63 protein-coding genes and 2 pseudogenes (2 of these 65 cut by a window edge) are annotated in these 53,698 nt (G+C 66.0%); 18 read left to right on the forward strand and 47 right to left on the reverse strand.

The window, feature by feature from the left end:
• On the reverse strand, positions 1–1,628 hold the start of the coding sequence (eccCa, locus tag M5J20_RS06405) for a type VII secretion protein EccCa (protein WP_253577704.1). It extends 2,080 nt beyond the left edge of the window; the window shows 1,628 of its 3,708 coding nt (coding positions 1–1,628); its start codon is at positions 1,626–1,628; the stop codon falls past the left edge of the window.
• A gap of 173 nt (positions 1,629–1,801) precedes the next feature.
• On the opposite strand from eccCa, the gene eccD reads away from it, so the two are divergent.
• Both eccD and M5J20_RS06415 read left to right on the forward strand, forming a co-directional pair.
• Entirely contained in the window at positions 1,802–3,094 is a 1,293-nt protein-coding gene (gene eccD, locus M5J20_RS06410; protein WP_253577705.1) for a type VII secretion integral membrane protein EccD, read from the forward strand.
• The gene (locus tag M5J20_RS06415) at positions 3,094–4,245 is read left to right on the forward strand and encodes a S8 family serine peptidase (protein WP_253577707.1); all 1,152 of its coding nucleotides are present in this window, start codon (positions 3,094–3,096) and stop codon (positions 4,243–4,245) included. The genes eccD and M5J20_RS06415 overlap by 1 nt, the downstream gene beginning before the upstream one ends.
• Here M5J20_RS06415 and eccB read toward each other — a convergent pair.
• From eccB to M5J20_RS06515, 20 genes and pseudogenes are all read right to left on the reverse strand, one after another.
• Entirely contained in the window at positions 4,242–5,507 is a 1,266-nt protein-coding gene (eccB, locus tag M5J20_RS06420) for a type VII secretion protein EccB (protein ID WP_253577709.1), read from the reverse strand. The two genes, M5J20_RS06415 and eccB, sit on opposite strands and share 4 nt — an antisense overlap.
• Positions 5,508–5,570: 63 nt before the next feature.
• Positions 5,571–7,952, reverse strand: a complete 2,382-nt coding sequence (locus M5J20_RS06425; protein WP_253577710.1) for a DUF6541 family protein — start codon at positions 7,950–7,952, stop codon at positions 5,571–5,573.
• Between the two features lie 151 nt (positions 7,953–8,103).
• Positions 8,104–8,934, reverse strand: a complete 831-nt coding sequence (gene truA, locus M5J20_RS06430) for a tRNA pseudouridine(38-40) synthase TruA (RefSeq protein WP_253577711.1) — start codon at positions 8,932–8,934, stop codon at positions 8,104–8,106.
• Between the two features lie 76 nt (positions 8,935–9,010).
• Positions 9,011–9,622, reverse strand: coding sequence for a 50S ribosomal protein L17 (rplQ, locus tag M5J20_RS06435; protein ID WP_253577713.1), 612 nt, complete (start codon positions 9,620–9,622; stop codon positions 9,011–9,013).
• Between the two features lie 52 nt (positions 9,623–9,674).
• Positions 9,675–10,688: a DNA-directed RNA polymerase subunit alpha gene (locus M5J20_RS06440; protein ID WP_253577715.1), complete on the reverse strand. Its 1,014-nt coding sequence runs from the start codon at positions 10,686–10,688 to the stop codon at positions 9,675–9,677.
• Between the two features lie 131 nt (positions 10,689–10,819).
• Entirely contained in the window at positions 10,820–11,425 is a 606-nt protein-coding gene (gene rpsD, locus M5J20_RS06445) for a 30S ribosomal protein S4 (protein WP_253577717.1), read from the reverse strand.
• A 27-nt stretch (positions 11,426–11,452) separates the two neighbouring features.
• The gene (rpsK, locus tag M5J20_RS06450; protein ID WP_234948217.1) at positions 11,453–11,854 is read right to left on the reverse strand and encodes a 30S ribosomal protein S11; all 402 of its coding nucleotides are present in this window, start codon (positions 11,852–11,854) and stop codon (positions 11,453–11,455) included.
• A gap of 3 nt (positions 11,855–11,857) precedes the next feature.
• Positions 11,858–12,226 (reverse strand): 30S ribosomal protein S13, encoded by a 369-nt coding sequence (gene rpsM / locus M5J20_RS06455; RefSeq protein WP_253577719.1) that lies wholly within the window; start codon positions 12,224–12,226, stop codon positions 11,858–11,860.
• 190 nt (positions 12,227–12,416) lie between these two features.
• Complete coding sequence (infA, locus tag M5J20_RS06460) at positions 12,417–12,635, reverse strand: translation initiation factor IF-1 (RefSeq protein WP_018017508.1); 219 nt, start codon at positions 12,633–12,635, stop codon at positions 12,417–12,419.
• Between the two features lie 168 nt (positions 12,636–12,803).
• Complete coding sequence (locus M5J20_RS06465) at positions 12,804–13,616, reverse strand: L,D-transpeptidase (RefSeq protein WP_253577721.1); 813 nt, start codon at positions 13,614–13,616, stop codon at positions 12,804–12,806.
• 43 nt (positions 13,617–13,659) lie between these two features.
• The gene (map, locus tag M5J20_RS06470; RefSeq protein ID WP_253577722.1) at positions 13,660–14,451 is read right to left on the reverse strand and encodes a type I methionyl aminopeptidase; all 792 of its coding nucleotides are present in this window, start codon (positions 14,449–14,451) and stop codon (positions 13,660–13,662) included.
• Between the two features lie 13 nt (positions 14,452–14,464).
• Positions 14,465–15,010, reverse strand: coding sequence for an adenylate kinase (locus M5J20_RS06475; RefSeq protein WP_253577724.1), 546 nt, complete (start codon positions 15,008–15,010; stop codon positions 14,465–14,467).
• Positions 15,010–16,338, reverse strand: a complete 1,329-nt coding sequence (gene secY, locus M5J20_RS06480; protein WP_253577726.1) for a preprotein translocase subunit SecY — start codon at positions 16,336–16,338, stop codon at positions 15,010–15,012. The genes M5J20_RS06475 and secY overlap by 1 nt, the downstream gene beginning before the upstream one ends.
• A gap of 446 nt (positions 16,339–16,784) precedes the next feature.
• Positions 16,785–17,222 (reverse strand): annotated as a pseudogene (gene rplO, locus M5J20_RS06485) (50S ribosomal protein L15); the annotation flags it as partial.
• Between the two features lie 7 nt (positions 17,223–17,229).
• On the reverse strand, positions 17,230–17,418 hold the full coding sequence (gene rpmD, locus M5J20_RS06490) for a 50S ribosomal protein L30 (RefSeq protein ID WP_253577728.1): 189 nt from the start codon (positions 17,416–17,418) through the stop codon (positions 17,230–17,232).
• Between the two features lie 5 nt (positions 17,419–17,423).
• A complete protein-coding gene (gene rpsE / locus M5J20_RS06495; RefSeq protein WP_253577730.1) occupies positions 17,424–18,065 on the reverse strand; it encodes a 30S ribosomal protein S5 in 642 nt (213 codons plus the stop codon).
• 40 nt (positions 18,066–18,105) lie between these two features.
• Positions 18,106–18,510 carry a 50S ribosomal protein L18 gene (rplR, locus tag M5J20_RS06500; RefSeq protein ID WP_253577732.1) on the reverse strand — a complete coding sequence of 135 codons (405 nt, stop codon included), beginning with the start codon at positions 18,508–18,510 and terminating at the stop codon, positions 18,106–18,108.
• A 2-nt stretch (positions 18,511–18,512) separates the two neighbouring features.
• Positions 18,513–19,049: a 50S ribosomal protein L6 gene (rplF, locus tag M5J20_RS06505; protein ID WP_253577734.1), complete on the reverse strand. Its 537-nt coding sequence runs from the start codon at positions 19,047–19,049 to the stop codon at positions 18,513–18,515.
• A gap of 17 nt (positions 19,050–19,066) precedes the next feature.
• Complete coding sequence (gene rpsH / locus M5J20_RS06510; protein WP_253577736.1) at positions 19,067–19,465, reverse strand: 30S ribosomal protein S8; 399 nt, start codon at positions 19,463–19,465, stop codon at positions 19,067–19,069.
• 323 nt (positions 19,466–19,788) lie between these two features.
• Complete coding sequence (locus tag M5J20_RS06515; protein ID WP_253577738.1) at positions 19,789–20,508, reverse strand: DUF2786 domain-containing protein; 720 nt, start codon at positions 20,506–20,508, stop codon at positions 19,789–19,791.
• 215 nt (positions 20,509–20,723) lie between these two features.
• Here M5J20_RS06515 and M5J20_RS06520 point away from each other — a divergent pair, with 215 nt between their 5' ends.
• Genes M5J20_RS06520 through M5J20_RS06530 form a run of 3 tightly spaced genes read left to right on the forward strand, consistent with a single transcriptional unit; the run spans position 20,724 to position 22,355 of the window.
• A complete protein-coding gene (locus M5J20_RS06520) occupies positions 20,724–21,020 on the forward strand; it encodes a DUF6457 domain-containing protein (protein WP_253577747.1) in 297 nt (98 codons plus the stop codon).
• Entirely contained in the window at positions 21,017–21,853 is an 837-nt protein-coding gene (fdhD, locus tag M5J20_RS06525) for a formate dehydrogenase accessory sulfurtransferase FdhD (protein WP_253577749.1), read from the forward strand. The genes M5J20_RS06520 and fdhD overlap by 4 nt, the downstream gene beginning before the upstream one ends.
• Before the next feature lie 13 nt (positions 21,854–21,866).
• The gene (locus M5J20_RS06530) at positions 21,867–22,355 is read left to right on the forward strand and encodes a carboxymuconolactone decarboxylase family protein (RefSeq protein WP_253577751.1); all 489 of its coding nucleotides are present in this window, start codon (positions 21,867–21,869) and stop codon (positions 22,353–22,355) included.
• Between the two features lie 29 nt (positions 22,356–22,384).
• Here the strand turns inward: M5J20_RS06530 and M5J20_RS06535 are convergent, their stop codons facing one another.
• The 4 genes from M5J20_RS06535 to rplN all read right to left on the reverse strand — a co-directional run bounded on the left by M5J20_RS06535 (position 22,385) and on the right by rplN (position 24,581).
• Complete coding sequence (locus M5J20_RS06535) at positions 22,385–23,167, reverse strand: formate/nitrite transporter family protein (RefSeq protein ID WP_253577753.1); 783 nt, start codon at positions 23,165–23,167, stop codon at positions 22,385–22,387.
• A 131-nt stretch (positions 23,168–23,298) separates the two neighbouring features.
• Positions 23,299–23,892, reverse strand: a complete 594-nt coding sequence (gene rplE, locus M5J20_RS06540) for a 50S ribosomal protein L5 (RefSeq protein WP_253577755.1) — start codon at positions 23,890–23,892, stop codon at positions 23,299–23,301.
• Positions 23,893–23,894: 2 nt separating this feature from the next.
• Positions 23,895–24,209, reverse strand: a complete 315-nt coding sequence (rplX, locus tag M5J20_RS06545) for a 50S ribosomal protein L24 (protein ID WP_253577757.1) — start codon at positions 24,207–24,209, stop codon at positions 23,895–23,897.
• A gap of 3 nt (positions 24,210–24,212) precedes the next feature.
• The gene (gene rplN, locus M5J20_RS06550; RefSeq protein ID WP_253577759.1) at positions 24,213–24,581 is read right to left on the reverse strand and encodes a 50S ribosomal protein L14; all 369 of its coding nucleotides are present in this window, start codon (positions 24,579–24,581) and stop codon (positions 24,213–24,215) included.
• 278 nt (positions 24,582–24,859) lie between these two features.
• Between rplN and M5J20_RS06555 the strand changes: the two genes are divergently transcribed.
• The 6 genes and pseudogenes from M5J20_RS06555 (at position 24,860) to M5J20_RS06580 (ending at position 30,970) form a co-directional block, all read left to right on the forward strand.
• Positions 24,860–25,651 (forward strand): formate/nitrite transporter family protein, encoded by a 792-nt coding sequence (locus M5J20_RS06555; protein ID WP_253577760.1) that lies wholly within the window; start codon positions 24,860–24,862, stop codon positions 25,649–25,651.
• 21 nt (positions 25,652–25,672) lie between these two features.
• Positions 25,673–27,529 (forward strand): GTPase family protein, encoded by a 1,857-nt coding sequence (locus M5J20_RS06560; protein WP_253577762.1) that lies wholly within the window; start codon positions 25,673–25,675, stop codon positions 27,527–27,529.
• Positions 27,530–29,128: a GTPase gene (locus M5J20_RS06565; protein ID WP_367614907.1), complete on the forward strand. Its 1,599-nt coding sequence runs from the start codon at positions 27,530–27,532 to the stop codon at positions 29,126–29,128.
• 24 nt (positions 29,129–29,152) lie between these two features.
• A pseudogene (gene thiD, locus M5J20_RS06570) lies at positions 29,153–29,971 on the forward strand (bifunctional hydroxymethylpyrimidine kinase/phosphomethylpyrimidine kinase); the annotation flags it as partial.
• 52 nt (positions 29,972–30,023) lie between these two features.
• A complete protein-coding gene (locus tag M5J20_RS06575) occupies positions 30,024–30,251 on the forward strand; it encodes an antitoxin VbhA family protein (RefSeq protein WP_253577764.1) in 228 nt (75 codons plus the stop codon).
• Positions 30,252–30,373: 122 nt separating this feature from the next.
• Entirely contained in the window at positions 30,374–30,970 is a 597-nt protein-coding gene (locus tag M5J20_RS06580) for a Fic/DOC family protein (protein WP_253577766.1), read from the forward strand.
• Here M5J20_RS06580 and M5J20_RS06585 read toward each other — a convergent pair.
• From M5J20_RS06585 to rpsJ, 15 genes are all read right to left on the reverse strand, one after another.
• The gene (locus tag M5J20_RS06585; protein ID WP_253577768.1) at positions 30,945–31,688 is read right to left on the reverse strand and encodes a hypothetical protein; all 744 of its coding nucleotides are present in this window, start codon (positions 31,686–31,688) and stop codon (positions 30,945–30,947) included. The two genes, M5J20_RS06580 and M5J20_RS06585, sit on opposite strands and share 26 nt — an antisense overlap.
• Positions 31,689–31,730: 42 nt before the next feature.
• Positions 31,731–33,602: a glutamine--fructose-6-phosphate transaminase (isomerizing) gene (gene glmS, locus M5J20_RS06590; protein ID WP_253577770.1), complete on the reverse strand. Its 1,872-nt coding sequence runs from the start codon at positions 33,600–33,602 to the stop codon at positions 31,731–31,733.
• A 77-nt stretch (positions 33,603–33,679) separates the two neighbouring features.
• The gene (locus tag M5J20_RS06595; RefSeq protein ID WP_253577772.1) at positions 33,680–34,942 is read right to left on the reverse strand and encodes an ABC transporter permease; all 1,263 of its coding nucleotides are present in this window, start codon (positions 34,940–34,942) and stop codon (positions 33,680–33,682) included.
• Positions 34,942–36,582, reverse strand: coding sequence for an HlyD family efflux transporter periplasmic adaptor subunit (locus M5J20_RS06600; RefSeq protein WP_253577774.1), 1,641 nt, complete (start codon positions 36,580–36,582; stop codon positions 34,942–34,944). Before M5J20_RS06600 ends, M5J20_RS06595 begins: the two co-directional genes overlap by 1 nt.
• Positions 36,583–36,676: 94 nt before the next feature.
• On the reverse strand, positions 36,677–37,012 hold the full coding sequence (gene rpsQ, locus M5J20_RS11380; protein WP_255695746.1) for a 30S ribosomal protein S17: 336 nt from the start codon (positions 37,010–37,012) through the stop codon (positions 36,677–36,679).
• Positions 37,013–37,014: 2 nt separating this feature from the next.
• Complete coding sequence (rpmC, locus tag M5J20_RS06610; RefSeq protein ID WP_234948189.1) at positions 37,015–37,245, reverse strand: 50S ribosomal protein L29; 231 nt, start codon at positions 37,243–37,245, stop codon at positions 37,015–37,017.
• A complete protein-coding gene (gene rplP / locus M5J20_RS06615; RefSeq protein WP_253577777.1) occupies positions 37,245–37,661 on the reverse strand; it encodes a 50S ribosomal protein L16 in 417 nt (138 codons plus the stop codon). The genes rpmC and rplP overlap by 1 nt, the downstream gene beginning before the upstream one ends.
• Before the next feature lie 3 nt (positions 37,662–37,664).
• Complete coding sequence (gene rpsC / locus M5J20_RS06620) at positions 37,665–38,414, reverse strand: 30S ribosomal protein S3 (protein ID WP_253577779.1); 750 nt, start codon at positions 38,412–38,414, stop codon at positions 37,665–37,667.
• On the reverse strand, positions 38,414–38,773 hold the full coding sequence (gene rplV / locus M5J20_RS06625; protein ID WP_253577781.1) for a 50S ribosomal protein L22: 360 nt from the start codon (positions 38,771–38,773) through the stop codon (positions 38,414–38,416). Before rplV ends, rpsC begins: the two co-directional genes overlap by 1 nt.
• A 3-nt stretch (positions 38,774–38,776) precedes the next feature.
• The gene (rpsS, locus tag M5J20_RS06630; RefSeq protein ID WP_052205395.1) at positions 38,777–39,052 is read right to left on the reverse strand and encodes a 30S ribosomal protein S19; all 276 of its coding nucleotides are present in this window, start codon (positions 39,050–39,052) and stop codon (positions 38,777–38,779) included.
• 16 nt (positions 39,053–39,068) lie between these two features.
• Positions 39,069–39,902 carry a 50S ribosomal protein L2 gene (gene rplB, locus M5J20_RS06635; protein ID WP_253577783.1) on the reverse strand — a complete coding sequence of 278 codons (834 nt, stop codon included), beginning with the start codon at positions 39,900–39,902 and terminating at the stop codon, positions 39,069–39,071.
• Between the two features lie 40 nt (positions 39,903–39,942).
• Positions 39,943–40,248: a 50S ribosomal protein L23 gene (rplW, locus tag M5J20_RS06640; protein ID WP_234948184.1), complete on the reverse strand. Its 306-nt coding sequence runs from the start codon at positions 40,246–40,248 to the stop codon at positions 39,943–39,945.
• The gene (gene rplD, locus M5J20_RS06645; protein ID WP_253577785.1) at positions 40,249–40,923 is read right to left on the reverse strand and encodes a 50S ribosomal protein L4; all 675 of its coding nucleotides are present in this window, start codon (positions 40,921–40,923) and stop codon (positions 40,249–40,251) included.
• Positions 40,920–41,576 carry a 50S ribosomal protein L3 gene (gene rplC / locus M5J20_RS06650; protein WP_253577787.1) on the reverse strand — a complete coding sequence of 219 codons (657 nt, stop codon included), beginning with the start codon at positions 41,574–41,576 and terminating at the stop codon, positions 40,920–40,922. Before rplC ends, rplD begins: the two co-directional genes overlap by 4 nt.
• A 36-nt stretch (positions 41,577–41,612) precedes the next feature.
• Complete coding sequence (rpsJ, locus tag M5J20_RS06655) at positions 41,613–41,918, reverse strand: 30S ribosomal protein S10 (RefSeq protein WP_003848085.1); 306 nt, start codon at positions 41,916–41,918, stop codon at positions 41,613–41,615.
• 517 nt (positions 41,919–42,435) lie between these two features.
• Between rpsJ and M5J20_RS06660 the strand changes: the two genes are divergently transcribed.
• Genes M5J20_RS06660 through M5J20_RS06685 form a run of 6 tightly spaced genes read left to right on the forward strand, consistent with a single transcriptional unit; the run spans position 42,436 to position 45,761 of the window.
• The gene (locus M5J20_RS06660) at positions 42,436–42,981 is read left to right on the forward strand and encodes an Asp23/Gls24 family envelope stress response protein (protein WP_253577789.1); all 546 of its coding nucleotides are present in this window, start codon (positions 42,436–42,438) and stop codon (positions 42,979–42,981) included.
• 2 nt (positions 42,982–42,983) lie between these two features.
• Complete coding sequence (locus M5J20_RS06665; protein ID WP_253577791.1) at positions 42,984–43,322, forward strand: hypothetical protein; 339 nt, start codon at positions 42,984–42,986, stop codon at positions 43,320–43,322.
• Positions 43,323–43,362: 40 nt separating this feature from the next.
• Positions 43,363–43,563, forward strand: coding sequence for a hypothetical protein (locus M5J20_RS06670; protein WP_253577793.1), 201 nt, complete (start codon positions 43,363–43,365; stop codon positions 43,561–43,563).
• On the forward strand, positions 43,563–44,549 hold the full coding sequence (locus tag M5J20_RS06675) for an Asp23/Gls24 family envelope stress response protein (RefSeq protein ID WP_253577795.1): 987 nt from the start codon (positions 43,563–43,565) through the stop codon (positions 44,547–44,549). The genes M5J20_RS06670 and M5J20_RS06675 overlap by 1 nt, the downstream gene beginning before the upstream one ends.
• Positions 44,533–45,201 carry a DUF6286 domain-containing protein gene (locus M5J20_RS06680; RefSeq protein WP_253577797.1) on the forward strand — a complete coding sequence of 223 codons (669 nt, stop codon included), beginning with the start codon at positions 44,533–44,535 and terminating at the stop codon, positions 45,199–45,201. The genes M5J20_RS06675 and M5J20_RS06680 overlap by 17 nt, the downstream gene beginning before the upstream one ends.
• On the forward strand, positions 45,198–45,761 hold the full coding sequence (locus M5J20_RS06685) for a hypothetical protein (RefSeq protein ID WP_253577799.1): 564 nt from the start codon (positions 45,198–45,200) through the stop codon (positions 45,759–45,761). Before M5J20_RS06680 ends, M5J20_RS06685 begins: the two co-directional genes overlap by 4 nt.
• Here M5J20_RS06685 and M5J20_RS06690 read toward each other — a convergent pair.
• From M5J20_RS06690 to rpsL, 5 genes are all read right to left on the reverse strand, one after another.
• Complete coding sequence (locus tag M5J20_RS06690) at positions 45,758–46,450, reverse strand: hypothetical protein (RefSeq protein ID WP_253577801.1); 693 nt, start codon at positions 46,448–46,450, stop codon at positions 45,758–45,760. The two genes, M5J20_RS06685 and M5J20_RS06690, sit on opposite strands and share 4 nt — an antisense overlap.
• Before the next feature lie 97 nt (positions 46,451–46,547).
• Positions 46,548–47,738, reverse strand: coding sequence for an elongation factor Tu (gene tuf, locus M5J20_RS06695; protein WP_253577802.1), 1,191 nt, complete (start codon positions 47,736–47,738; stop codon positions 46,548–46,550).
• 346 nt (positions 47,739–48,084) lie between these two features.
• Positions 48,085–50,205: an elongation factor G gene (gene fusA, locus M5J20_RS06700; RefSeq protein WP_253577804.1), complete on the reverse strand. Its 2,121-nt coding sequence runs from the start codon at positions 50,203–50,205 to the stop codon at positions 48,085–48,087.
• Positions 50,206–50,477: 272 nt separating this feature from the next.
• Positions 50,478–50,945 (reverse strand): 30S ribosomal protein S7, encoded by a 468-nt coding sequence (gene rpsG, locus M5J20_RS06705; protein ID WP_253577806.1) that lies wholly within the window; start codon positions 50,943–50,945, stop codon positions 50,478–50,480.
• A gap of 6 nt (positions 50,946–50,951) precedes the next feature.
• Entirely contained in the window at positions 50,952–51,323 is a 372-nt protein-coding gene (gene rpsL / locus M5J20_RS06710) for a 30S ribosomal protein S12 (RefSeq protein WP_253577808.1), read from the reverse strand.
• 222 nt (positions 51,324–51,545) lie between these two features.
• Here rpsL and M5J20_RS06715 point away from each other — a divergent pair, with 222 nt between their 5' ends.
• On the forward strand, positions 51,546–52,904 hold the full coding sequence (locus tag M5J20_RS06715) for a hypothetical protein (RefSeq protein WP_253577810.1): 1,359 nt from the start codon (positions 51,546–51,548) through the stop codon (positions 52,902–52,904).
• Here the strand turns inward: M5J20_RS06715 and M5J20_RS06720 are convergent.
• Positions 52,838–53,482: a hypothetical protein gene (locus tag M5J20_RS06720; protein WP_253577811.1), complete on the reverse strand. Its 645-nt coding sequence runs from the start codon at positions 53,480–53,482 to the stop codon at positions 52,838–52,840. The genes M5J20_RS06715 and M5J20_RS06720 overlap by 67 nt on opposite strands.
• A protein-coding gene (locus tag M5J20_RS06725) for a hypothetical protein (protein WP_253577813.1) crosses the window boundary here: on the reverse strand, positions 53,479–53,698 show its 3' end. The gene runs 284 nt beyond the window's last position; the window shows 220 of its 504 coding nt (coding positions 285–504); its start codon lies off the right edge, out of view — the gene reads right to left on this strand; it ends in the stop codon at positions 53,479–53,481. Before M5J20_RS06725 ends, M5J20_RS06720 begins: the two co-directional genes overlap by 4 nt.

Here is a 53,698-nt window from a genome sequence, read left to right on the forward strand (position 1 = left end):
CCGCTGAGGCGCGCCGCGGTGTAGTCGGTGATGTTGGCGTAGTTGCCCGCCTTGCGCAGCAATTCCTGGCGGCGGTGCATCTCGCCGGAGAGCGCGTCGTACATGCGCTCCACCAGCACTGCCTCATCCTCGAGGTTCGTAATCACTGCCGACGTATGCGGCAACCCCTCGCAGCCGAGGAACGTCGCGCCGCCCTTGAAATCCACAAGCACCAGGTTCAGCTCGTCCGGCGAGTGCGTGGCGGCGAGCGCGATGACCAACGTCCTGAGCAGCTCGCTTTTGCCGCTGCCGGTCGCGCCGATGCACAGGCCGTGGGGGCCGGCGCCGCCGTGGGCCGCTTCCTTGATGTCCAAGAACACGGCGCGGCCTTCGGGCGTGGCACCGATCGGCACGGTGAGGCGCTGGCGGGTGCCCTCCCGCCCCGGCCACATCGCGGCGACGTCTGCGTCCGTCACGGCCTCGCCGTCGGCCAGCCCGTCCGGCCCGATGTCGCCCAACCGGTCGAGCCCCAGCATGGCCAGCACGTCGGCGCCGGTCTCTCCCGCGCCCTCGTCGGGGCGACGGTAGAACGCCAACCTGCGCGCCACGAGCGCAGCCTCCGCGTCGCTCAGCGGATCGGGCACGCCGAGGCGCTCTTCGCCGGTGCCGGTCAACGCCGTCATCGTCGCCGCACACACCAGATGCAGGGCATCCTCGTCGACGTAGAAGTCCGGGTCCGGGTGAAACGTGATCACGCAATCGCACTCATCAGCCCCGAGCAGCGGCGTTGTCGTGAAATTGGTGGGCTGCAAGGATGCGTCGATAAGCGCGATACGAAACGCCGCAGCCTCGGGCGCGCGAGTGTGCGGCAGCCATTTCGCCCAGCCGAAGCGGGTGCGGGTGGCGTCGATGCCCACCAGCTCCGGGCCGTGGAAAAACGCCAGCTGGCACAGCATCGCGCGGGCGACAGCCTCCGCGGCGGGGCCAGCCAGCGTCACTGCCGGGAACGCCGCGAGCTGCACCACGATCGGCATCGCGTGCACGGCGCTCACCGCGGCGACGGTGCGGCGCAAGCTCACCGCGCACACCGGGTCGAGGTCCTCGGGCGAACCCGGATCATCCACCTCGACCGGGGTGCACAGCGCGGTCGTGCCGGTGCCAACCCGCACCTGCAGCGCCTCCGGCGAGGAATCCAGCCGCTCCCACACGCGGTGCGTGGGCACGCCGGTTGCGAGCTCGCCCGGCGCGGGGTGCAGGTAGGTCATGTGCGAGCGCTGTTTCGCGCCGTTTGCCCGGGCCCGCGCCGCAAGGGCGTCGAGGTGGCGCAGGTATACGCGCCGGGTCTCGTCGATATCCCCCTGGCTTTCGCTGGGGTTGAACATGGCCACCATGCCCACCAGCATCATCAGCGGGAACATGAGCATCATCGGGCTCATGCCGCGGCCGGAGAGCGCCATGAGCGCCATCACCGCGCCGATCGCCACCACCATGATGACGGGGATGAGCACCCGCATCACCGGAACGGGCTGGTCTTTCTGCGCGGGCGGCACCGCCTCGGCGCGCAAGGTGCCGGCGGGCATCGGCGGCACGTCGACGGCAACCGCGAGCGCGGCGGGCGGGATGACTGGATTGTGGTCGAGGCCTAGCATGCTTCCCCCATTGAGCTGTCCCGCAGACGCCAGCTCCCCCGAGCCGGTCCCCCAATCTGTGGACGCGGGCGATACTCTACGCCATACTTGGGTGCACCGCGCGGCGCATGGGGGTTGCCGCGCACGCATCTTTCGGGGGTTTTACGTTGGTTGCCACGTCGGCTTACCACGTTGTGCGCGTCACCGTCCGCGTCAGCGTGGTCACTCTGCACCGCGACATTGATGTCACGCTGCCCACTTCTTCCACACTCGCGGAGGTCCTGCCGGAGCTCGCGCGCCTCATCGACCTGCCGGACATCCACCGGCCGTGGGTCGCCTCCACTGCCGGCGGCGCTCCCTTGGACATGCACACGCCGCTGCACAGACTCAAGCTTTACGACGGTTGCATTGTCACCCTCACGCCCGCCGAACCAGCCGCCCCGCCCGTGGTGCGCGATGCTGCGGAGTCGCTGCGGGCCGCAGCTGAAGGCGCCGGTGAGGCCCGGGGGCTCGCAGCCGCGGCCGGCATGGCGGGCGCGGCGTGCGCCGGGCTGCTCACCGGCGCTTTCACCGGCCTGCCGGCAGCGCTCGCGGTAGGCGGGCTAGCACTGGTGGTGATCGCGATGTTCACCCGCTCGGCGGCAATGTTCGCCCCGGTGCCCTACGTGCTGGGCGCGGCCGCGGGCTGCTGGGTTGCGGGCCTGCGGGAGGAGTGGCTGAGCGCCGTCGACCCCGCTATCGGCGCGCTCGTCGGAGCGGTGGCCGCGGTCACGGTCGCCGGCGCGGGCGCGATCCTCGGGCTCGCGGGGCCGGCCCAGGTCGCCTTCGCGTGCACCAGCGGCGCGGTCACTGCCTGCAGCGCGGTCGGCGCGTGGTTTCCCGCGGTCACCGCGCCGGCCGCCCTCGGGGTGCTCGCCTGCGTGCTCGCGGTGATGGCGACACCGGGTGTGGCCAGCCGCGCGGCCGGGTTGCGGATTCCACGCATCCCCACCGCCGGCGAGGAGTTCGATACGTCCGACGGCTACCAAGCGGACGTCGATACGCGCAGCGCCCGCGCGGTAACGATCGCCGGGGCGATGACTGCCGCGAGCGCTGTGTGCGCAGTTCCGGCGCTGGGCGTGCTGGGGTGGCGCGGCGGCGCGTGGGTGCTCGGCTTCTCGCTGTGCACCGCGGGCGCGGTGGGGTTGCACGCGTTGCGCCACCACTACGCTGTGCCGCGCAGTGCGCTCGTCGGCTTCGCGCTCGCTGCCGCACTCGCCGGTGTCGGCGCGGCGGCGCGCACCCCGAATCCGCACCCGGTCGCGGTCGCGGTGGCGATCCTGGCTGTCCTGCTCGTGGGCTCGGCACCGTTGTGGGCGCCCCGCCTGGGCGAATTGGAACCCACCACCGTCGTCTGGTTCGAGCGCGCGGAGATGGCCGCGATCATCGCCGTCATCCCGCTCGCGGTGCACCTCACCGGCACGTTCGCGATGATCAGGGGGCTGTGATGCGCCGTTTCCTCGCTAGCGCCGCAGCTCTCGCACTCGCCCTCCCCGCGCCGCAGCCAGCCGCCGCCCAGGATTACGCCTGCGCCGTGCCCGCCCACATCGCCACCGAGGCGTTGCCCGAACGGAATCCGCAGCTCGCGCTCCTGCACGAGTTCGCCACAGGGGCCGGGGTCCGCGTCGCCGTCATCGACACCGGCGTCGCGCCCACGGCCGAGCTCGACCAAGTCTTCTACAGCCGCGACTTCGTCGATATCTGGGCGCCCGCGCCGCATCTGGATTGCGACAGCCACGGCACCGTCGTCGCCGGCATCATCGGCGGCACTTCCCGCGGCATCGCCCCGGATGCGGAGATCATCGCCATCCGCCAGACCTCGGCCCATTACCGCACCTTCGTCGGCGAGGACGAGGTGCCCGGCGCGGGGAGCTTGCAGACGCTTGCCGACGCCATCCACAGCGCCCTCGACGAACACGCCAGCGTGATAAACATTTCCGTCGTGTCGTGCTTGGCACCCGATGTCGCAGGCCGCGTGGACACCAGCGGCATCGAGCACGCCCTGGCCCGCGCGGAGTACGAGGGCACCGTGGTCGTCGCCGCCGCCGGCAACGCCGGAAGTTCCTGCCACCAGGGCGACACCGTCATTCCCGCCCACTTCCCCACCGTGATTGCGGTGGGCGCGCGTGCCGACGCCTACACCATGGCCGAATACTCCATCGACGCCCCTGGGACACCGATCTCCGCGCCCGGCACCGTGGAGATCGCCCTCGCGTCCGACGGCGGCGGCTGGGCCGACGGCACCTGGACCCGCGAGGGCGCGGTGAGCCCCTATACGGGCACGAGCTTCGCGACGCCGGTGGTCTCGGGCGCGATCGCCCTGCTGCGGGAGCGTCACCCGGGGCTCACGCCGGCTGACATCCGGGAGCTCGTCGCCGCTTCCGCCGAGCCCAACGGCGGGGCACTCGACCCGCTCACGCTGCTCACAATGCTGCCGCCGGAGCCGGTCGACGCCCGCGAACCCGTCATCATCGAACCTACCGAGCACACGGTCCACTACTCCTCGCGGCGCGGGTGGCGCATGCTCGAGGCGCTGTTCATCGCGGCCGTCGCCGTGCTGTGCCGGCCGCGGATGCGCCCCGACGCTCAGCACTGCTAATACAGCGCCCGCATCGCGGCCTCGCGGGTCAGCTCGGCGCCTTCCGGCAGCAACCGGATGAGCGCCCAGGGCACTTCGGCGACGCGGTGGGCTCCGATCGTCGTCAAGGCATCGGCATCGTCAACCGCGTGGCGCAGCCCAGTCACTCCGACCACGTGGAAGCCGCGGCCGGTATCCACGCCGACCGCGCCGTCCGCCAGGCCAGCGAAGTGCGTGGCCGCCGATTCCCCGCCGAGCTCAACCGCACCAGCTTGCGCTTCCTCCAGGCTCCACACAGCGCCGCCGCCGGTGTCGGTCGCGCAGACGGCGGTCTCCTTCGGGTCGATCCACGTCGGTGCCACGCGCGGGAGCTTAAGCTCCACCTCCGGCGACGCATCGGCGTAAGCCGCGAGGTCCGCGCGATCGATGTCGACGGCGCTTACCCCTGCGTCGATAAGCAGGCGCCCCTGAAGCTGCGTGATTTCCTGGATGCCGCCGGTTTCGGAGAGCACCCACATGCTGTCGTCGGCGCGCAGGACGCCGAGCAGCGGCGACGGCAGCGCGTACGGCGGCAGTTCGGTGATGGTGGTGAGGACCTGGGGCGCTGGCTCCCAACGCGGCGTGCGCGTGGAGATGCGCAGGGCCCGCCGGATGATGCGCCCGGCCTCGCTGTCGGTGCTCGGGAGGAGTGCGCGGCCCTCGGCGGTGATCACCCATTCGCGGCCGTCGACCTCGGCCAGCACGGCCTCGTCCTCTCCGAGCGGGGCCGGCGCCTCGCCCGCACGGACGACGACTTTTTTGTCTGCCGCGCAGACAGACCAGGTGTCTTTATCGGGCGGAATCAAGGTCGCGGCATCCCCGCCCGGCGCGAACAGCGACGGCGCGGCGACAATCCCCACCGGAACGCCACGCGACAGCGCCGCGAGCGCCTCGTCGCCGATGCGCTCGGGTTCCGCATCGGTGCCGGCCACCAGCCGCGCGGAGGTGAGGTTGGTGACGGGGTGCACGGTGTCGTCGACACGCACGTAGAGCTCCCCGTCCGCCGCGCGCAGGATCGCGGCATCCCCCGGGTCCGGGTTCGGCCGCATCCACGCGAACAGCCCCATCACGCCGCTGGCCAGCAGGACCGTGACTGTTCCGAACGCCGCCGCGCGGCGCCGCGACGCCAGCGGGTCATGAATCATGCGCACGTCCCCGAAAATCAATCCGTGTTCCACCCGCCTGCGCATGAAGCGGTGGCCGGATACCTGCACTTTTGTCGTGGGCAGCAGCCGCTTCCCCATCGTGGTCCCCCCAAGAATCGCCCTGTGAATCGCGCCGGTTCCCCCGAACCAGGCGCGTTCACCTTACCCCGCCGCGGACGTCTGCGCTGAGCTCACGCTTGCCGACGTCTGCGACCCGCCCGTCTGCTCAGCACTCGACGTAGCTGTCGGGCTCGGCGTGGGCGTGGCGGTTGCCGTCGCGGACGGGGTAGCCGTGCGGGACGTTGTTGGGGCGGCGCTTGTTGAAGCCGCAGTCGCCGTCGCCGTGGCGCTGGAACTGGTAGAGGTGCTCGTGGTGGTTGCGCTGTCGCTGGTGGTCTCGTCGGAGCCGTCGGCAAGCGTGGGAAGCTCCTCCGAACCGTGCGCGAGGGCGTCGCGCTGCATGGCACTCAGCTCGGCCTCGGTGAACTCGGCGTTCACTGCGAAGATGACCACCTCGCCCTTCTTGTACACCGGGGTGGTGCCTCGGGCGATCCACAGCCCGTCGTTGAGCTTGTCCAGCGTGCGCTGCCACCACCAGAAAGAGCCGGGGCTGGTGATGTAGAACTTCACGCCGAGGTTGGCAAGCGCCTCGTCGGTCCAGTTCTCCGCGTCTGGGTCGCCGCGCAGGCCCTCGCCGGCAGCGTCCGAGTCGTAGACGGCAATAGCCATGTCGGTGCCGCTGCCGCCGGACGGCCACAGGTAGTGGCGGGACACGGTGGGCACGCCGGTGTAGGCGTAGAGCCAGGAGTGTCCGTCGTCGGGGTTGCCCAGTGTGTACCCCTCCCACGCGGCGGGTTGGGAGGCGAGCCAGGTGAAGGCGGCGATGTCGTCCTCGCTCACCATGCGCTCGTCGGTGCGCGGTGCGGTGAAGGCCTCCTCGGCGCCCTCGAGCGTTTCCGCCCGCAGCGCAGGCGCCCCCGCCACGCCGACGCCCGCCGCGACCGCGACCGACGCTGCGGTGGTCGCGGCGGTCCACGCCTTGGTGTTCTTGCGCGCCGCGAGCGGGGCCAAGGTGAGCAGGCGGATCATCGCCGCGACACCGATAGCCGCGGCCGCCGCCACCGCCATGCACACCGGCAGGATCAGGCGGTGCGGGGTGTTGTAGTGCACGGCGGCGATGACGCCGAGGCCGTCGCCCACCCAGCCGTCGATAGGCTGCACGGCGTGCACCGTGGCTGCCAACGAGATGACGTAGAACAGCGCCGGCCACACCTGCCCGCGCAGGAACAGCAGCACCAGCGCACCGACAAGCGCCAGCCACAGCGCAACCACCGGGTTGAACGCGGGGAAGAACTCTTGTACATGGCGGGTGTCCATGAAGAACGCGTCGCCCCACCCGTCGGTGACGTTGCCGGCCTCGTTGGCCTCCCAGCCGGACACTTCCTCCGCCTGCTCCGAGCCGGCGAGGATCTGAGGCAGGAACGCGATCGAGCCGGCCAGCGCCGGCAGCGCGATCCAAAAGGTGTCCTTGATCCGGGACCGCTCCGGGCGCACCAGTGTGGAAGTCAGCCAGCTCAGCGCCACGCCCAGCACCACGACAGTGACCGCCGAGGGGTGCGCGGTGAGCAACCCGAGGAAGCCCAGCGACGTGGGCAGCGCCGCCGCCGGCGTGCGCGGTGTGTCCACGAACTGCCAGATCACGATGCCGGTGAGCGAGATGGCGAACAAATACGGCCACATGCCCACGTACTCGCCCACCCACATCACCTGCGGCGCGGCGTAGATCGCCACGGCGGCGAACGCGGCGGCGATCTGCGCCGTCATCCCGCGCGAGCGCATGAACGCGAACACCAGGCACGCCATCGTCGTCGGCAAGGCCAGGCCCGGCAGCACCACCTGCGCAATGTTCAGCGCCGCGATGGGCTCGAGGCCCGCCGCCTTGCCGAACAGCGCGATGCCGGCGTGGTAGCCGGAGGGGTACAGCAACTTCGCGTGCGTCTCAATGTTTTGCAGCTCACCCATCCGCGTCGGCGACGCCACGCCGGTGTCCATGATGAAGCGCACCAAGTTCGCGTGCCATTGCACGTCCCAGCCCTGCACGATGTTGTACACGCCGTTCGGGCTGCGCACGAGCCAGTGCAGGCGATCTGCGATCAGCATCCACGCACCCGCCACCACGCCGATCGCGGGCACGATCCACGTCGGCTCGAACAGGCCGCCCTTGTACCAGGGCTCGTGCTTCACGACGGCAGTAGACCCGCCCCTGGTTTCAGTGGTAGCCGGGCGTTTCCGCCTGCGGATGAACGCGTAGCGCCACGCCCCCGCAAGACCGAGCGCGAGCGCCAAGCTCACCCCGAATGTCCAGAGGTTGAACGGCGCCGACGTCAGGCCCCACATCCACGCGCCCATGCCGAACACGCCGAAGCTCACCGGCAGCGCCGCCGCCATCGCCGCAGGCGCTTTCATCCCCGCGACCCACGAGACGACAAAACCCGGGGCGAGGAAGAAAACGACAGCGAAGCATGCGGCCACGGCCGACGACATTGTTCCTCCTCACAGACCCGGGCAGGGGCATCTCCCGCATTCTATTCCCCTCCCCCGGGGCCGCGGCGCACCCGCCTCCCGCACGGCGCGCCCGCCGGGGGCCATCGCGTGCCGACGCCATTTTTGTCTGCGCGGCAGACTTTTTCTCCGCTTAGAGGGTTCGACGGTCCCGAGTCACAGCGACCCGTTCCGCCAAATCCTCATCCCGCGGGTATGTCACGCCGGTCAGGGTCAAACCCTTTGCTGGCGCGAGGCGCACCTCCGGATCGCGCGCGTCCTTGTCCAGCAGGCCGACTACCCAATCGAGCTCTCGACTGCCCTCCCCCACCGTCAGACACGCGGCGGTCAACGCGCGCACCATGTTCCAGCAGAACGCGTCGGCGGTGATCCGCGCCTCGTAGAGCGCCGGCTCGTGCGGGGTGGATACGTCGTGCCAGGTGAAGGCGTGGACGTCGCGGATCGTGGTGGCGTGCTCGCGGAGTTTACAGAACGCGGCGAAATCCTGCAGCCCCACCAGCAGGTCGGCGGCGGCTTGCGCGCGGCCCAGCTCTATAGGCTTGCCCCACACGGCGGTGTCCCGCGCGCGGGTCGGCAGCGCGCCCGCCGGGTCCGTGGTCACTCGGTAGGTATAGGAGCGGGTGAGAGCCGCAAAACGAGCGTCGAAAAGCGGGTGTGCCTCGCGCGCATCGAATACCCGCACGTCCTCCGGCAGGAGCTTCGCTAGGCGACGCACAAGTGCAGCCGGGTTACCCCCGAGCGAGCGCTGGTCCAGGCTTTCGTCGGGAATGTCGGCGTGCGCCACCTGTCGCGCGGCGTGCACGCCGGCATCGGTGCGGCCTGCGACGGTGAGCGCGACCGGGGTACGCAGCACGAGTGTGAGGGCATCCTCGATGGTTGCCTGGACGGTGCGGATGTCGCCTTTCTGGCGAGCCCAGCCGTGGAAGTCGGTGCCGTCGTAGGCAATGTCCAGGCGGATTCGCATGGGTTCACGCTAGCAAACGCAAAACCGGCACCCGGATTGCTCCAGGTGCCGGCTTTGTCGGCTAGTCAGCGCAGCATTACTTCTGCTGCTCCTGCTCCGGGGACTCCGGCTCAGCAGCCTGCGCCTCGATGGCGGCCTCGTTGGAAGCCTCAGCAGCCTGTGCGTCAGCCTCGACCTGTGCGGTCTCGACCTCAGCGGCCTGGGCCTCGTTCAGCTCGACTGCGGTCTCGTCGACTGCCGGCTCCTCGGAAGCGGCGGCCTCAACCTTCGCAGCCTCAGCCTCGCGGGAGGCGGCGGCGCGGGCGGTGCGGGTGGCAGCGGTGGAAACCAGCTCCTCGGTCACCAGGGAGATGTGCACCATCGGCGCGTTGTCGCCGGCGCGGTTCTCCAGCTTGATGGAGCGGGTGTAGCCGCCGTCTCGGCCCTCGAACTGCGGAGCGAGCTCGTTGAACAGGTACGCGACGATCTCCTTGTTCGGCAGTTCAGCTGCCACGGCGCGGCGGTCGGCAATGGTGCCGCGCTTTGCCTTGGTGATCAGCTTCTCGGCGTAGGGGCGAAGCATCTTCGCCTTGGCCTCGGTGGTCTTAATTGCGCCGTGCTCGAAGAGGGACTGCGCAAGGTTGGCCAGGATGTGCTCCTGGTGCTTGGCGGAACCTCCGAGACGGGCACCCTTCTTAGGGGTAGGCATGTCAGTACTCCTCGTGTGCGGTTAAGTGAGCGCGAGCTCAAAGATTGGGGTTCTACTCTGCGTCTTCCGCGCTGGTGTCCAGGTAGTCGCCAGTCTCGGCGTCGTAGCCCTCGATCTGCGTGGGATCGAAATCTTCCGGTGCGTCCTTCAAGGTCAGGCCGAGGTTAGCCAGCTTGATCTTGACTTCGTTGATGGACTTCTGGCCGAAGTTGCGGATGTCCAGCAGGTCGGACTCGGTGTACTCAGCGAGCTCGCCGACGGTGCTGATCTCCTGGCGCTTCAGGCAGTTGTAGGAGCGCACGGAGAAGTTCAGGTCCTCGATCGGCAGGTTGTAGGCCGCGATGTACTCCGTCTCCTGCGGGGAGGGGCCGATCTCGATGCCCTCTGCTGCGGTGTTCAGCTCGCGCGCGAGGCCGAACAGCTCCACCAGGGTGGAGCCGGCGGATGCCAGCGCGTCGCGGGCCGTCATGGAGTTCTTGGTCTCCACGTCGATGATCAGCTTGTCAAAGTCGGTGCGCTGCTCAACACGGGTCGCCTCAACCTTGTAGGCCACACGGGTCACCGGGGAGTAAATCTGGTCGACCGGGATGCGGCCGACCTCGCCGCCGGAGTTCGGCATGGCCGGGACGTAGCCGCGGCCGCGCTCGACAACAAGCTCCATCTCGAGGCGAGCCTGCTCGTTCAGGGACGCGATGTGCAGATCCGGGTTGTGGATCTCCACGCCCGCCGGCGGCTCGATGTCGCCTGCGGTCACGTCGCCGGGGCCCTCGACGTTCAGGTACATGACAACCGGCTCGTCGGAGTCGGAGGACAGCACCAGGTCCTTCACGTTGAGGACGATCTCAGAGACGTTCTCCTTGATGCCGTTGATCGTGGTGAACTCGTGGAGCACACCGTCGATCTTGATCGAGGTCACGGCTGCGCCCGGGATGGACGACAGCAGCGTGCGGCGCAGGGAGTTGCCGAGGGTGTAACCGAAACCCGGCTCGAGCGGCTCGATGACGAACTTCGAGCGGTTGGTGTCGATGTATTCCTCGGTCAGTTGCGGACGCTGAGAGATGAGCATGGAACTTCTCCTTTATCGGCACCCACTATTTGATGCCGGTAGGAACGAATATTGGAAGAGTGTGCGCAGGGCTTCGGCGCTTTCCGACGCCTGAAACTCCGCGCGCGGAGTGAAGCAAACTCGTGAAAGGTTTACTTCGAGTAGAGCTCGACGATGAGCTGCTCCTGCAGCGGGACGTCGATCTGAGCGCGCTCGGGCAGCTGGTGCACGAGGATGCGCAGGGTCTCGGGAACGACCTGCAGCCAGGCCGGGACGACGGCGTCGAGCAGGTTGTCCTGAGCCTCTTCGAACCACAGCATCGAGCGGGACTTCTCGCGCACGTCGATGATGTCGTACTGGGAGACCTTGAAGGACGGAACGTCGATAGCCTTGCCGTTCACGGTGAAGTGGCCGTGGGAAACCAGCTGGCGTGCCTGGCGGCGGGTGCGGGCCAGACCAGCGCGGTAGACGACGTTGTCCAGGCGGGACTCCAGGAGCACCAGCAGGTTGTCGCCGGTCTTGCCCGGGAGGCGGTTGGCCTCCTCGTAGTAACGGCGGAACTGCTTCTCCATCACGCCGTAGGTGAAGCGAGCCTTCTGCTTCTCCTGCAGCTGGAGCAGGTACTCAGATTCCTTGATGCGGGCGCGGCCAGCCTGCCCCGGGGGGTACGGGCGGCGCTCGAAGGACATGTCGCCGCCGACGAGGTCGACGCGGAGGCGACGGGACTTACGGGTAGCAGGGCCGGTGTAACGAGCCATGGTGAGTTACCTCTTTTCCTTTCTGCCTTAAACGCGACGACGCTTCGGCGGACGGCAGCCGTTGAACGGCTGCGGCGTCACGTCGGAGATGGACGACACCTCGAGGCCAGCGGCCTGGAGGGAACGGATAGCGGTCTCGCGGCCGGAGCCCGGACCCTTGACAAACACGTCAACCTTCTTCATGCCGTGCTCCATTGCCTTGCGGGCAGCGTTCTCAGCAGCCATCTGCGCAGCGAACGGAGTGGACTTGCGGGAGCCCTTGAAGCCGACGTGGCCGGAGGACGCCCAAGAGATCACAGCACCGGACGGGTCCGTGATGGACACGATGGTGTTGTTGAAGGTGGACTTGATGTACGCGTGGCCAGCGGCCACATTCTTCTTTACGACGCGACGTCCACGACGCGCGCCAGCACGAGTCTTCGGTGGCATGTGTTACTTCTTCTTTCCTGCGATGGTCTTCTTCGGGCCCTTGCGGGTACGCGCGTTGGTCTTGGTGCGCTGGCCGCGAACCGGGAGGCCGCGGCGGTGGCGCAGACCCTGGTAGGAGCCGATCTCAATCTTGCGGCGGATGTCAGCCTGCACCTCGCGGCGCAGATCGCCCTCCACGGTGTAGGAGGACTCGATCGCGTCACGCAGGGATGCGAGCTGGTCGTCAGACAGATTGTCCGTACGCAGGTCGGGAGAGATGCCGGTCTTCTCGAGCAGTTCCTTGGCTCGGGTCGGGCCGATGCCGTAGATGTAGGTTAGTGCGATCTCCATGCGCTTGTTGCGCGGCAGATCCACACCTGCAAGACGTGCCATGAGGTCACGTTCCTTTCGGGTTGTTACGGTGGTTTACTCCCCACCCGTCCACGCCAAGCAACACTTTGTCCGGACCGTGCCGGAGGATGGGTTGTGGTTTCGCGCGGCTCCAGCCACCGTGGCCGGAGGTAGACGACGCGTGCCGACGTTTGCGATCAGCCCGCGTCTGGGTAAGGAGGCGAAATAGCCTTTACTTGTAGCGGTAGGTGATACGCCCGCGGTCCAGGTCATACGGGGAGAGCTCCACGATGACGCGGTCCTCCGGGAGGATGCGGATGTAGTGCTGGCGCATCTTGCCACTGATGTGGGCCAGAACCTCGTGCCCGTTGTCCAGTTCGACACGGAACATCGCGTTCTTCAAGGGCTCGACGATGCGGCCCTCAACCTCGATTGCGCCTTCTTTTGCCATACACTCCACTTCCTAGAGCCCCCGCGCGTTTGCGCAGGTGCGAGCGTGATTTTCCACAGTTGCTACATGGTGAATGAACACCAAAGAGCGACTATAGCCACCCACCTGCGAAAAGACAACCCAGCACACGGGCTGTGCTGGGCTGATGAGGTTCGCTTGGGGGTGCGGCTAGTAAACGACGACCTTGTCGCCGATCTGCAGCTCGCTGAAGTACTTCTGCGCGTCCTGGCGGTACATGCGCACGCAGCCGTGCGACATGTAGGCCGGATCGCCCTGGTGGAAGGCGATGCCGTTGTTGGTGAAGTACACCGCGTACGGCATCGGCGCGTTGCCGAACTCCCAGGAGATCTCGTCCTTGACCTTGCGGTTGACGTAGAAGGTGCCGCGCGGGGTCTCGTAGCCCTTCTTGCCGGTGCTCACCTTCACGGCGCCGTAGTACACCTGGCCGTCCTTCTGCAGCCAGGAGCGCTGGCCGGCGAGGTCCACGCACACCTTGGCGCTCTTCGGGCATGCGCCGTAGTCGAACGCCGGTGCCGGGGCGGGTGCCGGTGCCGGAGCCGGAGCGGGCGCTGGTGCCGGAGCCGGAGCGGGCGCTGGTGCCGGCTTCGGGGTGCGCTCGGCGATCAGGCCCGGGAAAAACGTCTCGACAGACTGGTCGATGTTCGCCTTCACCTGCGCCGGCAGGTTCGGATCGAGGCGGCCCAGGCCGTCAGCCTGCGCGTGCAGGGTGCCGCGGAGGTTCCACGCCGCGTCGCGCGCGGCCTGGTCGGACCGGGAGCTCAGCGAGGCCAGCTGGTCGTTCGCGGAGGACACCAGCGGGTTCGCGCTGCTGCCCGCAGAGGACAACTGGGGCAGGGCGGGCTGCGCAGACGCTGCCGCGGGGTTTGCGGCCAAGGTGGCGGCGAGGGCGGTTCCGGCTGCGATCGCGGCGGCGCGGCGCTTCAGCGGCGACGGCTTCGCGTGGCGGGGAGTGTACGACATGGCCAGGAGTATAGCCCAGCGCGCCGCTTCGAAACGAGCACCGCTACTGGCGCGGGGTGAGAATCCGCGGGCCGTCCGCGGTAGCGGCCACGGTGTGCTCCCAGTGAGAGGCAGGGGAACCGTCGGCGGTGACGACGGTCCAATCGTCGGCAAGCACCTGGGAGTCCGTCTCCCCGCCCAGGATGAGCATCGGCTCGATGGCGAGCACCGAGCCCTCCTGGATCAGCGGGCCGCGGTTGGGGCGGCCCTCGTTGGCCAGGTACGGATCCTCGTGCATCGTGCGGCCGATGCCGTGGCCGCCGTAGCCGTCCAGGATGCCGAGTTCGACCCCGAAGCGCTCCTCGGCCGCATACGTCGCGGTTTCGAGCGCGTACGACACGTCGGTGAGTTTGTTGCCCGGGATCATCGCCTTCAGCCCCTCGAGCAACACCCACTCGGTGGCGCGATTGAGCTTCTCGACATCCGCTGCCAGCTCCCCCACCCCGAAGGACCACGCGGAATCGCCGACCCACCCCTCAAACGTGGCACCGCAGTCGACGGAGACCAGGTCCCCTTCCTGGAGCACCACGCTTTGCGACGGAATCCCGTGCACCACCACCTCATTCACAGAGGCGCAAATGGAGCCCGGGAACCCGTTGTAGCCAAGGAACGTCGGCACGGCGCCGTGATCCCGGATGACAGTTTCCGCAACCTTGTCCAGGTCCAGCGTCGTCGCGCCCGGACGCGCCACTGCCCGCACCTCTTGCAGGGCGATGCCGACGATGCGGCCCGCCGCCTCCATAGCGTCGAGCTCGGCGGGGGTCTTGGCAGCGATCTTGCGTTTGCGGAAGGCCATCAGTGTTGCGGGGCTACTTGCCCAGCTGCTCCATCGCGCGGGCGTTGATCTCGTCCACGTCGCCGACTGCGTCGATGGAGATGATCTCCTCGCCGTAGTGGTCGATCAACGGAGCGGTCTCCTCGCGGTAGACGCCGAGGCGGGTGCGGATGGTGTCCTCGTTGTCGTCGGCGCGGCCGCGGGCGAGCATGCGCTCCACCACCACGTCCTCGTCCACGACGAAATTGAGTACGCCGTCGAGGGAGTGGCCGGACTTCTCCAGCAGCTCGCCCAGAATTTCGGCCTGCTCCACGGTGCGCGGGAAGCCGTCGAGGAGGAAGCCGTTCGCGGCGTCCGCCTCGTTGAGGCGGGCCTCAACCATGCGGGCGGTCACATCCGTCGGCACGAGCTTGCCGGCGTCGATGTAGCTCTTCGCCTCAACGCCCAGCGGGGTGCCCTCGCCGATGTTGGCGCGGAACAGATCGCCGGTGGAGATGTGCGGGACACCGAGCTTTTCGGAAAGGATGGCGGCCTGGGTGCCCTTGCCAGCGCCGGGAGGGCCGAGAAGTACGAGACGCATTATCGCAGAAGTCCTTCGTAGTTGGATTGCAGGAGTTGGGATTCAATTTGCTTGACCGTGGTCAGAGCCACGGAGACCATAATGAGGATCGCAGTACCGCCGAACGCGCTCATGCCCGCGTTGCCGGAGCCGGTGAGACCCGCGTCCATCGCGATGTTCGGCAGGACGGCGATGGCGGCGAGGTAGATGGAGCCGACGAACAACAGGCGGTTCATGACGAAGCCGAGGTATTCGGCCGTCGCGCGGCCCGGGCGGATGCCGGGGATGAAACCGCCGTACTTCTTCATGTTGTCCGCCTGCTCGACCGGGTCGTACTGGATGGACACGTAGAAGTAGGAGAAGAAGATGATCAGCGCGACGTAGGTCAGGATGTACTGCCACGAACCCGGGTTCTGCAGCCACGCCATCACGTGGTTCATCCACCAGTTATCCGGCGGGGTCGGGTTGTTCATGGTCACGATCTGGGTAATCAGCACCGGCACGTACATCAGGGACGACGCGAAGATCACCGGGATAACGCCGGCCTGGTTGACCTTGAGCGGCAAGTAGGTGGAGGACCCGCCGTACTGACGGCGACCGACCATGCGCTTGGCGTACTGCACCGGGATGCGGCGCTGACCCTGCTCGATGAAGATGATGCCGACGACGAGGACGATCACGGCTGCGAGCACGAGGAAGAAGGTGACCGGGCCAGAGTTGTTCCAGATGAACACGCCCTCCTGCGGGATGCGCGTCGCAATACCCGCGAAGATGAGCAGCGACATGCCGTTGCCCACGCCCTTCTCGGTGATGATCTCGCCGAGCCACATGATGAGCACCGCACCGGAGGTCATCACAATGATCATCATCAGCAGGGTCCACACATTGCGGTCCTCGACCAGCACCGGGACGCCGCTGCCGAGCAGCTGCTCGCGGTCCGCCAGGGCGACGATGCCGGCCGACTGCAGGAGCGCCAGGGCGACGGTGAGATAACGCGTGTACTGCGTCATCTTCGACTGGCCCGCCTGGCCCTCCTTCTTCAGCTCCTCGAACTTCGGAATCACCACGGTGAGGAGCTGCACGATAATCGACGCCGTGATGTACGGCATGATGCCGATGGCGAAGATCGAGAGCTGCAGCAGCGCGCCGCCGGAGAACAGGCCGATGATCGAGAACATCGTCGCCTGGTCGCCCTGCGAGATGTCTTGCAGACGCTGGTTGATCAGCGCGTAGTCCACGCCGGGCGTGGGAATCTGCGCACCGACGCGGTACAGAATCATGAGTGCAAGGGTGATCAGGACCTTCTTGCGGAGATCAGGATCCTTAAACACCTGAGCAATTGCGGACACAAAGCCTCCTGGCCCCCGGCCCAGCGGGCGGGCGGGAGATATGCGGACAGTTCGACGCCTCGGCCGGGCATTGAGCCTGCACTAGGGCACGCTAAAGCCGTCTCGGCCATCGTAGACCCCACTACCCTAGCAGCCCGTCTTTATGAAACGGTATTCGCTCACCGCAGGCGAACCTTGCGCCCCGACCCCGGAAATGCGCGAACCCCCGCCCGCCCCGGATGAACGTCCAGGGTGAGCGGGGGTTGACTGCGTGTGCTCTATGCCTCGGTGGTGTCCTCGACAGCAGCGTCATCGGTGTCGACGACGGTGGAGCCGCCCTGCAGCGGGTCGGTCTCCAGCACGCCGCGGGCACCCTCGGCGGCCTCAGCGGCCGGGGTTGCCTCGCCTGCGGCGGATGCGACCGGGCCGTCGACGTTCTTTGCCGCACGTGCGGAGAACGCCTCGGTGGTCGCGGAGCCACCAGCAGCCTCGATCTTCTCTACTGCGGACTTGGAGAACTTGGTGGCGGTGACGTTGAGCTTGACGTCAATGTCGCCGTTGCCCAGCACCTTCACCGGCTCCTTGGCGCGGACGAGGCCCGCGGCAACGATGTCGGCGATGGCGATGGTGCCACCCTCCGGGAACGCCTCGGCCAGGTCGGCAACGTTGACCACCTGGTACTCGATGCGGTTCGGGTTCTTGAAGCCCTTCAGCTTCGGCAGACGCATGTGCAGCGGCATCTGGCCACCCTCGAAAGCAGCGGAAACCTGCTTGCGAGCCTTGGTGCCCTTGGTACCGCGGCCTGCGGTCTTGCCCTTGGAGGCTTCACCTCGACCAACGCGGGTCTTGGCCTTGTTAGAGCCCTCAGCCGGGCGGAGGTCGTGGAGCTTGATGATGTCAGCCATGTGCTATCTACTCCTCTCCAGCAACTTCTTCGACGGTGACCAGGTGGCGCACCTTCAGGATCTGGCCGCGGGTTGCGGCGTTGTCCTGCTTAATAACGGACTGGCCGATCTTGCGCAGGCCCAGAGCCTCCAGGTTTGCGCGGGTAACCGGCTTCTCGCCCACCTTGCCGTGGTGCAGCGTAATCTTCAGTGCCATTGTGCTTACGCCTCCTGACCTGCGCGTGCGCGCAGCATGCGAGCCGGAGCGACATCCTCGACAGCCTTGCCGCGCTTCGCTGCGACCTCTTCGGGGCGCACGAGCTGCTTCAGGGCGGCGACGGTCGCCTGGACCACGTTGAGAGCGTTGTCGGAGCCGAGGGACTTGGCCAGGATGTCCTGGACACCCGCGCACTCCAGCACCGGGCGGACAGCGCCGCCGGCGATGACACCGGTACCCGGAGCAGCCGGACGCAGCATCACGATGCCGGCAGCGGCCTCAGCCTGCACCGGGTGCGGGATGGTGCCGCCGATCATCGGGACGCGGAAGAAGTTCTTGCGAGCCTCCTCGGCACCCTTCTGAATTGCAGCCGGGACTTCCTTCGCCTTGCCGTAGCCGACGCCGACCATACCCTGGCCGTCGCCCACAACAACGAGCGCGGTGAAGGACATGTTGCGGCCGCCCTTGACGGTCTTGGCAACACGGTTGATGGTCACAACGCGCTCGATGTACTTATCGCGCTCGTCGTTCTGGTTGCGGCGGTCGTCGCGGTCGCGGCGGTTGCCGCGTCCACCGCGCTCGCCGCGGTTGTTGTTGTTCTCGTTGTCGGCGGAGCGTCCGCCGTCACGCCGTTCACGTTCGGCCATTACGCGATCCTTCCGTTGATGGTGATGTTTGCGGTGATCATTAGAACTTCAGACCACCTTCACGAGCTGCGTCTGCCAGGGCCGCAACACGGCCGTGGTACTTGTAACCGGCGCGGTCGAAGACAACGGCCTCGATGCCGGCGTCCTTGGCGCGCTGCGCAACAAGAGCGCCAACCTTGGCGGACTTGTCCTTCTTGTCGCCTTCCAGGTTGCGGATCTCCGGCTCCATGGAGGAAGCGGACACCAGCGTGTGGCCAGCCAGGTCGTCGATGACCTGGACGTGGATGTGGCGAGAAGAGCGGTGCACAACGAGACGCGGGGTCTCCGGGGTGCCACGCAGGGTCTTGCGGATGCGGTAGTGGCGGCGTGCGCGGGCCTCGCGGCGGCGGGACGAGATGTCCTTGCCCACCGGGGTGCGCTTGGTGTTCTCTGCGGTGTTGCTCATGATTACTTACCCGTCTTTCCGACCTTGCGGCGGACCTGCTCACCCTCGTAGCGGATGCCCTTACCCTTGTACGGGTCATCCTTGCGGAGGCGGCGGATGTTCGCTGCGATCTGGCCAACCTGCTGCTTGTCAATGCCCTCGATCGAGAACTTGGTGTTGCCGTCGACGGCGAACGTGATGCCCTCAGGGGCCTCGATCAGGATCGGGTGCGAGTAGCCGAGGGAGAACTCGAGGTCCTTGCCCTTCTGCTGCACACGGTAACCAACACCGAAGATTTCCATGTTGATCTTGTAGCCCTCGGTCACGCCGACAACAAGGTTGCTGATCAGCGAGCGGGACAGGCCGTGCAGAGCGCGGTTCTGGCGGTGGTCGTCCGGACGGGACACCACGATTTCGTTATCCTCAACGGAAGCGGTGATCGGGGTGGGCAGGTCGAGGGACAGGGTGCCCTTCGGGCCCTTCACCTCGACGTGCTGGCCGTCAATCTTGGTCTCCACGTTGTTCGGGATTGCAATAGGTGCTTTACCTACACGCGACATGTCTTTACAACCTCCCCTTACCAGACGTAAGCGAGGACTTCCCCGCCTACGCCCTTCTCCTGAGCCTGGCGGTCAGTCAGCAGGCCGTGAGACGTGGAGATGATTGCCACGCCCAGGCCGCCGAGAACCTGAGGCAGGTCGGTGGACTTGGCGTACACGCGCAGGCCCGGCTTGGACACGCGGCGCAGACCAGCGATGGAAGCCTCGCGGGTCGGGCCGTACTTGAGGTCCAGGGTCAGCGTCTTGCCGACCTTGTCGTCCTCAACCTTGTAGTCGTTGATGTAGCCCTCCTGCTTCAAGATCTCGGCGATGTTGGCCTTGATCTTGGAGGAAGGCATGGTCACGCTGTCGTGCTGTGCGTTACTTGCGTTACGCACGCGGGACAGCATGTCCGCGATCGGATCAGTCATGGTCATAACGAGTGACCGTTTCCCTTTCTCGTTGCGGTTCCCATTTACCCACCTGACCAGCACGTGCGGGGCACTGCATGGTCGCGTTCTCCGTGTGATCTGTCGGGGGCTACTTCACGCTCCCCACGCTCAATAACGTGGGGCGCTCGCCGCCTCCCTTGCACGCGGTCCGCATTTCGGCGGGGGGCCTGCAACAAAGTTGGTGTTCTTACGTACTCATCGGAACGGGCGCGCCAAGCACGCGGCGCGCAAGTCCGACGGTCCAAGTTACCTCCCCCGCCTGCTCAGAAGCAAATTGCTTGCCGACGGCAGCGTTCCCCGCCCGTTCCTCAGAACGGGAGGGCAGGTCGTGCCTTCACGCGCGTCTGGCCGAGATCGGTCATGTCGCCCGCGCGCTGGCCGTCGAAAAATGCGTCTACATCGAATCTGCGGTGGCTGCTGCCGCCGGTGCCAATGTTCAGGCCCCATTCGGCAGCGAGGGTGTCACGGAACTCCTCGGCCGCCAAACGATCGTCGATAAGCGCGAGTGCGTACCCGCCGTCGCTGGCTGCGACCGTGTCCTCCGCGGCTGCGAGCCGGGACCCGATCTTGGAGGAGAAACCCGCCATGAACGAGCGGCGCATCACCACGACGGATTCGGCGAAGCTCGCGGCGCGGAGCCGACGCGCGCCGAGGATCATCACCGGCGCGAGGAGGGAGTACAGCATGTCGACGCGCTCCATGTGGCGTCGCAGGCCAAACACCGTGGCGTTTTCGGCACGCGTGGAGTTGTAGACAGGTTGGTAATAGCCGGTGCAGTGCAGCGCGTCGGCGATCGCAAGCAGCAGCCTCGCCTGCATGTCCGTGTAGGCGCCGCTAAATGGGTAGGTCTTGTACACCACCTCGTCGCCATCGTCCGGTTGGGCGAGGTCTCGTTCGTCGAAGCCGTACGTTGCCATGAGGGCGAACGCTTTGGCGTAAAAGGAGTCCCCCTCCGGGGAACCCTCCTGATCCGCCGCCTGGTTCAGCAGCTTCTGCACCTTCTCCTTGATTTTGTCGATGTCCCGCATCGCAGCAGTTCCTTTCGGTTGTTTCATTTTCTGGTGCCTCTGTTATAGCCCGGGTTGTGCTGTTTGCCGACCTCGCCAAGGCCCCACCCTGTGGAAATCCGGTTTCCAAACCTGTGGATAGTGCGCGTTTTCCGACGTTATGGTGAAAACATGGGCAACACTGATCGGTGCCGGGCTCGCGCTGACAGTGCGCTCCTCGCGCTAGTGTTGGGGCCATGGCTGACTCCCTCACCTCCACCCACGAATGGCTCGATACCGTCGCCGAGGATCTCGGCGCGGACCCGGCCCTGGTCCGCGAGCTCGTCGGGGACATCCTCGACATGACCGCTGCTGTCGCCCACAACGGTCCCTCCCGCCCGGCTGCGCCGACCACCGCGTTCGTGGTGGGGCTCGCCGCAGGCCAGCGCTTCGGCGCGCTTGGTGGCAGCGCCGACGAGGTCCGCACCATGATTGCGCAGGTGGAGCAGCTGCTCACCACCTACCAGCCGGCGGAGGAGCAGGACGCGGAGTGAGCCGCATCAACCGCCGCTTCGCAGTCACCAAAGTCACCCGCGGCGAGGGAGCCAACGCCGGCAAAATCCTCACCGATACCCGCGCGGACATCGTCACCGTCGAGGAGCCGCTGGAAATCCGCGCCGGCGGCACCACGCTGACCACCACCATGCGCACGCCGGGGCACGACATCGAGCTCGCCCACGGGTGGCTCTACGCCGAGGGCCTCATCTCCACCGTCGATGACGTGACCACCGCCCGCTACTGCGCCGGCTCACAGAACCCCGAAGGCACGAACACCTACAACCTGCTGGACATCGACCTGGCCACGTCAGCCAAGCCTGTCACGCCGGACTTCATCAGGTTGACGCCCACCACCAGCGCGTGCGGGGTGTGCGGCACCCAATCCATCAGTGAGCTCCTGCACAAGGTGCCCGCCGCGATCTCCCCCATCGCCCTGGACCCCGAGCTGGTCATGTCGCTGCCGGAGCGCCTCGCCGCCGAGCAGCAGCAGTTCCGCAAAACCGGCGGCATCCACGCCGCGGGCGCATTCGACCTCGACGGCAACCCGATCGTCGTCCGCGAGGACATCGGCCGGCACAACGCCGCCGACAAGGTCATCGGGCATTTGCTTCTCGACGGTCGCTTGCCCGCCACCGACATGATTTTGGTGATGAGCTCCCGCGCCTCCTTTGAGCTCGTGCAAAAAGCGGCGATGGCAGGTTTCCCGGCGCTGGTAGCGGTGTCGGCCGCGTCGTCGCTCGCAGTCGAGCTTGCACGCGAGGCCGGGATGGCGTTAGCCGGGTTCACCAGGGCAGATAGGTTCAACCTCTACGCGGGAGAGTTGATCTAGCTACCGTTGGGGTATGACTACTCGAGAGCTGAACCAGGATTTCCAAGCCCCATTCTTCCCGGCCGTCAAGTACCTCTCCCAGAACGTTGACCCGGAGACCTCCGAGCTCGTGTGCCTGCGCGCCTCCGCGCTGAACGGCTGCCCAGTCTGCACCACCACCCACCGCCGCAACTCCCGCCAGATTGGCTTCACCGAAGAGAAGATCGTGGCTGTGGAGAACTGGCCGGAGCACAAGGATGAGTTCTCCGACAAGGAGCTCGCTGTGCTCGAGTTCACCGATGCGGTGACCAAGCTGCCCGAGCACGAGCACTCCGTTTCCGACGAGCTGTGGTCCCGCCTTGTGGAGCACTACGGCGAGGACGGCACCCGCAGCATTCTTGTGGGCATCAACTCCATCAACGTGTTCAACCGTTTCGGTATCGCAGCCCAAATGGACAACACCGCTGTCGAGGGTGCGAACGACTTCGACAAGGACCTCAGCAACTGGCCGGCGAAGGCGTAACCGCAATCTGGCCGTAGCGGCGCGATGCGCTAGTCGGTGTAAACCGTCTGGGTCTTGTTCAGCCAGGCGTAGACGGCGCCGATGCCGAGGCCGCCGCCAATGAAGTTGCCGATCAGCACCATCGTCCAGTTCAGGGCCACGGCGCCGACGGTGAAGTTGTCCGGCAGCGGGTCGGCGAACATGGTGATGGTCATGAGCGAGAAGTTCGCGATGATGTGCTCGAGGCCCAGACCGACGAAGATCGCGATGATCGGCACGATGGCGACGAACTTGGAGATGACTTCCTTAGCTTGCAGGCCCATCAGGATAGCCATGTTGACCACGAAGTTCGCGAGCACAGCCTCGATGAACGCGCCCCAGGCGGACTTGTTCAGCTTGCCCTCGCTGAGGGTGGCAATGAGGTGGGTGTTGTCCATCGAACCGAGCTTGGCGGACTGGCTCAGGATCGCGGCGACGATGAACGCACCCACGAGGTTGAAGATGGTGGCGGCGATGAAGAACCAGATGGTCTTGCCCCAGCTCAGGTTGCCCTTGGCGGACGCCCAGGAGCCGAACATCATGTCGCCGGTGGCAAGCTCGGTGTTCAGCACCACGATGGCGAAGAGGCCGAATCCGAAGAGCAGCGCAAAGACAACGGCACCGAGGCCTTTGGCGTGCTGCTCCACAGCGTTGCCGGCGACACCGGCGAACGCGGTGGCCACGGTCAGGTAGATGCCCGCGAGGATTGCGCGGACTGCGAAGCGACCGAAGTCGTTTTCAAGAAGGTCGACCTTTTTGGCGGCGGCCTTATCTAGGGTTTCTGCGAGTGACATTGCAGTGTGCTTTCTTCAAACAGGTGCCGATAGTGCGCGGGAAACGTTATCAGACATTGGGCAGAAAACACTGCCGTCGGAAAGCAAAAGCCCCTCCGAAGAGGGGCTGAAAGCTAACGGATGCGTAAGGCTTATGCCTGCTGCATCTTGCCGTCCTTGTCCGCGAACGGGAAGCCGAGGTGGCGCAGGAGTGCACGGCCCTCGTCGTCGTTCGTGGCAGTGGTGACAACGGTGATGTCCATGCCGCGGACGCGATCGATCTTGTCGATGTCGATCTCGTAGAACATGGTCTGCTCGGACAGGCCGAAGGTGTAGTTGCCGTTGCCGTCGAACTGCTTGTCGTTCAGGCCGCGGAAGTCGCGGATACGCGGCAGAGCAACGGTGAGCAGGCGGTCCAGGAACTCCCACATGCGGTCGCCGCGCAGGGTCACCTTTGCGCCGATCGGCATGCCCTCGCGGAGCTTGAAGTTCGCGATGGACTTCTTCGCGCGACGCAGCTGCGGCTTCTGGCCGGTGATCGCGGTGAGGTCCTCGAGAGCGCCGTTGATCACCTTGGAGTCGCGGGCAGCGTCGCCCACACCCATGTTGACAACGATCTTGGTCACGCCCGGGATCTGCATGACGTTGTCGTAGCTGAACTCATCCTGCAGCTTGGTGCGGATTTCGTCCTGGTAGCGGGTCTTCAGGCGCGGGGTGTACTGGGTCGAAGCGGTCGTCTCAGTCATTGTTAGATGTCCTTCCCGTTCGACTTGGCCACGCGGACCTTCTTGCCGTCCTCGTCGAAGCGGTAGCCCACGCGGGTCGGCTTGCCGTCGGAGTCCAGGATCATCACGTTGGACACGTGGATCGGAGCCTCCTGGGTGACAATGCCGCCGGACTCGGCGCCACGCTCGTTGTAGGAGTTAGCGACGTGCTTCTTCACACGGTTCACACCCTCGACCAGGACCTTCTCGCGCTTCGGGTAAGCTTCGATGACCTTGCCCTGTGCGCCCTTGTCCTTACCAGCGATGACCTGGACCAGGTCGCCCTTCTTGATCTTCATGGGTTAGATCACCTCCGGTGCGAGAGAAACGATCTTCATGAACTTCTTGTCGCGGAGCTCACGAGCGACGGGGCCGAAGATACGGGTGCCGCGCGGCTCGGTGTCGTTCTTGATCAGAACAGCGGCGTTCTCATCGAAAGCGATGTAGGAGCCGTCCGGACGACGGGTCTCCTTCTTGGCGCGCACGACGACGGCGCGCACAACCTCGCCCTCCTTGACGTTGCCGCCGGGGGCAGCTTCCTTCACGGTGGCGACAATCGTGTCGCCGATGCCGGCGAAGCGTCGGACAGAGCCGCCGAGCACGCGAATGCACAGAATTTCGCGTGCACCCGTGTTGTCGGCGACCTTCAGACGCGATTCTTGCTGAATCACAGTTGGTCTCCTGACCTGGATCAATGTGCGCCAGATTTCCGTCCTGCGCGCACGTGGTCAATGTTTTCGGAGCCTTCCGCTTATCGACGAACGGTTGAGAACTCTCTAGGTTCGTTCCCGTCGAAGGGTCTCGGGTGTTTCACTCGGAAACGCGCGTCGCACCCGACCAGCGCAAGACAACTCAGGTATTGAACCACGACCTGCGTCAATTCCCCAAATCGATGGGCACACCGGGAGTCAGCGGGCGACGGGTTCTGGCTTCCACTAGTTTCACTTGTGTGATCTTCCAGGAGTCTGCCGACAGGGCCATCAAAAACAAACTCGACCTTTTCACCAAGGAGCCGGCGCGTTTCGCGGTGAGGGCGATGCTTGCGGGCTTGTTCCTGGGCATCATGACGGCGTTCGCCGCCAACACCGCCACCACGGTGGAAGCCGCCGCTCCCGGCATGGGCAGGTACGCGTTCGCCTCGCTTTTCGCCTCCACGCTCTACATCATCGTGGTGCTGCAGGGTGAGCTGGCCACGGGCGACATGATGTTCATGACGTATGGGGCCATCCACCGGAAGAACACCTTGGGCAAGGGGTTCGCCATCGTGTGCTTCGTCACCTTGTTTAACCTTATCGGCGCCGTGCTGGTGACGGCATTGATCGCCAACACCACTATCGGCGAGGCCGTGACGACGGACAGTTTTATCTACAACTTGATGGTGGCCAAACTTGAAAAGCCCAGCGGCAAGCTTTTCATCGAAGCCATCCTCGCCAACATTGTGGTCAACATCGCGTTCATGCTCTCCACCCAAGCGGGCAAGGACTTCACGGCGAAGCTGCTCGGCGTCATGATCATCATTCCTGCGTTTGCGGCGATGAGCTACGAGCACTCGATCGCCAACTTCGTCCTGACGGCGTTGACCGGCTTCGAGTTCGGCCCGGACGCTATCCCCGGCTACACCGTGGGCAACATTGCGCGGCACTGGACCATCGTGTGGGTGGGCAACTACATTGGCGGCGGGCTGATCATGGGCGGCATTTACGGCTGGTTGAACCTCACCAAGACCAACTACAAGGACTAACCGTCTGCCACAATGGGCAGGGTGAACACCCCCGTGCCCGAAACCGCCCGCGGGTCCCACGAGGACCCGACCCTCGCAGTCAAGGACCTACGCGACGCGCTGGCCACCACCACGCTGCCCGCTGCCGCCCAGGCGGAAGCGAATGCGGTGGTCAACCAGTTTGACGATTACATCCTCCCCCGCCTGGCCAACCTGGACGCGCCACTGCTCGCCGTCATCGGCGGTTCCACCGGGTCCGGCAAGTCGACCCTGGTCAACGCGATGCTGCGGGAACGGGTCTCCAACCCCGGCGTCATCCGCCCCACCACCCGCCAGCCGGTGCTGGTGGCCAACCCGGCGGATGCGGAATGGTTCAACTCTCCGCGCGTGCTGCCGGGCCTCGCGCGCTCCCACGGCGCGGGCAACGAGCAGTCCACCACCCTGCGCATTGTGGAGACGCAGAGCATCCCCGCCGGGCTTTCGCTTCTCGACGCTCCCGATTTCGACTCCATCGACGACCGCAACCGCGCCCTCGCATCTCAGCTGTTGGCCGCGGCGGACTTGTGGATCTTCGTGACCACCCCGGCGCGCTACGCCGACCAGCTGGTGTGGAACTTCCTGCATGACGCGGCTTCGCGCGGCATCGAGGTCGTTGTGGTGCTCAACCGCCTCGACGAGGTCTCCGCTCAGACGGTGCCGGCGGACCTACGCCGCATGATGGATGACGCTGGCCTGCACGGCGCGACCGTCTTCACCGTCCCCTTTGTGCCCAGCTTGGGCAAGGATGCGGGCGACGAGTTCCTCGCGGCCGATCTGGTCAAGCCGCTGCGCGATTACCTCGGCAAGCTCGCAGACGATTCCGCCGCCCGCCGCGCCGTCGCCGGCAAGACGGTCGCAGGCGCCGTCGACGGGGCACTCGAGCGTGTCGACGGCTTGATTGCGACCCGCCAGCGCCGCGAGGACTTCGCCAACCAGCTGGATGCCTCCATTTTCGAGCAGTACAAGACGGCGCACCGCCACATCATCGACGCGACGTCGGACGGCAAGATGCTGCGCTCAGAGGTGATGGACCGGTGGCAGGACGTGGTGGGCACCTCCGACGTGTTCCGCGGCTTTGAGCGCTGGTTCTCCCAGACGGTGGATAAGGTGGGCAGCTTCTTCACCGGCGAGCCCGCGCCGCTGCGCGAAGTGGAGACGGAGCTGGAGTCCGGCCTCCACGCGGTGATTGTGGATGCCGCTGATACCGCCGCGGCCCGCTCCTGGTCCCACGTCGGCGCTGTGGCGCCGGAGCTGCGTGAGAACGCCGACCCGTCGCTCGCCCGCGCGAGCGCGGACATCGACGCGCGTGCCTCCCAGCTAGTCCGCGAGTGGCAGGGCGCAATTCTTCAGCGCATCCAGGACACCGCCGGTGAGAAGCGCCAGCGCGCCCGCATTATGTCGCTGGGCCTGAACGTGGTGACGGTGGCGCTGATGCTCGTCGTCTTCTCCACCACCGCCGGCATCACGGGTGGCGAGGTGGCCATCGCGGGTGGTTCCGCTGTTGTCGGCCAGAAGCTGCTGGAAACGATCTTCGGCGAGGACACGGTGCGCCGCATGGCAACCGACGCCCGCAACGACCTCAACCAGCGCCTGGACGATCTGCTGCGCGTGGAGCGCGAGCGCTACTACGTCCTCACCGACCCGCTGCTGCAGGGCACCACCGCCGAGACGCTGCGCGGCGCCGCGTCGGAAGCGCGCCAGAGCGTCGCTGAGCGCTTCCCCGGCACCCTCGCCCCCGCCCAGCCCAAGGCAGCCCTCCCGGCCACGACCGAAAACGTGGAGGAAAGCTTCGACCACGGCACCCTGCGCGGCCTGTTCGATCAGTTGCGCGGCACCTTCGGTTCGCAGGGAGGCAAGTAAATGGCAATGTTCAAACGCTCCGCCCCGCTCGGCGACAGGCTCACCGCCCTCGACGAGGCTGCCGCGATCGCGAGCCCGTATCTCCCGCAGAGCCAGCTGGCGCGCATTGGGCAGGTGGCGAAGGCAGGCGCGGAACGCCGCGCACTGTCCGGCGACCACACCGTGGTCGGTTTCTTCGGCGCCACGGGCTCCGGCAAGACGAGCTTGTTCAACGCCGTCGTCGGCGAGGATCTGGGCAAAGCCGCGGCGCGCCGCCCCACGACATCTTCCCCGCTCGCGGCGATCTGGCAGCCGGAGGGCTCCGAACAGCTCCTCGACTGGCTCGGCGTGGAGGACCGCCGCACCCGCCCGGGCGAGTTCGCGCCCGGCGCTGGCCCGCTCATCCTGCTGGACCTGCCCGACTTCGACTCGGTGGAGGCATCCAACCGCGCCATCGCGGAGCGCCTCGCGGGACAGGTGGACGTGCTGGTGTGGGTGTCCGACCCGGAGAAGTACGCCGACAGCGTGATCCACGACGAGTTCATCCGCCCCCACGCCTCCCACTCCGCAGTCACCCTCGCCGTGCTGAACAAGGCGGACTTGCTGCACGCGGGCGACGTCGCCACCGTTGCGGGCTCCTTCGAGGAGCTCTTGCGTAACGACGGCTTGTCCAAAGTCCGCGTCATTCCCACCTCCACCGTCACGGGCTTCGGCATCGCGGACATCCGCGCGGCGATCGCCAAGGTGGCCAAGGCGCACACCGCCCAGTCCGCCCGCATTGAGGCGGATATTCGCTCCGTGACGCAGGATTTTTCGTCTTTGGGCAAGGTAGGAAGCGTCGATAAGCAAGCGAAGCGCACGATGGATGCGACGCTCGCCCAGGCGGCGGGTGCGCAGCGCATCGCGGAAACCACCGCGGCGGCGTACCGCAAGCGCCTGCACGAGCGCACCGGATGGCTGCTCACCTCCTGGATCACCCGTTTCAGGCCGGACCCGCTGAAGCGGCTGGGTTTGCGCGAGGAGTCCGACACCGTGGGCGTGCACCGCACCTCCATGCCGGAGCTGGACGCGGCGTCGAAGGCCGTGGCGAACCGCGGGGTGCGCGAGTACGCCGCAGCCGCCGCCGCTGGCCTGCCGCACGCGTGGGGTACCGCCGTTGCGGATCGCGCCGAGGAAATCTCGCAGGGCCTGCCCGCCGAGCTCGACCGCGCCGTCGCGCGCACACGCCTGCCCGCGGAACCCTCGAAGGGGTGGAGTGTGCTGACGGTGCTGCAGTGGCTCGCGCTGCTCGCCGCACTGGTGGGTGTGCTGTGGTACCTGCTGGTGGCGTTCGTGCCGGGGGTGCTCACGCCGCTGCTCGGCGGGGACTTGGTGCCGCAGATCGAGGGCTGGCCGATCCCGACGCTGCTCATCATGGCCGGGTTGTTAACGGGTTTGGTGATAGGCCTCACCACCGCGATCTTCGGTGGGGCCATCGGTTCCGGCGTGAAGCGGCGCACCAGGCAGGCGGTGCAGAAGGAAGTCGCGGCGATATCCCAAGCTGCGGTGGTGGAGCCGCTCGAGCAGATCCGCGCGGATTACGACCGCTTCGCGGAGAAAATCGCCGTCGCCGCCGGGTAAGTGTCTTTGGGTACGCTCGGGCCAATGTCACACGTAGCTATCCCGAACGTTCTCTCCATCGCTGGCACCGACCCCACCGGCGGTGCCGGCATCCAGGCGGATCTCAAATCCATTGCCGCCGCCGGCGGCTACGGCATGTGCGTAGTCACCTCCCTGGTTGCGCAGAACACCCAGGGTGTGCGCGAAATCCACACCCCGCCGCAGGACTTCCTGCGTGCCCAGCTCGCAACCGTATTCGACGACGTGCAGGTGGATGCCGTGAAGATCGGCATGCTCGGCGATGCCGCCACCACCGCCACCGTCTCCGAGTTCCTCGCGGGGCAGGACGTGCCCGTCGTTGTTGTGGACCCGGTGATGGTGGCCACCTCCGGCGACCGCCTCCTCACCGCCGACGCGGAAGAGGCGCTGCGCCAGTTCGTGCGCGACCACGCTTCAGTGGTTACCCCGAACATCCCCGAGTTGGCGGTGCTGGTGAACGGTGAGCCGGCTGCGGATTTCGAAAGCGCCATCGAGCAGGGGCGGGAGTTCGCCGCCCGGACGGGTGTGACCGTGCTGGTCAAGGGTGGTCACCTCGACTCCGGGAAGGCGTCGAACGCGCTGGTGAGCCCAAGCGGCGAGGTAGACATCGCCGAGGTGGAGCGCGTGGACACCAAGAACACCCACGGTACCGGCTGCTCGCTATCCTCCGCGCTGGCTACGCGCCTCACGCTTGACGACGATTCCGGAGCAGCCCTGCGCTGGACCTCCGACTGGCTGCACGAGGCAATCGCGCACGCCGACGAACTCAACGTGGGCCAGGGCCACGGCCCCGTCCACCACTTCCACCGTCTGTACCGGCTGGCGGGCGAAGGGGCCTAAATCCCGTTCCCGTCCTTGAGCAGGTAAAATTCACTTCATGACTGACCCGCGCAACGAAGACCAGAAAGTCGCCGCCGTGAACGCTTCCATGGTCATGGCGGGCCAATCCATGTCCGCTGAGGACGAGGCACTTCTCCGCCAGCAGCTTCGGGGCGAGATCTCCGTGGATGAGGCCATCCTCTCGGTGCTCGAGAGCGAGGGCCTCGGTGATTCGCCGCAGGCTGTGGGCCTCCGCCGCCGTATCGCAGGAGCGGTCTCTGCCTAATGGCTCGCCTGGATAAAAGGCCACCGGAAAATTTTTTCGGCTTCACTGATCCTACGGATCTCGAAAGAGTCGCCGGTCGTCTTGCCCTCCAACGCCTAGGCGAACTCGAAAACTCCGCGCCATTGACGGAGTTCACCCGGGAGACGCTGCTCGAAGTCCATCGCTACCTCATGCAGGACATCTATCCCTGGGCCGGAGAGGTGCGCACGACGGAGGTTGGCGCGATGGGCATGGCAATGTGCCGCGCGCAGTACGTAGAGGCGGAGCTGGACCGGGTGATGAAGCGCATCTCAAAGATGCCCGCCTCTGCCACTGACAAGGAGTCCGCCGTGCGCACGGTGGCAGACCATTGGAGCGAGCTCACTATCGTCCATCCGTTCCGCGACGGGAACTCCCGCACCCAGCGCTTCTACTTCGACCAGATGCTGCGCGCGGCCGGTTGGTCTGTCGACTGGACCCGGATCGACGCATCCCAGGCGCATGCGGCGCGCTACGTCGGCGCCGCCACAGCAGACCCGTCGTTCCTCGCCCAGGTGCTCATACCGGGTGTGTTCGCTCCCGATGAGCTTCCCGGGGATACGGCCAACTCGTTTACGGCTACCCAGGGCAACCGCAACAACGCCAGCTCCGCGGAGACCTTCCACCGCATGATGGCGTTTAGGCGGGAGTATCCCGGCCAGCCGTGGGACCCGTCTATTGCAGGGGAATCCGCCCGATAACCTTGCCCTCTGGCCCGGCGACGTCCGCCCAAGCTTTCCCCTCGCGCACTGCGAGGTAGGGGTCGAGGAAACGCAGCTCCTCCCGGAATCCCTCGGGCACGCCGCCGTCCGGACCAACCGCCTCGGATTCAGCGCGGACGCTGTGTATCCCGTCGCGCCACAGAATCTCCGTTACGGGGGTTCCTGCCGCATCGTGAAATACGGCGGCGAGGCGGTCCGGGTCGTACCCGGACTCGACCTGGATGGACGGCCGCGGGCCAATCGCCACCTCTTCGAACTGCTCTGCTGCCGCCGCGGCTTCGTGCAAAACCTCTGCGGTGATCACGCCCTCGATCAGCAGTGACCTGCCGGCAGCCCAGACATCGGTCTCCGGAAGCTTGGCATCGAGCTCGGAGAGGTGGAATGCCGGACGGAGGTACTCGCGGCGGACGTTTTGGGCGGTGCGGCCATTCGGCTGGGTGACGCTGATGAACATGAGTCTTTGACCGTCGAGAAGCGTAAGAAGCCCCTCGATGTCCTCAACACCGGCGAGGTCCACGTAGGCGCGGACCTCGTTATTGGGCAGCCCGGCGGAGAACGCCTCGTAGGTGACAGCAGTGCCGAAGCCGGCTGCCTCAGCCTCTTGGGCGTATCGCTCGCTCTCGGGCTTTCCGGGGGAGATCATGGAGCAAGCCGCAAGGGAAATCGCGGCGATACCGCCGACGAGGGTTCCAAGCATCCGCCGCATTGTCGCGTCCCCGATCCAGTTACTCCGATGCAGTTACTCCACCGTGACGGACTTGGCCAGGTTGCGGGGCTGATCCACGTTCAGCCCGCGGGCCTCCGCCACGGAGCAGGCGAACAGCTGTAGCGGCACGGTGGACAGCAGCGGCTGCATGAGCCCTGCCGACTCCGGGATCCGGATGATGTGGTTCGCGTACGCCTCCACGTCGTGGTCGCCCTCCTCGGCGATGACCACCGTGACCGCGCCGCGGGCGCGGACCTCCTGGATGTTGGACACCACCTTGGCATGCAGGTTGTGGCGGGAGCGCTTCGACGGCACGATCACGAATACCGGCTGCCCGTCCTCCACCAGGGCGATCGGGCCGTGCTTCAGCTCGCCGGCCGCGAAGCCCTCGGAGTGCAGGTACGCCACCTCCTTGAGTTTGAGCGCACCCTCGAGCGCCACCGGGAAACCCACGTGGCGGCCCAGGAAGAGCACCGACTTCGAACCGGAGAGGTCCCGGCCGAGCTGCTGGATCTGCGCGGCGTTATCCAGCAGCTGCTGGATCTTGTCCGGCATCTCCTGCAGCTCGTCGATGATCGCGCGGATCTCGTCCGCGTACTTGTTGCCGCGCACCTGCGCCAAGTACAGCGCCAGCAGGTAGGCGGCGACGATCTGGGAGATGAACGCCTTCGTCGAGGCGACGGCGATCTCGGGGCCGGCGTAGGTGTACAGCACCGCATCCGCCTCGCGCGGGATGGAAGCACCGACGGTGTTGCAGATGGCAATCACCTTGGCACCCTGCTCGCGCGCGTGGCGCACGGCCATGAGCGTGTCCATCGTCTCGCCTGACTGGGACACGGCCACCACTAGCGTCTGCTCGGTGACAATCGGGTCGCGGTAGCGGAACTCGTGGGCGAGTTCCACCTCCGTCGGAATGCGGCACCAGTGCTCGATGGCGTAGCGCGCCACCTGCCCCGCGTACGCGGCGGTGCCGCAGGCGACGATGATGATTTTGTTCACGCTGCGGAGCACGGAGGCGTCGATACGCAGCTCGTCCAAGGTCAGCGCGCCGTGCTCATCGAAGCGGCCGTAGAGGGTGTCGCGCACCGCGGCGGGCTGGTCGAAGATTTCCTTCTCCATGAAGGAGTTGAAGCCGCCCTTCTCCGCGGCGGTGATGTCCCACTCCACGCGGAACGGCTTGCCCTCCGCAGCTTCGCCGTCGAACGTGGTCACCTCGTAGCCGTCCGCGGTCACGGTGACCACCTGGCCGTTGTCCAGCTCGACGGCATCGCGCGTGAACTCGATGAAGCCGCTCACGTCCGAGCTGAGGAAGTTCTCGCCCTCGCCGGTGCCGATCACCAGCGGGGAATTCCAGCGCGCGGCAACGATCCGGTCGGGGTGGTCGGCGTGCACGGCCAGCAGCGTGAACGCGCCCTCGAGGCGCTGCGCGGTGAGCTGCATCGCGCGGGTGAGGTCGCCGCTGTCCGCGGTGCCCTCGAGCGACGTGTAGGTGTCCAGCAGCAGGGCGCCGGCGACTTCGGTGTCGGTGTCGGATTTGAACGCGTAGCCCTTCTCCGCGAGCTCCGCCTTCAGGTGCGCGAAGTTCTCGATGATGCCGTTGTGCACCACGGCGAGCTTGCCCACCACGTGCGGGTGCGCGTTCGCGTCGGTCGGACCGCCGTGGGTGGCCCAGCGGGTGTGGCCGATGCCCAGGTTGGAGGGGTCGAGCGGACGCGCCGCGATTTCAGCCTCGAGGTCCGCGACCTTGCCGGCCTTCTTCCGGAGCTCGATTGCCCCGTCCGCGACGACGGCGACACCGGCCGAGTCGTACCCGCGGTACTCCAGCCTGCGCAGCCCATCAATGATCACGGTCTTGGCGTCGCGCCCACCGTTCACCGGTCCGACATATCCCACGATTCCACACATGAGCAGAATTTTACGCCCGGCCCGGCGATCGATCCCGCGCCGAGGCCGGAAAAATCCCCAAAAATCCGCCGCGGAAACTACTCGTGGCGCAGCGCCTCGATGGGATTCATCCGTGCAGCCCGGTTCGCGGGATAAATACCGAAGAAGAGCCCGATGGCCAGCGAGAACGCCAGCGAAATCACCACAGCCCCCAGCGGCGGCAGCACCATTGTGCCCAGCGCACTCGTGCCCGCCATGCCGATGGCGGTGCCCAACAGAATGCCGAGCACCCCGCCGAGCAGGCAGATCATCATCGCCTCGGCCACGAACTGCATGCGCACTGCCCGCCGGGTCGCGCCGAGCGCGATGCGGACGCCGATCTCGCGTGTGCGCTCGGTGACGGAGACCAGCATGATGTTCATCACGCCGATGCCGCCCACCAGCAGCGAGATCGCGCCGATCGCGGAGACCACCAGGCTCATCGTCGCCATCGTCTGATTCACCTGGTCCAGCTCGCGCTTGGTGTCCAGCACTTTCGCTGTGTAATCCGGGTCCTCCGCGTAGGCGCGCTCGGCCCAGGTAGCCGCGTCGGCCGCGACCTGGTCGGTCAGGTCCTTCGACGCAGCGCGGATCTGCAGCGTGCGGAAGCCCTGCAGCGGTTCGGCGCTCAGCTTCGGCTTCGCGGTATAGGGCACGTAGAGCATGGCTTCTTCCCACGTCGTCGCCAGCACGGAGGTCGCCTCGGCGCGGCCGTACGCGCCGACAACCTGCAGGGAGGCGAAGCGCCCCTCCACGTCCACGTCGAGCGTCGCGCCGATCGCGGACTCCGGGTCGCCGTTGAAGTAGCGCTCCACCACCTCCGGGGAGATGACGGCGACGGAGCGGTCGCCGGTGATGTCGTCGTCGTTGAGCAGCCTGCCCGCGGTCATGGGCAGGCGTTGCACAGCCACGTAGTCGTCGTTGACGAAGCTGACGGTAGCGCGACCCTCGTTGAGCCCGCGGGTGATGCGCGCGGTGGCGCTGCCGCCCTCGAGCGCGATGCCCTGCACCTTGCCGCCGAGGTACGCCTCCAGCTCGTCCGCCATGTCCGGAGTGATCAGCGCCGAATCGGGTACGTCGTCGAAGGCGTACAGCGTCTCGGTGCCGTCCACGGGCTGGCGGCCTTGCACCTGCACGTTTACGTCGTTGAGGCCGAATTGCTCGAAGTCGGCGAGCACCTGCTGCTGCATTGCTTTGCCCAGCGACATGATCGAGATCACCGACGCGATGCCGATGATCACGCCTAGTAGCGTGAGCACCGACCGCATCTTGTTGGCGCGCAGGCTCTGCGCCGCCAACCTGAGCGCTTCGCGGGGATCCACTACTGCGCGCCGCCCGCCGTCGCGGTTGGTTCGGGGCTTTCGCTTGACGACGTTTGCCCCGTCTCAACCGCCTCGTCCACACGCACCCGCTGACCGATACGCTCCCGGTACGCGGCCGGGGACTTGACCACGCGCACGCCCTCCTTGATGCCGTGCACCTCCGCTTCGAGGTCGGTAACGATGCCGAGCGTCACCGGCGCCTCCGCCACCTCGAACTCGCCGGGTTTGTCGGCGACTGGGCTGAGCACGAGGACGGAGTAGGTGCCGCCGGCGTCGATGATCGCCTCGCGCGGGACGGTGAGCGCCTCCTTCGCGGTGGCCGTGGTGATCTGCACCTTGGCGGTGCCGCCGATGCGCAAGCCTTCCGTGTCGCCCTCAACCTCGATAAGGACGGGGAACTCGGGGCGCGGGGGCTGGCCGCCGGCCGGCGCCTCCGGTCCGCCCTGCGGAGCCGCCACCGAGGAGATCTCTGCGATGCGGCCGCGGTACTGCTTCACGCCCGTCGAGGGCGTGGTGAAGGTGACTTCGTTGCCCACCTGCACCTTGCCGGCATCAACTTCGTTGACCTTGGCGGTCAAGATGAGCCGGTTCGGGTCCGCGACGGTGAGCAGGTGGCCGGCGGCCGCGCCGCCGCGCTGGGCCACCACCTCGGTAACTACGCCGTCGATCGGCGAGCGCACCTCGCCGGACTGGATGTCCACGCGCAGCTGGTTCTGCCCCACCTCCGCGGCGAGCTGGGAGGCTTCCCGTCCGCGGCGCGCCTGCTCCACGCTCGAGGCGCTCGTCGCCAGCTCCTGCTGCACTGCGAGGCGAGTCACCTCGAGTGCGACGTCGGCGTCGCTCTTCGCCTGGAACGCCTGGCCGACGGCGCGCTGCTTCGCCGCCAAGTCCGCGTCGACGGCCTGCAGCGCACTTTCGTACCCGCGCTGGGCCGCGTCGAGCTCGCTGCGCGCGCCGCCGTAGCGCTCGTCCGCCTCGAGAATGCCGATCACGGGAGTCAGCGGATCCTGCTGCCCGAGCAGCGCGGCGATGTGGTTCACTGCGTTCGCGCGCACCGACTCCAAGCCGACAAGGTTGACGTTGCGCCGCGCCGCGTCTACGGCGTTCGCCTGCTGCATCACCGCAGGGTCGAGGCCCGCGTCAACCTGATGCTTGCGCTCCTCGAAGGTGGCCAGCGCGTCGTCGTAGCGCAACTGCGCCTCGCGCTGCGCGGTCTCAGCCTGCGTCAGCCGCGCGTTAAGGCCGCGGTTGAGCGCGTCCTGCTGCTGGCCGAGCTGCTGTTGCGCGCGCTCCAACTCGTTCAGCGCCGCGGCATCCGCCGACAGCTGCTGCGCCTGCTGCGCGTCGAGCTGGCGCTGCAGCTGCGACACGTCGAGCCGCGCGACTATCTGCCCATCCTGCACCGGCTGGCCCACATGCACCGCGATGTCGGTGACGGTGCTGGTCAGCGCAGTCGAGAGCGCGATGACCTCGCGAGAGTCGATGCTCGCGCTCACCGCCACCCGCGAGGCGATGTCCTTCGGCGCCACCTCGACGGTGTCCGCCGCCGGCACTTGGGGCGCACCCCCGGAGCAGGCGCTCAACGACGACAGCACACCAGCGGCCGCCACGAGGGAAGCAGCGATTGACTTGAGTTTCACCACGACAGCGTAACAAAAACGACCCAACCCGCCGACCTCCCGAGTTGGGAGGGGCGGGTTGGGCCTCAAGGAAGCGTCGGCAAGCGAGAAGTGCTTAGCGAGCCTTCTCGATGATCTCCACGAGACGGAAGTGCTTGTCCTTGGACAGCGGGCGGGTCTCCTCGATACGGACGAGATCGCCGATGCCGGCGGAGTTCGTCTCATCGTGAGCCTTCACGCGCTTGGTGGTACGCACGATCTTGCCGTACAGCGGGTGGGACTTGCGGTCCTCCACCTCGACCACGATCGTCTTGTCCATCTTGTCGGACACGACATAGCCGCGGCGGCGCTTCTGCAGGCCCTTTTCCTTCGGCTGCTTCGGGGTGTTCTTCGGACCCTTGCCAGCAGCAGTGGTCTCGGTCTGGTTCTCAGTCACGTTTGCCTCAGTCATGGTTATGCCTCAGCTCCCGGGACGACAGACAGGCCGAGCTCGCGCTCGCGCAGCACGGTGTAGATGCGAGCAATGTCGCGCTTCACGGTGGAGATGCGGCGGTTGTTGGTCAGCTGACCGGTTGCAAGCTGGAAGCGCAGGTTGAACAGCTCTTCCTTCGCCTCGGTCAGGCGGGTGCGCAGCTCATCGTCGGTGAGCTCGCGGAATTCGGATGCGGGGGTACCGGCAGCCATTAGAACTGGTCCTCCTTCTTGATCACGCGGGTCTTGCACGGAAGCTTCGCGCCAGCGCGGCGCAGTGCCTCCATAGCGGTCTCCTCGTTCGGGTAGGACATCTCGAAGAGGATGCGGCCGGGCTTAACGTTGGCCACCCACTTCTCGACCGGGCCCTTACCGGAACCCATACGCACACCGAGCGGCTTCTGGGTCAGCGGGCGGTCCGGGAAGATGTTGATCCAGACCTTGCCGCCGCGCTTGACGTGGCGGTTGATCGCAATACGAGCGGACTCGATCTGACGGTTGGTGATGTAGGCCGGCTCGAGAGCCTGCAGGCCGTAGTCACCGAAGTTGATCTTGTTGCCACCCTTGGACACGCCCGAACGGGTCGGACGGTGCTGGCGGCGGTACTTCACGCGCTTAGGAATCAGCATGGATTAGCCCTCCTGCTTCTGCTCTGCACGCTGGCGGCGCTGGCCACCGCGGCGCGGGCGGCGGTCGCGGTCACCGCGGCCACGGCGGTCTGCAGCCGGAGCGTTGAGCTCGGACTCGCGGACACCGCCGACGACATCGCCCTTGTAGATCCACACCTTGACGCCGATGACGCCGAAGGTGGTGTGTGCTTCAGCCGTGCCGTAATCAATCTCAGCGCGGAGGGTGTGCAGCGGCACGCGGCCCTCGTGGTAGCGCTCGACACGGGACATCTCAGCGCCGCCCAGACGGCCAGAGCACATAACCTTGATGCCCTTGACCTGCGGGTTGCGCATCGCGGACTGGATAGCCTTGCGCATCGCGCGGCGGAATGCCACGCGGTTGACCAGCTGCTCAGCCACAGACTGTGCGACCAGGGCCGCGTTAGCGTCGACGTTCTTGACCTCGAGGATGTTGAGGGCGACCATCTTGCCGGTGAGCTTCTCCAGCTCGCGGCGGATGCGGTCAGCCTCAGCACCGCGGCGGCCAATCACGATGCCCGGACGGGCGGTGTGAATGTCAACGCGGACGCGGTCGCGGGTGCGCTCGATGACGACGTCGGCGATGCCGGCGCGCTCCAGGTTCTTAGCCAGGAACTCGCGGATCTTGATGTCCTCGGCGACGTAGTCGGCGTAGTTCTTGTCGGCGTACCAGTGGGACTTCCAGTCAGCCGTAATACCCAGGCGCAGGCCGTGGGGGTGGATTTTCTGACCCATTACTTTGCCCCTTCCTTGGACTCGACAACAACAGTGATGTGGGAGGTGCGCTTCCGGATCTGGAATGCGCGGCCCTGAGCGCGCGGCTGGTAGCGGCGCATGGTCGGGCCCTCGTTGGCGTAGCACTCTGCGATAACCAGGGTGCGCGGGTCCAGGCCGAAGTTGTTCTCGGCGTTGGCCGCCGCGGAAGCGACAACCTTGGCAACCGGCTTTGCGGCTGCCTGCGGTGCGTACTTCAGGATTGCGAGGGCCTCAGCGACGGACTTGCCGCGGATGAGGGCGAGCACGCGGCGCGCCTTCATCGGGGAAGTGCGCACGAACTTGGCCGTCGCGGATGCAGTGGTGATCGTGTCAGCCATTGCTTATCGACGTCCCTTCGTTTCCTTGACGTGACCCTTGAAGGTCTTGGTGGGTGCGAACTCGCCGAGCTTGTGGCCGACCATGGACTCGTCGACGAACACCGGCACGTGCTTACGACCGTCGTGGACGGCGAAGGTGTGACCGATGAAGTCGGGGAGAATGGTCGAGCGGCGAGACCAGGTCTTGATGACCTGCTTGGTGCCGGCCTCGTTCTGAGCGTCCACCTTGTTGAGGAGGTGCTCATCGACGAACGGGCCCTTCTTCAGGCTGCGTGGCATGTTGACTTACCTCCTCTTAGCGCTTCTTCGTGCGGCGGCGGCGCACAATCATGTTGTTCGAGTAACGGTTCGGGTTGCGGGTGCGGCCTTCCTTCTGGCCCCACGGCGACACCGGGTGGCGGCCACCCGAGGTCTTGCCCTCACCACCACCGTGCGGGTGGTCGACCGGGTTCATAACCACACCACGCACGGTCGGGCGCCAGCCCTTCCAGCGCATGCGGCCGGCCTTACCCCAACGGATGTTGATCTGGTCAGCGTTACCGACTTCACCGATAGTCGCGCGGCAGCGGATGTCCACGCGGCGGATCTCGGAAGACGGCATACGTAGCACCGCGTAGGAACCTTCCTTACCCAGCAGCTGGATGGAGGTACCTGCGGAACGGGCCAGCTTCGCACCAGCGCCCGGCTTCAGCTCCACGCAGTGGATGGTGGTACCGGTCGGGATGTTGCGCAGCGGCAGGTTGTTGCCAACCTTGATGTCGGCGTTCGGGCCGGACTCGACGACGGTGCCCTGGGTCAGGCCCTTCGGCGCGATGATGTAGCGCTTCTCGCCGTCGTAGTAGTGCAGCAGCGCGATGTTGGCGGTGCGGTTCGGGTCGTACTCGATGTGAGCGACCTTGGCCAGCACGCCGTCCTTGTCGGAACGGCGGAAGTCGATCACGCGGTAGCGACGCTTGTGGCCGCCGCCGCGGTGACGGGTGGTGATGTGGCCGTGGGCGTTACGGCCACCCTTCTTCGGAAGCGGGCGCAGCAGGGTCTTCTCCGGCTCGGAGCGGGTGATCTCCTCGAACTGGGAGACAGAGCTGTTGCGGCGACCCGGGGTTGTCGGCTTGTACTTGCGAATAGCCATAGTGTGTCCTTTTCTATCGTCTCTTCACGCGCGATAGCCGTTAAGCCGTCGCACCGCCGAAGATGTCGATGGAGTCGCTGCCCTCGCGGAGAGTGACGTAGGCGCGCTTGGTGTCCTTGCGCTTACCAAAACCGGTGCGGGAGCGCTTGCGCTTGCCCTCGCGGTTCGTGGTGTTCACCGAAGCAACGTCGACGCCGAAGATCTCTTCCACGGCAATCTTGATCTGGGTCTTGTTCGCAGACGGGTCCACGAAGAACGTGTAGGTGTTCTGCTCCATCAGCGCGTAGGTCTTCTCGGAGAGGACCGGGGCGATGATGATGTCACGCGGGTTGGCGATCTTAGCCATTTACTTCTCCTCCTCCACGTTAACGCCAGCGGCGGCAGCCAGGCCGTTGCTGCGGTTGATGAAGGTGTGCAGTGCCTCGACGGAGAACACAACATCGTCTGCGTTGAGCACGTCGTAGGTGTTCAGCTGGGAAGGCTCAAGAATGTGGACGCCCGGCAGGTTCCTTGCGGAAAGGCGAGCGTTGACATCCTCACGGCCAACCACCAGCAGCACGGACTTGCGGTCGGTCAGGCGCTCGATGAATGCACGTGCGGACTTGGTGGACGGGGTCTGACCCGGCACCAGATCCTCGACCACGTGGATGCGGTCGTTGCGTGCGCGGTCGGTGAGAGCACCGGCCAGAGCAGCCTTGATCATCTTCTTCGGGGTCCGCTGCGCGTAGGAACGCGGCTGCGGACCGTGGACAGTGCCACCGCCGGTGAAGTGCGGCGCGCGGGTGGAACCCTGACGTGCGCGGCCGGTGCCCTTCTGGCGGAACGGCTTCTTGCCACCGCCGCGGACCATGCCGCGGGTCTTGGTGGCGTGGGTGCCCTGACGAGCAGCAGCAAGCTGTGCATTCACAACCTGGTGCATCAGGGGGATGGAAACTTCGCGGTCAAAAAGTTCTGCCGGAAGCTCGACGGAACCGTTGGTCTTCCCGTCAGCGGTGTGGACGTCAAGCGTCAGGTTCGTCATGCGTGAGCACCGCCCTTCACTGCGGTCTTGACGGTAACAAGGCTGCCCTTAGCGCCCGGGATGGCGCCCTTGATCAGGATCAGGTTGTTGTCGCCGTCGATGCGTTGGATCTTCAGGTTCTGGGTGGTAACGCGGTTGCCGCCCATGCGGCCAGCCATGCGCTTGCCCTTGAACACGCGCGCCGGGGTGGCGCACGCGCCGATGCCGCCGACGCGGCGGTGGGAAGCCTGGTTACCGTGAGCAGCGCCCTGGCCGGCAAAGCCGTGGCGCTTCATGGCACCGGCGTAGCCCTTGCCCTTGGTGGTGCCCACGACGTCGACGAAGGTGTCGCCGTCGAAGATGGAGGCGTTGAACTCCTGGCCGATCTCGTACTCGGAGGTGTCCGCCATGCGGATCTCTGCGACGTGACGACGCGGGTTCACACCGGCCTTCTTGTAGTGGCCGGCCTGCGGCTTCTTCGCCTTGCGGGGATCGATGTCGCCGAAAGCGATCTGGATGGCGGAGTAGCCATCGGTCTCGGGGGTACGAATCTGGGTGACCACGCACGGACCAGCTTCGACGACGGTGACCGGAATAACACGGTTATCCTCGTCGAAGATCTGGGTCATGCCGATCTTCTTGCCCAGAATGCCCTTGATCTGGTTCTCAGACATGTTTAGTTCTCCACTAACGTTGGGGATCTCTGGTGCTTACTGGATGTTCACGTCAACGCTGGCCGGAAGGTCAATGCGCATGAGGGCATCGACGGTCTTCGGCGTCGGATCGAGAATATCGATGAGGCGCTTGTGCGTGCGCATCTCGAAGTGCTCGCGAGAATCCTTGTACTTGTGGGGAGAACGAATAACGGCGTACACGTTCTTTTCAGTGGGCAACGGCACCGGTCCAACGACGCGGGCACCCGTGCGGGTGACCGTCTCGACGATCTTCTTCGCGGATGCGTCGATCGCCTCGTGGTCGTAGGCCTTGAGCCTGATGCGGATCTTCTGTCCCGCCACGCTTACCTCTTCCTCGCATCCCCACGTTCGACTTCTCGCTCCGCTCGAAAGTCGAACGGAAGCCAAAAGGAAGCGGTGGGGTTGTAGCTTCTAGTTTCTCTATAACGTTGTCCGGGCTGGGCCCTTGGCTCAACGCCAGTGTCGTTAAATTGACTGACATGGCACGAACGGAAAGGTGAGACGGGCGGCGCATAAACTGCGCGCAATCGTGTCAGTGCTTTCCCGAAGACCGTATATATACAGTGCAACGGTGCCAGACTCGGAAGGGTGCGTGACCCTTGCGTACTGCCGCTGTTTATTTGCCATGGCCCCCTCTCCGGGTGTCATGGTCGCCTTACCATCGGCTGCACGAAGCAACCCATGTCAAGGCAACCCGGACAGTTAAGCACACAGGGTCATACGATTGCAAGCTGCTGCTTTCCGACGATCGGATGCAATCAAACGTCGGCAAGCTGCGCCCCTGGAAAAAGGGGTACGCTGGGACGAGTTCACTCCGTAATCTTTTGAAAGGACCGTCATGGCTGACAACACCACCCAGAACGCCCCGGCAACCCCGAAGAACGCCCCGGCCGCCAACACCGCCGCCACATCCTCCGCTGTCGAGCCGGAGCAGCTGCGCCCGCGCAACGAGAACCTGGAGACCGACCACGGCACCACCGTGATCGACGACAACGTTGTGGGCAAGATCGCCGGCATCGCAGCCCGCGAGGTTTCCGGCGTGCACAACCTCGGCGGCGGCGCAGCCCGCATGTGGGGTGCCGTGCGCGAGTCCTTCACCTCCTCCACCAACGTGCAGCAGGGTGTCAACGTCGCTGTGCAGGACGGCCACGTCAACGTTGCAGTCGCCATCATCGCCGAGTACGGCGTTGCGATCCACGAGCTGGCGAACGCCATCCGCGAGAACATCACCGTCGCCATCACCCGCATGACTGGCCTGATCGTCGACCGCGTCGACGTCACCGTCCACGACGTGAACCTGCCGGAGCAGGAGACCGAGGTCCAGACCCAGCAGTACGACGAGCCGGTGAACTACCAGGCCGCTAACCCGTCCCTGGGCCAGTAGTTATGGCGCAGACCCCCGTAACCCGTGAAGCAGGGGAGGCGGCCCGTGACGCGGCGCTCGCCGTTCCCGGCGTGGCGGGGCTGCACGGCGGTCGCGTCGGTGAGGTAGCGCTGCTGTTACCCGGCGCTCGCATCGAGGGCCTGCGGCCCGCACGCCGGGACGATACCTCCGGCATTGCAGTCCACGTCATCTACGACGTGGACTCGGAGCGCGAAATCCAGGCAGTGGCTGACGACGTCAGGGCAGCCGTGGCCGCGACGGGCGAGTACCCGTTCGTCGATGTTGTCGTTGCCGATGCCGTCCGCGCATCCCAGCAGCCGGCACGGCCGACCGCGCAGTAACGAGACCCGGACTCCCCTTCCCGGAAATTTGGTGTAAATCATGAACATTTTTGCAAACAAGATGGTCGTCGGTGTCATTCTCGGCATCGTCGTGGCCTTCTTCGTCACCTTCGGCGGTGCCCCTGGCCTGCTCTGGCTGCTGCTGTTCTCCGTCGTCGGCGGTGTGATCGGCGCGCAGCTTGACGGCCGGCTGGATTTGGCCCGGCTGATGAGCGCGTCCTCGGGTAGGGGCCGCGGCTAATGGATACGTCGTTCTACCACATCAGTGAGAAGGCGGTAGAGCGCGTCGCTAACGAGGCAGTGTTGACCGTCCCTGGCGTGCGCGACCTCGACGCCAAGCTCGCTGGGCTTGCGGGGCGCAGCTTCCCGCGCATCGACGTGCACTTGGACCGGGGCTCCGCGGTGGCTGCCATCGACGCCGAGATCGCAACCACATACCCGGCGCCGGTCGCGGCCATCACCGATGCTGTCCGCGCGACGATCATCGAGCATGTGCGACAGCTTTGCGGACTCGATGTCTCGCGGGTGAATGTGACGGTCTCCAACGTTGAGGCGGATCCTTCCGCCCGGCGCGTCTCATGGGACGACGTGGCGCACCACGACGCCTCCCCGACACCGACGCGTATTCGCGTCACGCCGTCGACCGTGACGCAGCCGGTGACGAAGAAGCGCAAACCGCTCACCGCAATCGATGTCCACTCGCTCGTGGACGACATGCGAGACGTGACGGTGCCCGCACCGCCGGAGGTGGAGCACATCGAGGCACCCGAACCGGCTCCGGTCCAAGCCTCCGGCTTCGTCGGCGCGCCGCTGCCTCTCGAGGAGATCGTTGTGGCCGAGCCCGTCGAGGTCCGGGTGCCGATGGTGCCCCCTGCCCGCGAGGTCGCTCCGATTCAAGTCAGCCCCTCCGAGATTCACAGCGTCTCCGCGCCCGAGCCGCACCCGATCAGCCCGGTCGAGGTGGCCCCGCTGCGCCAGCTCACGCCGGTGACGTTGGACCGCCGGGTGCGTATCGAGCCGGTGTCGCTCCCGCCGCGACAGCCGCTGCAGCAGATTCTGGTTGACCGCCCGCCGCTCGTGCCGGTCCAGGTGCCGGCACCGATGCCGCTGCGCCCGGTTGGTGCCCCGCACCTGCAGCGGGTGTACCACCCGACTGCGCCGGCTCCGGCCCCGCTCAAGCAGATCACGATACGACCCGTGGAGAAGTACTATGACCGAACCCGCTAACCCCGAGCAGGCGGGCGCACCGCAGCGCCCGCTGGGGCCGCATCCCGGCAGTGAGCCGCGGGCGAACCCCTCCGCGCGGTGGATGACGATTGTGATCGGCGCGCTTCTCCTCGCACTCGCGGCTGTAATCGCGCGCGAGATCTGGTACCGCCACCAGGACGGCACGTTCGATTCCTGGGTCGACCCGGTGTTCATGTTCTTCGGCACCGCCGATGCCGATGTCGCCGGTGTGATCGTCGGCATTCTGGTGTCGCTCGTCGGCCTCTGGCTGCTGATCTCAGCGTTCCTGCCGCGGCCGCGCACGCACGTCCAGGTCAACTCCCCCGCATCCATTTGGGTGCGCCCGGTTGATATTGCGCGCAAGGCTACGGCCACCGCGCGCGCCGAAACCGGCGGCACCAACGTTCGTTCCAAGGCAGACCGCAAGAGCGTCACCGTGCACGTCGACGACGACGGCACCGGCATGGCTCAGGAACAGGTGGCGGCCGCGCTGAACGACCAGTTCCGCCGGCTGGCTGCCCCGCCGTCGGTAAGCGTGAAGCTCAACCCGCCGGCGCAGCAGGCTACGCGCGAAGCCGCTCCCGCACCGGCACCGGTTCCTGCTCAGACCCAGACTGTAACGGTCACCGAGACGAAGGAGGTCCAGCGATGACCAAGGGACTCGCGGCATTCGACCGCGTCATCGTGTTCATTCTCGGTCTCCTGCTGCTGCTCGGAGGTCTAATTCCCGCAGCGCTCTACTGGGACATCCCGTACGTGAGCGAGTTCCTGCACGACAACTTCAACCGGGCAGAGCTCACTGAGTTCCCGGGCCGCAGCGGCTACGAGACGGGTCTCATCATCGCGGCGATCATCGCGTTCCTGCTTGGACTCTGGTTCATCGTCGCGAACATCCGCAGCCGGGCGTTCTCCAACCGCGAGATCACGGCGGCGGACCCCGCGCACGGCGAGACGATTATCAACGTCCAGCGCGTCGCCGAGGCGGCGTGCGCGGCGTTGCAAACGTACGAGCCAATCGCCCGCGCGGAGAGCAGGGTTGCGATGGTGGGCGACCGCCCGACGGCGACGTTCACCGTGACCGCCAACCCGGCCTACGAACTCGATGAGGCAATCGCCGCGATCGAGGCAGCTAACGAGGATTTCCGCGTCGCCAACCACACCATGGAGATCGACACGGTGTGGAAGCTGCAGCTCGACAGAATCGCAGCCTAAGCTTCCAGCAGCACAACCTGGCTCACTGGCCCCAGCACACGCGGCTTCCCGCCGCCCGCTGGGGCCACTGTCATTTCGGGCTCGAGCGTAACGACGCTCTCCCAAGACACCGTCTCCACGCTCGTAGTCCTGCCCTCCACGGACCACACGCGCAACCGCTGCCCGAGCACCGCCCTGCGACCGTCGGCAAGGGTGAGGAGCCAGCGGGCCGAACCCACCTCGTCGCGGCGGAGACCTTCGAGCGCCGGCGCAGATTCCGGGTTGAAAGCGGTGGCGAGTTCGACGACGCCGAGGCGGTGCTCCAGCTCCTCGTTGTCGGTGATGACCAGCGGGCGGCCCGGGCCGGTCGGACGGAGCGAGGAGTACCGCCAGAGCGACGGCATGCGCTGCGGGTCTTCGGCGCTGCGAACTACAACGCACGGCTCGCCCTCGGCTCTCGTCAGCGTGACGGAAAGCCGCGGCTCCGCCGTGACCAGCAGGGTCGGCACCGCCGGCGGGGTGTCGATGAGTGCTGGGTGCGTGGAGCGAAGTTCGTCGAGAAGCGCAAGAAGCTCGCTCTCCGTGGTGCCCCACGTCATGCCCCGGTGCTGCAGCATGGTGAGAAACGCAGGGAGGCTGAGATCGGGCTGGCCCTCCCACGCGTCCTGCAGCGCGGCCATGAGGCGGGGGATACGGGTCGGGTCGTGCACGCCACCACGGTAGTGGAGACATGAAAAAGCCGCACCCCGGCTTGCGGGATGCGGCTTGACGCTTAGCGGCTAGCTAAAGCTACCAGTCAGCGACGAATTAGTCGATGATCTTGGTAACGCGGCCAGCGCCGACGGTGCGGGAGCCCTCGCGGATAGCGAAGCGCAGACCCTCGTCCATAGCGACCGGCTGGATGAGCTCGACGGTCATCTCAACGTTGTCGCCCGGCATAACCATCTCGGTGCCCTCCGGCAGCTTCACAACACCGGTCACGTCGGTGGTGCGGAAGTAGAACTGCGGACGGTAGTTGTCGAAGAACGGGGTGTGGCGGCCGCCCTCGTCCTTGGACAGAACGTAGACGGAGCCCTCGAACTTGGTGTGCGGGGTGTAAGCGCCCGGCTTGATGACGACCTGGCCGCGCTCAACGTCCTCACGCTTCAGACCACGGAGCAGCAGAGCTGCGTTGTCACCGGCCTCAGCGGTGTCGAGGAGCTTGTTGAACATCTCGATGGAGGTGACGGTGGTCTTCTGGGACTTGTCGCGGATACCGATGATCTCGACCTCGTCGTTGAGGTTGAGGACACCGCGCTCCACACGGCCGGTAACCACGGTACCGCGGCCGGAAATGGTGAAGATGTCCTCGATCGGCATCAGGAAGTCGCGGTCGGTCTCGCGGACCGGGTCCGGGATGGAATCATCGCAAGCCTGCATGAGGTCAAGCACGGACTGAACCCACTTCTCATCGCCCTCGAGGGCCTTCAGAGCGGAAATGTGAACGATCGGAGCTTCCTCGTCGTAGTCCTGCTCAGCCAGAAGCTCGCGGACCTCCATCTCGACGAGCTCGATGATCTCCTCATCGTCAACCATGTCACACTTGTTCAGCGCAACGAGGATGTACGGAACGCCAACCTGGCGAGCCAGCAGAACGTGCTCGCGGGTCTGCGGCATCGGGCCATCGGTAGCAGCAACCACGAGGATTGCGCCGTCCATCTGGGCAGCACCGGTAATCATGTTCTTGATGTAGTCGGCGTGGCCCGGGGCGTCCACGTGTGCGTAGTGGCGCTTCGGGGTGTTGTACTCCACGTGGGAGATGTTGATGGTAATACCGCGCTCGCGCTCCTCCGGAGCCTTGTCAATCGCGTCGAACGCGAAGGCCTTGTTCTCCTCCGGGTAAGCGTCAGCGAGCACCTTGGTGATGGCAGCCGTGGTGGTGGTCTTGCCGTGGTCGACGTGACCGATGGTGCCAATGTTGACGTGCGGCTTCGTACGCTCGAACTTTGCCTTTGCCACTTGTTGTCCTCCTGGACTTCATGGTGGCTACGACCTTCGCAGCCACGTGATTTACATTTGCCTTGCTCCACGGCCCACTCGCGCAGGACGCCAAGCAACGACCATTTCACAATGTGCCAGTTACATAATCCTAGATAGCCGATGACCGTTTTTCAAACCGGTCGATCCGAAGCAACCCGGATCCACCTAGTGGGTAACGGCCAGCTCAAGTCGCACGTCACACGGTATTTGTGTGGCGTCGCAACCTCAGCAGGCCGAGACCCGCTAGGCACATTCACCGCCCCGCTATGCAGTGCGCCGCGCTGGCGTTCGCGGCGCACGTTCGGGGCGGTGAATGGCGCGCGGCTTAGTTGCCGTTGCGCTCGTCGATGATCTCCTGAGCCACGTTAGACGGAACCTCACCGTAGGAGTCGAACACCATGGTGTAGTTCGCGCGGCCCTGGGTGCGGGAACGCAGGTCGCCCACGTAGCCGAACATCTGGGACAGCGGAACGATGGCCTTGACAACCTTCGCACCGGAGCGGTCATCCATGGAGTTGACCTGGCCGCGGCGGGAGTTCAGGTCGCCGATAACGTCGCCCATGTACTCCTCCGGAGTCACAACCTCGACAGCCATGAGCGGCTCGAGCAGCACCGGCTTCGCCTTTGCCACAGCCTCCTTCAGGACCTGGGAACCAGCCATCTTGAAGGCCATTTCAGAGGAGTCAACCTCGTGGTAGGCGCCGTCCTCGAGGGTGGCCTTGATGTTCACCAGCGGGAAGCCGGCAAGGTAGCCGTACTGCATCGCGTCCTGGATACCAGCGTCGACAGACGGGATGTACTCCTTGGGCACGCGACCACCGGTAACGGCGTTCTCGAATGCGTAGGTTGCGGACTCGCCCTCTTCCAGGGTCTCCGGGTCCGGGTTGTACGGCTCGACGGTGACGATGACCTTCGCGAACTGGCCGGAACCACCGGTCTGCTTCTTGTGGGTGTAGTCCAGGGACTCGACCTTCTTGCGGATGGTCTCGCGGTACGCAACCTGCGGGGAACCGATGTTCGCCTCGACCTTGAACTCGCGCTTCATGCGGTCAACCAGCACGTCGAGGTGAAGCTCGCCCATGCCGCCGATGACGGTCTGGCCGGTCTCGTCATCCAGCTTCACGGTGAAGGTCGGGTCCTCTTCCGCGAGCTTCTGGATGGCGACGCCGAGCTTCTCCTGGTCAGCCTTGGTCTTCGGCTCGATGGCGACCTGGATAACCGGGTCCGGGAAGTCCATGGACTCGAGGATGATCGGGTTGGCCGGGTCACACAGGGTGTCACCGGTGGTGGTGTTCTTCAGGCCGATGAACGCGTAGATGTTGCCGGCGACCGCCTCCTCGACCGGGTTCTCCTTGTTCGCGTGCATCTGGAAGAGCTTGCCCACGCGCTCCTTGGACTCCTTGGTGGAGTTGAGCATCTGCTCGCCCGGCTCGGTGCGGCCGGAGTAGACGCGCACGTAGGTGAGCTTGCCGAAGAACGGGTGCACAGCGATCTTGAACGCGAGCGCGGAGAACGGCTCGTCCACGGACGGCTTGCGGGTCATCTCGTCCTCGCCGCTCACGGAGGTGCCGTGGACCTCGCCGATGTCCAGCGGGTTCGGCAGGTAATCCACAACAGCGTCGAGGATCGGCTCAATGCCCTTGTTGCGGTACGCGGAGCCGCAGAAGACCGGGTAGACCTCGGAGTTCACGGTCATCTTGCGGATGGCCGTCTTGATCTCCTCGACGGTGAGCTCCTCGCCGCCGAAGTACTTCTCCATGAGCTCCTCGTCGGACTCAGCGACGGTCTCGAGCAGCTTCTCGCGGTACTCCTCAGCCTTGTCCTGCAGGTCGGCCGGGATCTCCTGGATCTGCGGCGGGGTGCCGGTCTCAACCTTGCCCGGCCACAGGTACGCCTTCATCTCGATGAGGTCGACGACGCCGTCGAAGTTGTCCTCAGCGCCGATCGGGATCTGCATGACCAACGGCTTCGCACCGAGGCGGTCGACGATGGTGCTAACGGTGAAGAAGAAGTCGGCGCCGAGCTTGTCCATCTTGTTCACGAAGCAGATACGCGGCACGTCGTACTTCGCAGCCTGACGCCACACCTGCTCGGACTGGGGCTCAACGCCCTCCTTGCCGTCGAAGACAGCAACAGCGCCGTCGAGAACGCGCAGGGAGCGCTCCACCTCGACGGTGAAGTCCACGTGGCCCGGGGTATCGATGATGTTGATCTGGTTACCGTTCCAGAAGCAGGTCACGGCAGCGGACGTAATGGTGATGCCGCGCTCCTTCTCCTGATCCATCCAGTCGGTGGTCGCGCCACCATCGTGGGTCTCGCCGACCTTGCGGTTGATACCCGTGTAGAACAGGATGCGCTCGGTGGTAGTGGTCTTACCAGCATCGATGTGGGCCATGATGCCGATGTTGCGGACCTTGTTCAGATCCTTAAGCACTTCTTGTGCCACGTTTGTTACCCCAACTTGTAGGTTGTCGACGCTGCTCCGCCCCGAATGCTTCCGGGCCGTCGGCGCCTGTGCGGATATTTTCCTTTATCGATTTTGCCACTACTCGCGTGAAGTAGCAGCGTGAACCCTGTCCGGCACCGTCCGGCACCCGGGCAGCGAACGACCCGGCGACAATCAGGCGGCCCCGCGGGCGCGGGACGGTATGACACCCGGCAGCGTGTGCGGCCGGGCTGATTGTCCACCGGGTCGGTCTGGCTCCATAGCGCGGAGAACTACCAGCGGTAGTGGGCGAAGGCGCGGTTGGCCTCAGCCATCTTGTGGGTGTCCTCGCGGCGCTTCACGGAAGCGCCGAGGCCGTTGGATGCATCCAGGATCTCGTTTGCGAGGCGCTCCATCATGGAGTTCTCGCGACGCTGGCGGGTGAAGGTCACCATCCAGCGCAGTGCGAGGGTGTTGGAGCGGGACGGCTCAACCTTCACCGGCACCTGGTAGGTAGCACCACCCACGCGGCGGGAACGCACCTCGAGGTCCGGGCGGATGTTGCCCAGGGCCTTCTCGAGGGTGCCGACCGGGTCGGTGCCGGTCTTCTCGCGGCACATCTCGAGTGCGCCGTAGACGATGCGCTCTGCGGTGGACTTCTTGCCGTCCTGCAGGATCTTGTTCACCAGCTGGGTCACCAGCTCGGAGTTGTAAACCGGGTCCTTAACTACGGGACGCTCGGGGGCCTTCTGCTTACGCATTGTTCTTTACTGTCCCTTCTTCGCGCCGTAACGGGAGCGAGCCTGCTTGCGGTCCTTCACGCCCTGGGTATCCAGCGCGCCGCGGATGATCTTGTAACGCACGCCCGGCAGGTCCTTCACACGGCCGCCGCGCACGAGCACCATGGAGTGCTCCTGGAGGTTGTGGCCCTCGCCCGGAATGTAGGCGGAGACCTCGATGCCGGAGGTCAGGCGCACACGCGCGACCTTGCGCAGTGCGGAGTTCGGCTTCTTCGGGGTGGTGGTGTACACGCGGGTGCACACGCCGCGGCGCTGCGGGGAACCCTTGAGGGCGGCCGTAGCGACCTTGCTCTTCTTATCGTGGCGGCCCTTGCGGACCAGCTGCTGAATAGTAGGCATTCACGCTCTTTCTTGTCGTGCGACGGGACAAAACGTGGCCATACATGCAAAAATGGGGGCTCTTTCCTTCCGGGGCCCTGCCGTGTGCATGAACAACCGCGCTGACCAGTGGTCGCATGGAGTTCGATAACTTCGCACCGTGCATGAACGCACGGACGAAACCTCGGTCAATGTACACCGGGCGGACGTCGGAAAGCAAACTGCTCCTTTACACTGCTGCCTATGACCGTACGCGCGGGCGCCGAGCTCCAACCACTGCGCGACCTGGCCGCGGAATCCGCGATCATCCCGGGCCGCGCGCTGACACTGCTGCTTCGCCACCTCCCCCAGCTTGTCACGGTGATCTGCTTCGGCCTCGCCGGCCGCCAAGCCGCGATCTGGCTGGCGGTGTGGCTGTCCAGTTTCTCCAGCTTCGCCGCCAGCCTCGTCATGCCGCTCGCGCCGCTGTGCGTGATGGTCGCGTTAATTTTCAGCCTGTGGCTGCTGCGCCCCTCCCTGCCGTTCCTCGCTGCGACGTTTCCAGACCGCTCCGAAACCTCGCCGAAGGTGCGCCTCCTCACCGCCGGCGGCATGCTCGTGTCATTCCTCACTGTCTATGCCACCCACGGCATGCTGAAGGAGGACCTTGCCGCGTTCCGCCGGGCCGCGACGGTGGACGAGATCCAGAACCAGGGCTTCAACGCGGACTTCTCCCGCGCGTTCGTCGATTCAACCGCGGCACTGATCGGGTTGATCGTCGGCACGATTGTGCTGCGCAAGATCGTGGGGTACTTCGCGCTCGCCGAGCGGGGTCTCGGGTTCACGTACTTCGCCGCGTATCTCGAGGTGCTGTGGATGTCCACGGTATCCGTGTTCCTCACAAACAAGCTTGCCGACGTTCAATCCTGGGCACTCACCAGGCAAAGCATCGCGCCTGCATACCACCGCTACGAGGACGTGCGAACGGGGATCGAGGATTCGGCCGGCTTTGTCGCGGATGCGTGGAACTGGCTGTCGAACACGCTCCCGGCGTTCAACCAGCTGGTCACAATCCCGATTGCGTGGCTCACGCTCGGCGCCGTCGTGTTCGGCACCTCGCTGGCGGCCAAGCAGGCCGAGGAGAAGGCCGAACCCGAAGAGGCCGCAGCGGAAGAGGCTGCGGCGGAAGAGGTCGTGCCCGAGGGTGCGAGCGTGCGGGTGCGCCGGCACTTCAAGAGCGCCGCCAAGCAGGAGGCGAAGCACGCCGTCGACGAGGCGCTCCAGCCGGTCGCGGGGCCGCTGAAGACCACGTGGAAGGGGCTGCGCACCCTGGCGCGCGCAGGTTTGGTGCCGATGACCATCTTCTGCGTGATTTTCATGCTGGCCACCGGTGTCGAACTCGGCGTGGTGCAGCTCGGGCGCTTGATCGCCGGGCCCCAGGACATCATCATGAGCGAGGTCGTAGCCTCGTACATCCTGGTCACGGCGCGGGCCGCCTACCTGCTGGTGGTGGTTTGCCTCATCGCCTCAGCCCTCGATTTCTTCCTGCGCCACTCCTACGCCGGGGCGGGCGGCGGCGAGTCGACGAACTCGGCGGGTTCCGGCAGCACCAAGGTGACGTAACGCGGCTCTTCCCAGCCCAGATGCAGCTCGGCGGGCTGCACGCCTGCCGGCATGGCCACCGGGGTGATCTTCCGCCAGCTCTCCGGCCGCGGCGTGCCGGGCATGACCTTGCTCTCGAGGGCGTCATAGGCCGGCCCCTGCTCGGCGGGCGGGGTGCAGGCGGAGGACTGGCTGAGGTCGGCGATCATGCCCGCGTCGCCGAAGATGCCGTCGGTCAGGTGGTATTCGCGGCCGTCGGAGCCGGTGGCCCACATGCGGCAGCGCACCAGGACGGCGTCGGCGGGCGCGCTCCACTGGGTCATGACCAGCCAGGTCTCGAATCCCTCGGGTGCGTGGATGCCGATGCGCTGCTCCTGCTCGTCGTCAAGCATTTGAAAGCCCACGACCTCGACGGATGCGGCGTGCGCCGCACCCGCTGCTTCCGGCATGGGGAGGCTGAATTCGCCCGCGGCGCCGGCTTCGAGCGTCCGCTCGCTCGTCCACGCCCAGGGGCGGTAGAGCGTGAAGTAGGGCTGCGACGACGCGAGCGCGAGCGCCCCGACGGCGAGGACAGCAGTGAGGGACCAGGCGGGTTTCATAGCGTGACCTCCTCCCGCGTGACCTTGGGCAACACTGCAGCTCCGGCGACGGGGACGATGGCTTGCGGCGCCATTTGGGTCGCCGGCGGGCCGATCACCAGCCGCGCGCCGTCGAGCTGCTCCGCGGGCATCTCGAAGACCAGCGTGCACTGCGTGCGCAACCCCGTGTAGCGGGTGCCGCAGGACAACAGCATCTCGTTCTCGGAGGCGTAGAGC

This window comes from Corynebacterium stercoris (assembly GCF_024160105.1).
Classification (GTDB): Bacteria; Actinomycetota; Actinomycetes; order Mycobacteriales; family Mycobacteriaceae; genus Corynebacterium; species Corynebacterium stercoris.

Coding starts and splice junctions, on each gene's coding strand:
- M5J20_RS06415 (WP_253577707.1), top strand. CDS start 3,094: ATGCGCCGTTTCCTCGCTAGCGCCGCAGCTCTCGCACTCGCCCTCCCC.
- eccB (WP_253577709.1), bottom strand. CDS start 5,507: ATGGGGAAGCGGCTGCTGCCCACGACAAAAGTGCAGGTATCCGGCCAC.
- M5J20_RS06425 (WP_253577710.1), bottom strand. CDS start 7,952: ATGTCGTCGGCCGTGGCCGCATGCTTCGCTGTCGTTTTCTTCCTCGCC.
- truA (WP_253577711.1), bottom strand. CDS start 8,934: ATGCGAATCCGCCTGGACATTGCCTACGACGGCACCGACTTCCACGGC.
- rplQ (WP_253577713.1), bottom strand. CDS start 9,622: ATGCCTACCCCTAAGAAGGGTGCCCGTCTCGGAGGTTCCGCCAAGCAC.
- M5J20_RS06440 (WP_253577715.1), bottom strand. CDS start 10,688: ATGCTCATCTCTCAGCGTCCGCAACTGACCGAGGAATACATCGACACC.
- rpsD (WP_253577717.1), bottom strand. CDS start 11,425: ATGGCTCGTTACACCGGCCCTGCTACCCGTAAGTCCCGTCGCCTCCGC.
- rpsK (WP_234948217.1), bottom strand. CDS start 11,854: ATGCCACCGAAGACTCGTGCTGGCGCGCGTCGTGGACGTCGCGTCGTA.
- rpsM (WP_253577719.1), bottom strand. CDS start 12,226: ATGGCACGTCTTGCAGGTGTGGATCTGCCGCGCAACAAGCGCATGGAG.
- infA (WP_018017508.1), bottom strand. CDS start 12,635: ATGGCAAAAGAAGGCGCAATCGAGGTTGAGGGCCGCATCGTCGAGCCC.
- M5J20_RS06465 (WP_253577721.1), bottom strand. CDS start 13,616: ATGTCGTACACTCCCCGCCACGCGAAGCCGTCGCCGCTGAAGCGCCGC.
- map (WP_253577722.1), bottom strand. CDS start 14,451: ATGGCCTTCCGCAAACGCAAGATCGCTGCCAAGACCCCCGCCGAGCTC.
- M5J20_RS06475 (WP_253577724.1), bottom strand. CDS start 15,010: ATGCGTCTCGTACTTCTCGGCCCTCCCGGCGCTGGCAAGGGCACCCAG.
- rpmD (WP_253577728.1), bottom strand. CDS start 17,418: ATGGCACTGAAGATTACGCTGCACCACGGCAAGGTGGGCGAGAAGCCG.
- rpsE (WP_253577730.1), bottom strand. CDS start 18,065: ATGGCCGAACGTGAACGGCGTGACGGCGGACGCTCCGCCGACAACGAG.
- rplR (WP_253577732.1), bottom strand. CDS start 18,510: ATGAGCAACACCGCAGAGAACACCAAGCGCACCCCGGTGGGCAAGGAC.
- rplF (WP_253577734.1), bottom strand. CDS start 19,049: ATGTCGCGTGTAGGTAAAGCACCTATTGCAATCCCGAACAACGTGGAG.
- rpsH (WP_253577736.1), bottom strand. CDS start 19,465: ATGACCATGACTGATCCGATCGCGGACATGCTGTCCCGCGTGCGTAAC.
- M5J20_RS06515 (WP_253577738.1), bottom strand. CDS start 20,508: ATGCGGGACATCGACAAAATCAAGGAGAAGGTGCAGAAGCTGCTGAAC.
- M5J20_RS06520 (WP_253577747.1), top strand. CDS start 20,724: ATGGCTGACTCCCTCACCTCCACCCACGAATGGCTCGATACCGTCGCC.
- M5J20_RS06530 (WP_253577751.1), top strand. CDS start 21,867: ATGACTACTCGAGAGCTGAACCAGGATTTCCAAGCCCCATTCTTCCCG.
- M5J20_RS06535 (WP_253577753.1), bottom strand. CDS start 23,167: ATGTCACTCGCAGAAACCCTAGATAAGGCCGCCGCCAAAAAGGTCGAC.
- rplE (WP_253577755.1), bottom strand. CDS start 23,892: ATGACTGAGACGACCGCTTCGACCCAGTACACCCCGCGCCTGAAGACC.
- rplX (WP_253577757.1), bottom strand. CDS start 24,209: ATGAAGATCAAGAAGGGCGACCTGGTCCAGGTCATCGCTGGTAAGGAC.
- M5J20_RS06565 (WP_367614907.1), top strand. CDS start 27,530: ATGGCAATGTTCAAACGCTCCGCCCCGCTCGGCGACAGGCTCACCGCC.
- M5J20_RS06575 (WP_253577764.1), top strand. CDS start 30,024: ATGACTGACCCGCGCAACGAAGACCAGAAAGTCGCCGCCGTGAACGCT.
- M5J20_RS06585 (WP_253577768.1), bottom strand. CDS start 31,688: ATGCTTGGAACCCTCGTCGGCGGTATCGCCGCGATTTCCCTTGCGGCT.
- glmS (WP_253577770.1), bottom strand. CDS start 33,602: ATGTGTGGAATCGTGGGATATGTCGGACCGGTGAACGGTGGGCGCGAC.
- rpsQ (WP_255695746.1), bottom strand. CDS start 37,012: ATGACTGAGGCAAACGTGACTGAGAACCAGACCGAGACCACTGCTGCT.
- rpmC (WP_234948189.1), bottom strand. CDS start 37,245: ATGGCTGCCGGTACCCCCGCATCCGAATTCCGCGAGCTCACCGACGAT.
- rplP (WP_253577777.1), bottom strand. CDS start 37,661: ATGCTGATTCCTAAGCGCGTGAAGTACCGCCGCCAGCACCGTCCGACC.
- rpsC (WP_253577779.1), bottom strand. CDS start 38,414: ATGGGTCAGAAAATCCACCCCCACGGCCTGCGCCTGGGTATTACGGCT.
- rplV (WP_253577781.1), bottom strand. CDS start 38,773: ATGGCTGACACGATCACCACTGCATCCGCGACGGCCAAGTTCGTGCGC.
- rpsS (WP_052205395.1), bottom strand. CDS start 39,052: ATGCCACGCAGCCTGAAGAAGGGCCCGTTCGTCGATGAGCACCTCCTC.
- rplB (WP_253577783.1), bottom strand. CDS start 39,902: ATGGCTATTCGCAAGTACAAGCCGACAACCCCGGGTCGCCGCAACAGC.
- rplW (WP_234948184.1), bottom strand. CDS start 40,248: ATGGCTAAGATCGCCAACCCGCGTGACATCATCATCGCCCCGGTCCTC.
- rplD (WP_253577785.1), bottom strand. CDS start 40,923: ATGACGAACCTGACGCTTGACGTCCACACCGCTGACGGGAAGACCAAC.
- rplC (WP_253577787.1), bottom strand. CDS start 41,576: ATGTCTGAGAACCAGATCAAGGGCATTCTGGGCAAGAAGATCGGCATG.
- M5J20_RS06660 (WP_253577789.1), top strand. CDS start 42,436: ATGGCTGACAACACCACCCAGAACGCCCCGGCAACCCCGAAGAACGCC.
- M5J20_RS06665 (WP_253577791.1), top strand. CDS start 42,984: ATGGCGCAGACCCCCGTAACCCGTGAAGCAGGGGAGGCGGCCCGTGAC.
- M5J20_RS06670 (WP_253577793.1), top strand. CDS start 43,363: ATGAACATTTTTGCAAACAAGATGGTCGTCGGTGTCATTCTCGGCATC.
- M5J20_RS06675 (WP_253577795.1), top strand. CDS start 43,563: ATGGATACGTCGTTCTACCACATCAGTGAGAAGGCGGTAGAGCGCGTC.
- M5J20_RS06680 (WP_253577797.1), top strand. CDS start 44,533: ATGACCGAACCCGCTAACCCCGAGCAGGCGGGCGCACCGCAGCGCCCG.
- M5J20_RS06685 (WP_253577799.1), top strand. CDS start 45,198: ATGACCAAGGGACTCGCGGCATTCGACCGCGTCATCGTGTTCATTCTC.
- rpsG (WP_253577806.1), bottom strand. CDS start 50,945: ATGCGTAAGCAGAAGGCCCCCGAGCGTCCCGTAGTTAAGGACCCGGTT.
- rpsL (WP_253577808.1), bottom strand. CDS start 51,323: ATGCCTACTATTCAGCAGCTGGTCCGCAAGGGCCGCCACGATAAGAAG.
- M5J20_RS06715 (WP_253577810.1), top strand. CDS start 51,546: ATGACCGTACGCGCGGGCGCCGAGCTCCAACCACTGCGCGACCTGGCC.
- M5J20_RS06720 (WP_253577811.1), bottom strand. CDS start 53,482: ATGAAACCCGCCTGGTCCCTCACTGCTGTCCTCGCCGTCGGGGCGCTC.